Annotated in this window: 52 protein-coding genes, 1 other RNA gene and 1 pseudogene (1 of these 54 only partly in view); 30 read left to right on the top strand and 24 right to left on the bottom strand. The window is 71.1% G+C overall.

Translation table 11 applies throughout. From position 1 onward, the window contains the following. Positions 1-337: the 3' portion of an endonuclease domain-containing protein gene (locus VGR32_RS08265; protein ID WP_327449744.1), read on the top strand. The gene continues 23 nt to the left of window position 1, outside the view; the window shows 337 of its 360 coding nt (coding positions 24-360); its start codon lies off the left edge, out of view; it ends in the stop codon at positions 335-337. A gap of 67 nt (positions 338-404) precedes the next feature. Here the strand turns inward: VGR32_RS08265 and glyS are convergent, their stop codons facing one another. From glyS to VGR32_RS08235, 6 genes are all read right to left on the bottom strand, one after another. Next, on the bottom strand, positions 405-2,462 hold the full coding sequence (gene glyS, locus VGR32_RS08260; RefSeq protein WP_327449743.1) for a glycine--tRNA ligase subunit beta: 2,058 nt from the start codon (positions 2,460-2,462) through the stop codon (positions 405-407). Continuing rightward, a complete protein-coding gene (locus tag VGR32_RS08255; RefSeq protein WP_414642902.1) occupies positions 2,462-3,373 on the bottom strand; it encodes a glycine--tRNA ligase subunit alpha in 912 nt (303 codons plus the stop codon). The genes glyS and VGR32_RS08255 overlap by 1 nt, the downstream gene beginning before the upstream one ends. Positions 3,374-3,453: 80 nt before the next feature. Continuing rightward, entirely contained in the window at positions 3,454-4,434 is a 981-nt protein-coding gene (locus tag VGR32_RS08250; RefSeq protein WP_327449741.1) for a fasciclin domain-containing protein, read from the bottom strand. A gap of 192 nt (positions 4,435-4,626) precedes the next feature. After that, positions 4,627-5,526 carry a 4-(cytidine 5'-diphospho)-2-C-methyl-D-erythritol kinase gene (locus VGR32_RS08245; RefSeq protein ID WP_327449740.1) on the bottom strand — a complete coding sequence of 300 codons (900 nt, stop codon included), beginning with the start codon at positions 5,524-5,526 and terminating at the stop codon, positions 4,627-4,629. A gap of 4 nt (positions 5,527-5,530) precedes the next feature. After that, positions 5,531-7,303 carry a tetratricopeptide repeat protein gene (locus VGR32_RS08240; RefSeq protein ID WP_327449739.1) on the bottom strand — a complete coding sequence of 591 codons (1,773 nt, stop codon included), beginning with the start codon at positions 7,301-7,303 and terminating at the stop codon, positions 5,531-5,533. Positions 7,304-7,358: 55 nt separating this feature from the next. Next, on the bottom strand, positions 7,359-9,011 hold the full coding sequence (locus VGR32_RS08235; RefSeq protein ID WP_327449758.1) for an electron transfer flavoprotein-ubiquinone oxidoreductase: 1,653 nt from the start codon (positions 9,009-9,011) through the stop codon (positions 7,359-7,361). Positions 9,012-9,203: 192 nt separating this feature from the next. Between VGR32_RS08235 and VGR32_RS08230 the strand changes: the two genes are divergently transcribed. Together VGR32_RS08230 and VGR32_RS08225 are read left to right on the top strand one after the other, a co-directional pair. Continuing rightward, positions 9,204-10,001 (top strand): uracil-DNA glycosylase, encoded by a 798-nt coding sequence (locus VGR32_RS08230; protein ID WP_327449738.1) that lies wholly within the window; start codon positions 9,204-9,206, stop codon positions 9,999-10,001. 71 nt (positions 10,002-10,072) lie between these two features. Further along, on the top strand, positions 10,073-11,701 hold the full coding sequence (locus VGR32_RS08225) for a lytic transglycosylase domain-containing protein (protein WP_327449737.1): 1,629 nt from the start codon (positions 10,073-10,075) through the stop codon (positions 11,699-11,701). A gap of 208 nt (positions 11,702-11,909) precedes the next feature. Here the strand turns inward: VGR32_RS08225 and VGR32_RS08220 are convergent, their stop codons facing one another. Continuing rightward, positions 11,910-12,575, bottom strand: a complete 666-nt coding sequence (locus VGR32_RS08220) for a glutathione S-transferase (RefSeq protein ID WP_327449736.1) — start codon at positions 12,573-12,575, stop codon at positions 11,910-11,912. A gap of 138 nt (positions 12,576-12,713) precedes the next feature. Between VGR32_RS08220 and purB the strand changes: the two genes are divergently transcribed. Then, a complete protein-coding gene (gene purB / locus VGR32_RS08215) occupies positions 12,714-14,015 on the top strand; it encodes an adenylosuccinate lyase (RefSeq protein WP_327449735.1) in 1,302 nt (433 codons plus the stop codon). Positions 14,016-14,114: 99 nt separating this feature from the next. Continuing rightward, entirely contained in the window at positions 14,115-14,708 is a 594-nt protein-coding gene (locus VGR32_RS08210) for a fasciclin domain-containing protein (protein ID WP_327449734.1), read from the top strand. A 123-nt stretch (positions 14,709-14,831) separates the two neighbouring features. On the opposite strand, the gene VGR32_RS08205 is transcribed toward VGR32_RS08210, so the two are convergent. Next, the gene (locus VGR32_RS08205; protein ID WP_327449733.1) at positions 14,832-15,155 is read right to left on the bottom strand and encodes a DUF1476 domain-containing protein; all 324 of its coding nucleotides are present in this window, start codon (positions 15,153-15,155) and stop codon (positions 14,832-14,834) included. A gap of 249 nt (positions 15,156-15,404) precedes the next feature. Here VGR32_RS08205 and purC point away from each other — a divergent pair, with 249 nt between their 5' ends. From purC to purQ, 5 genes are all read left to right on the top strand, one after another. Continuing rightward, entirely contained in the window at positions 15,405-16,163 is a 759-nt protein-coding gene (gene purC / locus VGR32_RS08200) for a phosphoribosylaminoimidazolesuccinocarboxamide synthase (protein ID WP_327449732.1), read from the top strand. Beyond that, positions 16,163-16,393 carry a phosphoribosylformylglycinamidine synthase subunit PurS gene (gene purS / locus VGR32_RS08195; protein WP_327449731.1) on the top strand — a complete coding sequence of 77 codons (231 nt, stop codon included), beginning with the start codon at positions 16,163-16,165 and terminating at the stop codon, positions 16,391-16,393. Before purC ends, purS begins: the two co-directional genes overlap by 1 nt. 39 nt (positions 16,394-16,432) lie before the next feature. Continuing rightward, the gene (locus tag VGR32_RS08190) at positions 16,433-16,897 is read left to right on the top strand and encodes a YbhB/YbcL family Raf kinase inhibitor-like protein (RefSeq protein ID WP_327449730.1); all 465 of its coding nucleotides are present in this window, start codon (positions 16,433-16,435) and stop codon (positions 16,895-16,897) included. 91 nt (positions 16,898-16,988) lie between these two features. Continuing rightward, positions 16,989-17,738 carry a hypothetical protein gene (locus tag VGR32_RS08185; protein ID WP_327449729.1) on the top strand — a complete coding sequence of 250 codons (750 nt, stop codon included), beginning with the start codon at positions 16,989-16,991 and terminating at the stop codon, positions 17,736-17,738. Positions 17,739-17,779: 41 nt separating this feature from the next. After that, on the top strand, positions 17,780-18,442 hold the full coding sequence (purQ, locus tag VGR32_RS08180) for a phosphoribosylformylglycinamidine synthase subunit PurQ (RefSeq protein WP_327449728.1): 663 nt from the start codon (positions 17,780-17,782) through the stop codon (positions 18,440-18,442). 55 nt (positions 18,443-18,497) lie between these two features. Here the strand turns inward: purQ and VGR32_RS08175 are convergent, their stop codons facing one another. Continuing rightward, positions 18,498-18,824 (bottom strand): hypothetical protein, encoded by a 327-nt coding sequence (locus tag VGR32_RS08175; RefSeq protein ID WP_327449727.1) that lies wholly within the window; start codon positions 18,822-18,824, stop codon positions 18,498-18,500. Positions 18,825-18,976: 152 nt separating this feature from the next. Here VGR32_RS08175 and VGR32_RS08170 point away from each other — a divergent pair, with 152 nt between their 5' ends. Genes VGR32_RS08170 through VGR32_RS08145 form a run of 6 tightly spaced genes read left to right on the top strand, consistent with a single transcriptional unit; the run spans position 18,977 to position 25,868 of the window. Further along, complete coding sequence (locus tag VGR32_RS08170; RefSeq protein ID WP_327449726.1) at positions 18,977-19,777, top strand: hypothetical protein; 801 nt, start codon at positions 18,977-18,979, stop codon at positions 19,775-19,777. A gap of 33 nt (positions 19,778-19,810) precedes the next feature. Then, positions 19,811-22,030, top strand: coding sequence for a phosphoribosylformylglycinamidine synthase subunit PurL (purL, locus tag VGR32_RS08165; protein ID WP_327449725.1), 2,220 nt, complete (start codon positions 19,811-19,813; stop codon positions 22,028-22,030). Continuing rightward, the gene (locus tag VGR32_RS08160; RefSeq protein WP_327449724.1) at positions 22,027-22,398 is read left to right on the top strand and encodes a hypothetical protein; all 372 of its coding nucleotides are present in this window, start codon (positions 22,027-22,029) and stop codon (positions 22,396-22,398) included. Before purL ends, VGR32_RS08160 begins: the two co-directional genes overlap by 4 nt. A 4-nt stretch (positions 22,399-22,402) precedes the next feature. After that, entirely contained in the window at positions 22,403-22,825 is a 423-nt protein-coding gene (locus tag VGR32_RS08155) for a DUF305 domain-containing protein (RefSeq protein ID WP_327449723.1), read from the top strand. A 44-nt stretch (positions 22,826-22,869) separates the two neighbouring features. After that, positions 22,870-24,246, top strand: a complete 1,377-nt coding sequence (locus tag VGR32_RS08150) for a cytochrome P450 (RefSeq protein WP_327449722.1) — start codon at positions 22,870-22,872, stop codon at positions 24,244-24,246. Positions 24,247-24,299: 53 nt separating this feature from the next. Further along, a complete protein-coding gene (locus VGR32_RS08145) occupies positions 24,300-25,868 on the top strand; it encodes an alkaline phosphatase D family protein (protein WP_327449721.1) in 1,569 nt (522 codons plus the stop codon). Here the strand turns inward: VGR32_RS08145 and VGR32_RS08140 are convergent. The 3 genes from VGR32_RS08140 to ssrS form a co-directional block, all read right to left on the bottom strand. After that, positions 25,865-26,686 carry a TIGR00282 family metallophosphoesterase gene (locus tag VGR32_RS08140; RefSeq protein ID WP_327449720.1) on the bottom strand — a complete coding sequence of 274 codons (822 nt, stop codon included), beginning with the start codon at positions 26,684-26,686 and terminating at the stop codon, positions 25,865-25,867. The genes VGR32_RS08145 and VGR32_RS08140 overlap by 4 nt on opposite strands. Beyond that, positions 26,683-27,240: a 5-formyltetrahydrofolate cyclo-ligase gene (locus tag VGR32_RS08135; RefSeq protein ID WP_327449719.1), complete on the bottom strand. Its 558-nt coding sequence runs from the start codon at positions 27,238-27,240 to the stop codon at positions 26,683-26,685. Before VGR32_RS08135 ends, VGR32_RS08140 begins: the two co-directional genes overlap by 4 nt. 139 nt (positions 27,241-27,379) lie before the next feature. Further along, positions 27,380-27,541: non-coding RNA, 6S RNA (gene ssrS / locus VGR32_RS08130), on the bottom strand. Positions 27,542-27,617: 76 nt separating this feature from the next. Between ssrS and VGR32_RS08125 the strand changes: the two genes are divergently transcribed. Beyond that, complete coding sequence (locus VGR32_RS08125) at positions 27,618-27,998, top strand: PH domain-containing protein (protein WP_327449718.1); 381 nt, start codon at positions 27,618-27,620, stop codon at positions 27,996-27,998. Positions 27,999-28,000: 2 nt separating this feature from the next. On the opposite strand, the gene VGR32_RS08120 is transcribed toward VGR32_RS08125, so the two are convergent. Further along, positions 28,001-28,321, bottom strand: a complete 321-nt coding sequence (locus VGR32_RS08120; protein WP_327449717.1) for a cell division protein ZapA — start codon at positions 28,319-28,321, stop codon at positions 28,001-28,003. Beyond that, positions 28,321-28,575: a hypothetical protein gene (locus VGR32_RS08115; protein ID WP_327449716.1), complete on the bottom strand. Its 255-nt coding sequence runs from the start codon at positions 28,573-28,575 to the stop codon at positions 28,321-28,323. Before VGR32_RS08115 ends, VGR32_RS08120 begins: the two co-directional genes overlap by 1 nt. A gap of 139 nt (positions 28,576-28,714) precedes the next feature. On the opposite strand from VGR32_RS08115, the gene tkt reads away from it, so the two are divergent. Genes tkt through purT form a run of 3 tightly spaced genes read left to right on the top strand, consistent with a single transcriptional unit; the run spans position 28,715 to position 32,338 of the window. Continuing rightward, a complete protein-coding gene (gene tkt / locus VGR32_RS08110; RefSeq protein ID WP_327449757.1) occupies positions 28,715-30,664 on the top strand; it encodes a transketolase in 1,950 nt (649 codons plus the stop codon). A gap of 1 nt (position 30,665) precedes the next feature. Further along, on the top strand, positions 30,666-31,133 hold the full coding sequence (locus VGR32_RS08105; protein ID WP_327449715.1) for a GNAT family N-acetyltransferase: 468 nt from the start codon (positions 30,666-30,668) through the stop codon (positions 31,131-31,133). Between the two features lie 11 nt (positions 31,134-31,144). Further along, complete coding sequence (purT, locus tag VGR32_RS08100; protein WP_327449714.1) at positions 31,145-32,338, top strand: formate-dependent phosphoribosylglycinamide formyltransferase; 1,194 nt, start codon at positions 31,145-31,147, stop codon at positions 32,336-32,338. Here purT and VGR32_RS08095 read toward each other — a convergent pair. The 3 genes from VGR32_RS08095 to VGR32_RS08085 are packed head-to-tail and all read right to left on the bottom strand — an operon-like array spanning position 32,335 to position 35,589. Next, positions 32,335-33,561, bottom strand: coding sequence for a S41 family peptidase (locus VGR32_RS08095; protein WP_327449713.1), 1,227 nt, complete (start codon positions 33,559-33,561; stop codon positions 32,335-32,337). The genes purT and VGR32_RS08095 overlap by 4 nt on opposite strands. After that, positions 33,558-34,802 (bottom strand): S41 family peptidase, encoded by a 1,245-nt coding sequence (locus tag VGR32_RS08090; protein WP_327449712.1) that lies wholly within the window; start codon positions 34,800-34,802, stop codon positions 33,558-33,560. Before VGR32_RS08090 ends, VGR32_RS08095 begins: the two co-directional genes overlap by 4 nt. Before the next feature lie 55 nt (positions 34,803-34,857). After that, positions 34,858-35,589, bottom strand: a complete 732-nt coding sequence (locus tag VGR32_RS08085; RefSeq protein WP_327449711.1) for a hypothetical protein — start codon at positions 35,587-35,589, stop codon at positions 34,858-34,860. Positions 35,590-35,718: 129 nt separating this feature from the next. Between VGR32_RS08085 and VGR32_RS08080 the strand changes: the two genes are divergently transcribed. The 7 genes from VGR32_RS08080 to fba all read left to right on the top strand — a co-directional run bounded on the left by VGR32_RS08080 (position 35,719) and on the right by fba (position 43,048). Then, positions 35,719-36,426 carry a response regulator gene (locus VGR32_RS08080; RefSeq protein ID WP_327449710.1) on the top strand — a complete coding sequence of 236 codons (708 nt, stop codon included), beginning with the start codon at positions 35,719-35,721 and terminating at the stop codon, positions 36,424-36,426. Then, positions 36,423-37,955, top strand: coding sequence for an ATP-binding protein (locus VGR32_RS08075; RefSeq protein WP_327449709.1), 1,533 nt, complete (start codon positions 36,423-36,425; stop codon positions 37,953-37,955). Before VGR32_RS08080 ends, VGR32_RS08075 begins: the two co-directional genes overlap by 4 nt. Continuing rightward, positions 37,955-39,247 carry a S41 family peptidase gene (locus VGR32_RS08070; protein WP_327449708.1) on the top strand — a complete coding sequence of 431 codons (1,293 nt, stop codon included), beginning with the start codon at positions 37,955-37,957 and terminating at the stop codon, positions 39,245-39,247. Before VGR32_RS08075 ends, VGR32_RS08070 begins: the two co-directional genes overlap by 1 nt. 104 nt (positions 39,248-39,351) lie before the next feature. Beyond that, positions 39,352-40,359, top strand: a complete 1,008-nt coding sequence (gap, locus tag VGR32_RS08065; protein WP_327449707.1) for a type I glyceraldehyde-3-phosphate dehydrogenase — start codon at positions 39,352-39,354, stop codon at positions 40,357-40,359. Beyond that, positions 40,356-40,664: a hypothetical protein gene (locus VGR32_RS08060; protein WP_327449706.1), complete on the top strand. Its 309-nt coding sequence runs from the start codon at positions 40,356-40,358 to the stop codon at positions 40,662-40,664. Before gap ends, VGR32_RS08060 begins: the two co-directional genes overlap by 4 nt. Further along, the gene (locus VGR32_RS08055) at positions 40,661-41,857 is read left to right on the top strand and encodes a phosphoglycerate kinase (protein WP_327449705.1); all 1,197 of its coding nucleotides are present in this window, start codon (positions 40,661-40,663) and stop codon (positions 41,855-41,857) included. The genes VGR32_RS08060 and VGR32_RS08055 overlap by 4 nt, the downstream gene beginning before the upstream one ends. 105 nt (positions 41,858-41,962) lie before the next feature. Next, positions 41,963-43,048: a class II fructose-bisphosphate aldolase gene (gene fba / locus VGR32_RS08050; RefSeq protein ID WP_327449704.1), complete on the top strand. Its 1,086-nt coding sequence runs from the start codon at positions 41,963-41,965 to the stop codon at positions 43,046-43,048. Between the two features lie 15 nt (positions 43,049-43,063). On the opposite strand, the gene dapD is transcribed toward fba, so the two are convergent. From dapD to argB, 3 genes are read right to left on the bottom strand one after another with little or no spacing between them, the layout of a single operon-like run. After that, positions 43,064-43,915, bottom strand: coding sequence for a 2,3,4,5-tetrahydropyridine-2,6-dicarboxylate N-succinyltransferase (dapD, locus tag VGR32_RS08045; RefSeq protein WP_327449703.1), 852 nt, complete (start codon positions 43,913-43,915; stop codon positions 43,064-43,066). Continuing rightward, positions 43,912-44,571 (bottom strand): pyrimidine 5'-nucleotidase, encoded by a 660-nt coding sequence (locus VGR32_RS08040; protein ID WP_327449702.1) that lies wholly within the window; start codon positions 44,569-44,571, stop codon positions 43,912-43,914. The genes dapD and VGR32_RS08040 overlap by 4 nt, the downstream gene beginning before the upstream one ends. Beyond that, positions 44,568-45,494 (bottom strand): acetylglutamate kinase, encoded by a 927-nt coding sequence (gene argB / locus VGR32_RS08035; protein WP_327449701.1) that lies wholly within the window; start codon positions 45,492-45,494, stop codon positions 44,568-44,570. Before argB ends, VGR32_RS08040 begins: the two co-directional genes overlap by 4 nt. 123 nt (positions 45,495-45,617) lie before the next feature. Here argB and VGR32_RS08030 point away from each other — a divergent pair, with 123 nt between their 5' ends. Further along, a complete protein-coding gene (locus VGR32_RS08030; RefSeq protein WP_327449700.1) occupies positions 45,618-49,676 on the top strand; it encodes a M10 family metallopeptidase C-terminal domain-containing protein in 4,059 nt (1,352 codons plus the stop codon). Positions 49,677-49,683: 7 nt separating this feature from the next. On the opposite strand, the gene VGR32_RS08025 is transcribed toward VGR32_RS08030, so the two are convergent. The 4 genes from VGR32_RS08025 to VGR32_RS08010 are packed head-to-tail and all read right to left on the bottom strand — an operon-like array spanning position 49,684 to position 54,691. Then, on the bottom strand, positions 49,684-52,038 hold the full coding sequence (locus tag VGR32_RS08025; protein WP_327449699.1) for a glycosyltransferase: 2,355 nt from the start codon (positions 52,036-52,038) through the stop codon (positions 49,684-49,686). Then, entirely contained in the window at positions 52,035-52,712 is a 678-nt protein-coding gene (locus tag VGR32_RS08020) for an ABC transporter ATP-binding protein (protein ID WP_327449698.1), read from the bottom strand. Before VGR32_RS08020 ends, VGR32_RS08025 begins: the two co-directional genes overlap by 4 nt. Beyond that, positions 52,709-53,887, bottom strand: a complete 1,179-nt coding sequence (locus VGR32_RS08015) for a chain-length determining protein (protein ID WP_327449697.1) — start codon at positions 53,885-53,887, stop codon at positions 52,709-52,711. Before VGR32_RS08015 ends, VGR32_RS08020 begins: the two co-directional genes overlap by 4 nt. Positions 53,888-53,911: 24 nt before the next feature. Then, positions 53,912-54,691: an ABC transporter permease gene (locus tag VGR32_RS08010; protein ID WP_327449696.1), complete on the bottom strand. Its 780-nt coding sequence runs from the start codon at positions 54,689-54,691 to the stop codon at positions 53,912-53,914. 77 nt (positions 54,692-54,768) lie between these two features. Here VGR32_RS08010 and VGR32_RS08005 point away from each other — a divergent pair, with 77 nt between their 5' ends. Continuing rightward, positions 54,769-55,428 carry an acylneuraminate cytidylyltransferase family protein gene (locus VGR32_RS08005; RefSeq protein ID WP_327449695.1) on the top strand — a complete coding sequence of 220 codons (660 nt, stop codon included), beginning with the start codon at positions 54,769-54,771 and terminating at the stop codon, positions 55,426-55,428. A 97-nt stretch (positions 55,429-55,525) separates the two neighbouring features. Next, a pseudogene (locus VGR32_RS08000) lies at positions 55,526-55,758 on the top strand (hypothetical protein); the annotation flags it as partial.

Here is a 55,758-nt window from a genome sequence, read left to right as displayed (position 1 = left end):
CCGGGCCAAGGAAATGCGCCGGGAGCCCTCGGTGCAGGAGCGGCGGCTTTGGAAGCTGCTTCGCGGTCGACGGCTGGGCGGCCTGAAGTTTCGGCGTCAGGTCGTCATCGGCCGCTACATCGTGGACTTCGCGTGCATGAGGCATCGACTGATCGTCGAGGCCGACGGTCCGCATCATGCGGACCGCGCTGAGCGCGACCGGGCTCGTGACATGTGGCTGAACGCCCAGAACTTCCGCGTGCTTCGCTTTCCCAACTCGCAAGTCGAGAACCGGGCGCACGAGGTCATCGCGGCGATTCTGGCCGCGACCGGGCGGTCCTTGACCGGCCCCGTCTGAGTAACCCCTCATCCGTCTCGCTGCGCGAGCCACCTTCTCCCGCAAGGGGAGAAGGACGCCGTCGGGACTACCCCGAAATCCGGTCGAAGTCGGCGACGCGGCCCATGACGGCGCGGATCTGGCCGAGCAGCTTCAGGCGGTTGTCGCGTTCGGCGGGGACGTCGGAGTTGACCAGCACGGCCTCGAAGAAGGCGTCGACGGGCGCGCGGAGCGCCGACAGGGCGCGCATGGCGGCGGCGAAGTCCTCGGCCTCCAGCGCCTGATCCACGGCGGTCTGCGCGGCGGCGGCGGCGAAGGCCAGCGTGGTCTCCTCGGGCGGCTGGTTCGCCAGGCCGGTCTGGACCATGCCGGTCGGGACAACATTTCCCGTTTCTTTGGCCTTCTTCGTCTCGGCCTTGAGGATGTTCGAGGCGCGGCGATGCCCGGCCAGCAGGTTGGCGCCGTCGTCGGTGGCGAGGAAGGCGTCCAGCGCCTCGACCCGCCGCACGATGCGGACCAGGTCGTCGTCGCCCAACGCGAACACGGCGTCGACGAGGTCGTGGCGCTTGCCCTGATCGCGAAGGAGGACTTTCAGGCGGTCGGCGAAGAACTCAGCGACCTCACTGGCGATCGAGGCCTTGTCGACCATCCGCTGCACGTTGGCTTGGCGAGAAAGGCCGGCGAGCGACATGCGTGCCCCGCTCTCCAGCACCAGCCGGATCACGCCCAAGGCGGCGCGGCGCAGGGCGAAGGGGTCCTTCGACCCCGTCGGCTTTTCGTCGATGGCGAAGAAGCCGACGAGGGTGTCCAGCTTGTCGGACAGGGCCACGGCGACCGTCAGCGGCGCGGTCGGGACGGCGTCCGAGGGCCCCTGCGGCCGGTAGTGGTCGCGGATCGCGTCGGCGACGGCGTCGCCGTGTCCGGCGCGGGCGTAGTAGCCGCCCATGATCCCCTGCAGTTCCGGAAACTCGCCGACCATGCCGGAGGCCAGATCGGCCTTGGCGAGGCGGGCGGCGCGTTCGGCCTGATCCGGATCGGCGCCGACCAGCGGCGCGATCTCGCGGGCGAGCGCCGCGATGCGGTCGACGCGCTCGGCCATGGTGCCGAGCTTCGCGTGGAAGGTGACGCCCTCCAGCTTCTTCAGCCAGGCGTCGAAGCCGGTCTTGCGGTCCTCGTCCCAGAAGAAGCGGGCGTCGTTCAGGCGGGCGGACAGGACCCGGCTGTTGCCGGCGGCCAGAGCCTTGCCGCCGTCGGTGGCCTCGACGTTGGCGACGACGACGAAGTGCGGGGCCAGGCCGTCGCGCGCGGGGTCACGCACGGCGAAATACTTCTGGTGCACCTTCATCGACAGGCGCACCACCTCGGGCGGCAGGTCGAGGAAGGCGGGGTCCATGTCGCCCAGGATCGGCGTGGGCCATTCGGCCAGGCCGGCGACCTCGTCCAGCAGGCCGTCGTCGTCGACGAGGGTCAGGCCGCGGTCGGCGCAGGCGGCCTTGGCGCCCTCGAGGATGCGCAGCTTGCGGTCGGCGACGTCCAGCAGGACGTGCTCGCGCTCCAGCTTCTGGCGATAGTCGGCGAAGTCCCTGACCGCGAAGGGTGCGCCGGAGCCGAGGAAGCGATGCCCCTCGGTCACGTCGCCCGACGCGATGCCGTCCACGTCGAAGGGCACGACGGCGCCGTCGAACAGGCAGACGATCCGCTTGAGCGGGCGGACCCAGCGCAGGGCCCCCATGCCCCAGCGCATCGACTTGGGCCAGGGGAAGCCGCGCACGATCTCGTCGACCATGGCGGGGATCAGGTCGGCGGTGGCCCGGCCCTTCTGGCTGATGACCGCGAACAGGACGCCGTCGCGCTCGACCAGCTGGTCTCGGGTCAGGCCGGTCTTGCGCAGGAAACCCTCCAGCGCCTGCCCAGGGGCCGACGCCTTCGGCCCCTTCAGCTCTTCCTCGCGGTCCGGGGTGGCGGCGGGCAGGCCGTCGACGACCAGCGTCAGGCGGCGCGGGCCGGCGAAGGTGGTCAGGGCGTCGAACGACAGCCCGGCGGCCTTCAGACGCTCGCTCGCCATACGCTCCAGATCGCGCGCGGCCCCCGCCTGCATGCGGGCGGGGATCTCTTCGGAGAACAGTTCAAGAAGCAGCTGGGGCATCAGGCGCGCGCCCTTTCCTGCTCGACCCACTCCGTCGCGCAGGCTTTGCACAGGTCGCGGATGCGGCCGATGTAGCTCTGGCGTTCGGCGACGGCGATGGCGCCGCGGGCGTCCATCAGGTTGAACAGGTGCGACGCCTTCAGCACCTGGTCGTAGGCGGGCAGGACCAGCTTCTGGTCCTGCGGGCCGCGCATCTCCAGCAGACGGCCGACCTCGGCCACCATGTCCTCGAACCGGCGCTTCAGCCCGTCGACGTCGTAGCCGTGGAAATTGGCCTCGGACTGCTGGCGCTCGTTCTCGAGGAAGACCTCGCCGTAGGTCAGACCCTCGTCGTTGAAGCGCAGGTCGTAGACGTTGTCGACGCCCTGAACGTACATGGCCAGGCGCTCCAGCCCGTAGGTCAGCTCGCCGGAGACGACGTCGACCTCGATGCCGCCCACGCCCTGGAAGTAGGTGAACTGGGTCACCTCCATGCCGTCGCACCAGACCTCCCAACCCAGGCCCCAGGCGCCGACGGTGGGGTTCTCCCAGTCGTCCTCGACGAAGCGCACGTCGTGCAGTTTCGGGTCGATGCCGATGGCTTCCAGCGAGCCGAGATAGAGCGCCTGCAGGTTCTCCGGGTTCGGCTTCAGGATGACCTGGAACTGGTAGTAGTGCTGGAGCCGGTTGGGGTTTTCGCCATAGCGGCCGTCGCCGGGCCGGCGGCTGGGCTGGACGTAGGCGGCCTTCCACGGACGCGGGCCGAGCGCGCGCAGGACGGTGGCGGGATGCAGGGTGCCGGCGCCGACCTCGACGTCATAGGGCTGCAGCAGGGCGCAGCCCTGCGCGCCCCAGTAGCGCTGGAGCGTCAGGATCAGATCCTGGAACGAGAGGGGTCTGTCGGCGGCCACGGAACCTCGGGGAGCGGGCATGCGGAAACGGCGGACCCTGATAGGGCCCGCCGCCTCTCAACTCAACCGATGGCCCGAGGACGAGGGGCCTTCAGGCGGACTTAGGCCTGAGGGTCGGTCGGCTCCTCGTCTTCCTCGCCCTCGCCCGCTGGCGGAGCGGCGGTCTCATCGGTCGCCGGGGCGTCGGCGGCCGGCGCCGCCTCCTGACCTTCAGCCATCGGCTGATCCGGCGTGGTCGCCTCGTCGGCCTGATCGGCGGCCGGCGTCGGGGTGGTCCGGGTCACGCCGACGGGCCGTTCGGCGGGGGTCGCCGGCGTGGCGGGCTCGGCGGGGACGGCCGGTTCGGTGGGCCGTCCGTCCGCGGCGGGCGTGGCCGGAGTCGCCGGCGTGGCGGGCTGAGCCGGGGCGACCTCTTCCTCGTCGCCCATGGCGGCCTGACTGGCCGACGGCGTCAGCACCTTGTCGATGGCGAAGACGGCGCCGTTGGACGCGTCGATGTCGGCCTGGACCACGGTGGCGGAGTCGATGCGGATGGCGTCGCCCGTGCCGTCCAGCTGGACCTGGGCGCCGCCCGCGGTCGGAACGCCGCCGCGCGCACCGGTGATCTGGCTGGACTGAACGTCGGCGGCGATGACGTGGTAGAGCAGCAGCGACCGCAGCTCCTCACGATTGGCCGGATCCAGCAGACGGGCGCGCTCGGTCTCCGGCAGGGCGGCAAAGGCCTCGTCCGTCGGGGCGAAGATCGAGACGGCGGGCTGGGCCTCAAGCGTGGCGGTCAGGCCGGCGGTGTCCAGGGCCGACAGCAGGGTGGTGAAACGGCCGTCGGCGCGCAGCACGGCGACCACGGAGTTGGGCTGGGTCGCCGAGGCGGTGATGGTCGCGGTCGGCGCCTCGGTCGGCGCAGGGGCGGCGGTGGTGCCGTCGGTGGGCGTCGCGGGCGGCAGGGTCGGCGGCGTCTGTGCCGGATCCTGCGCCGGAGTGGTCGGCTGCGGCTGCGGCGACGGGGTTTCCTGCGCGAAGGCGGCCGGGGCGGTGAACAGGGCGACGGCGGCGGCGGCCGTCATGAGACGGGTCTTCAGCATGTCGTTCTCCTTCCAGAGTGAACAGCCAAGGTTCAGGGGAGGAACTCTTGGATCAGCCCCCAGTCCAGGAAGCTTGAACGCCGAATGCGTTCACTTCCGGTTCAGTTCCGGACCAGTATTCGTCGGCAAGACATGACCTTGAGCTTGCCGTGATCCGGACCCGATCGCGGCAAAATGGCCGTTGTTCCGACCTCAGTCGGCCGGATTCTGGCTCACGGCCGCATCCACGCTGTCAAGTCTGACGGGCACGACCCACCATTCTGAATTTAGCCCGCCGAGCGCGGCGGCCGCCCTCGCCGCCGCGGCGGCGTCGCGGCAGAGGCCGAACAAGGTCGCGCCCGATCCGCTCATGCGGGTCAGCAGAATTTCCGGGCTCGCCGCGATGCGTTGGCGCGCGTGGGCGATGGCCGGGCAGAGGCTCTCGGCGGCGGGCTGCAAGTCGTTGCGCTGCGACGCCAGCCAGTCGGTCACCGTCCCATATGACCAGTCGGCGGGCGGCGGGGGCGTGTCCGCTCGCCGCATCGGGCCGGCGTCGTAGGCGGCGAACACGGCGCCGGTCGGCACGGGCACGCGGGGGTTGACCAGAACGGCGTGCAGGGGCGGCAGGCGCGGCTCCGGCGTCAGAATCTCGCCGAGCCCCGACGTCCACGACACGGTCGGGAAGAGGCACATGGGGCCGTCCGCGCCCAGCGTGGCCGCCATTTCGAGCAGGGCGGCGTCCGGCAGGTCGGGGGCAAGGGCGGCGCGGGCCAGCCGCAGGGCCGCGCCCGCGTCGGACGTGCCGCCGCCGATGCCGGCCGCCGACGGCAGATGTTTCTCCAGCACGATCGACAGGCCGCGGGCGTCGAGACCGGTCGCGGCCGAGAAGGCGGCCAGCGCGCGCGACACGAGGTTTTCGGGGCCGGTCGGCACCCCCGCGGCCAGCGGTCCCTCGACGCGCAGGCCGGGCGGGCCGTCCGCGTCCAGCGTCAGGCGATCGCCGACGTCGGCGAAGGCGCTGAGACCGGACAGGGGGTGCTTGCCGTCGGCGCGCGGCGGGGCGACGTGAAGGAACAGGTTGACCTTGGCCGGGGCGAAGGCGCGCAGCCGCACAGGCTCAGCTTCCGGCGGGGGCGGCGTCGGGCAGGCCGACCTCCAGCTTCTGACGCAAGGCGGCTTCCAGCTCGGCGCCGGGGTCCAGGACCAGCGCGCGCGACCACTGGAACCGGGCCTCGCGTCGGCGGCCCACCTGCCAGTAGGCGTCGCCGAGATGATCGTTGACCACCGCGTCGCCCGGACGGGCGTCGACGGCAGCTTCCAGCGTCAGCACGGCGTCGTCGAAGAGGCCGCGGCGGTACTGGGACCAGCCCAGCGCGCCCTGAACGGCCACGTCCTCCGGGTCGGCCGCGGCCGCCCGGGCGATGAGGGCGGCGCCCTCCTCCACCCGGCCCTGATCGATCCAGACCGCGCCGAGCAGGCCCAGGGTGTCGGCGTCGTCGGGCGCGGCGGCGAGAGCGGCCTCGAGCGCGGTCGTGGCCTCGGCGTCGCGGCCGACCGCGCGCAGCGCGAAGGCGCGGGCGCGCAAGGCCTGGGGCGACGAAACGCCCGCCGAGAACGCCGGACCGGAGAGCACCTCCAGCGCCTCGGCGTGACGATCGAGGTGGCTGAGCCTTTCGGCCAGAGCCACGGCGGGCGCCGGATCGGACGGCGCGGCCGCGACCGCACGGGCCAGCGGGACGAGCGCGGCCTCGTGCTCCCCTTCACGGACCAGGCTCTCGCCGATGGTGAGCTGGGCGGACGCATAGAGGGACGGGTCGGCGATCGAGATGCCGGACAGGGCGTCGCGGCCCGGTCCTTCCAGACCCGCCTGGATGAGGGCGTCGCCGAGGTTCAGCAGGGTGACGTCGGACGGCGCGACGTCCTGGGCCAGACGCAGATAGACCGCGGCCGATTCATGCTGGCCCTCGGCGCTGGCCTGCAGGGCGGCGGACGTCAGGGCGCCGGATGCGCCGGCGCGCAGGTCGCCGATCGCCGGGGGGCGGCCGCGGGAGGCGGCGCGGGCGCGGGCGGCGGGGATCCGGCCGTCCGCCTGACCTCCGGCGATTTCCGCATCGTAGAGCGCGACGGCCTCGGCACGCCGGCCGCGGCGTTCGAGGAAGGCGCCGTAGTCGGGCGCGAACAGGCGTCGGCCGAGTGCGGTCCCCATCACCACCGCCCATTCCGCCGCGGCCTCGTCATGGCGGCGACGGATCTCGAGCAGACGCGCCCGGTCGGCGCGCAGGAACAGGGTGGTGGAATCCGGCCCGAGGGCGGCCAAAGGGGTCAGGGCACGGTCCCAGTCGCCGGCGGCGGCGGCCAGCCACGGCGTCAGCAGGCGCCCGGCGCGGGCGTGCGGACGTCCGACGGCGCGCGCGTCGACGAGGGCCAGCGCGCCCCGGGCGTCGCCGCGGTCCAGCGCCTGAACGACCGTGACCAGCCGGCCGGCCTCGGTGACGAGGGCGGGCACGCCCTCGCCCTGGGGCGTGATGCGGCCGGCGAAGGTGAGGTCGCCGCCGAGCAGGTTGGTGGCGAAGGCCTGATCCCGGACGGAGGGCTGCTCGGGCGTGAGCCACAGGGTCTGGCGGAGGTAGACGGCGCCGTCGCCGGCGTCGCCGCGGGCCGCGGCCAGACGGCCGGCGAGAAACAGACCGTAGGCCGACCGACCCTGGTCGTCCGTCGGCGCGGGCGCCCAGACCTCAGGAATGGCCTGGGGCCGCTCCGGCTCAACGTCGGCGAGGGGCGCCGGCGCGCGCACGTCGGGCGCCCCGGGGCCCGGCACGGGATCCTGAGCCAGCGCCGGAGCGGCGAAGGCGAGCGTCGAGGCGAAGGCGAGGAGCAGGCGCGCGGTCATGGCGCGAAGGAACCGGCTTTCCGCGACGCGCGCAAGGCCGCGCGGCCGCCCGCCCTCACATGTTCGGATAGTTGGGACCGCCGCCGCCTTCCGGCGTCGTCCACACGATGTTCTGCGACGGATCCTTGATGTCGCAGGTTTTGCAGTGGACGCAGTTCTGGGCGTTGATGACGAAGCGCGGATCGGTCTTCGCCGCCTCGTCGCCATAGACCACCTCGTAGACGCCGGCCGGGCAGTAGAGACGCGCCGGCTCGCCGTACTTCGGCAGGTTGACGCGGATCGGGATCGACGGATCCAGCAACTTCAGGTGCGCGGGCTGGTCCTCGGCGTGGTTGGTGTTCGACACGAACACGGACGACAGCTTGTCGAACGACAGCTTTCCGTCCGGCTTCGGATAGGCGATCGGCTTGTGGTCCTTCGCCAGCCCCGTGGCTGCGGCGTCGGTCTTGCCGTGCGTCATGGTCCAGGGAACGGTCAGGCCGGTCAGCGACCCCAGCCACATCTCCACGACCCCGAACGCGCCGCCCAGCGTGGTGCCGAACTTCGACAGGTAGGGCTTGGCGTTGCGGACGAGCTTCAGCTCTTTCGCCACCCAGCTGGCGTCATAGGCCGACTGGTAGGCGTCCAGCACGTCGCCCGACCGGCCGGCCATGACGGCGTCATAGGCGGCGTCGGCGGCCATCATGCCGGTCTTCATGGCGTTGTGGCTGCCCTTGATGCGCGGCACGTTCACGAAGCCGGCGGAACAGCCGATCAGCGCGCCGCCCGGGAAGGCCAGCTTCGGCACCGACTGGAAGCCGCCCTCGGTGATCGCGCGCGCGCCGTAGGAGACGCGCGTGCCGCCCTCCAGATGCTCGGCGATCGCGGGGTGATGCTTGAAGCGCTGGAACTCGTCGAACGGCGAGAGCCACGGATTCTTGTAGTTGAGGTGCACGACGTAGCCGACGGCCACGTAGCGGTCTCCGAAGTGATACAGGAACGACCCGCCGCCGGTGTTCTCGTCCAGCGGCCATCCGGTGGTGTGCTGGACGAGGCCGGGCCGGTGCTTTTCGGCGGGGACCTGCCACAGCTCCTTCAGGCCGATGCCGAACTTCTGCGGCTCGGACGCGTCGCACAGGTGGTGCTTCGCCATGATGGTCTTGGCCAGCGAGCCGCGCACGCCCTCGGCGATGAAGACGTACTTGCCATGCAGCTCCAGTCCCGGCTGGAACTCGCCCGTCGGCCTGCCCTCGCGGTCGACGCCGAAGACGCCGGCGACGACGCCCTTCACCCGGCCGGTCTCAGCCTCCCAGACCACGTGGCTGGCGGCCATGCCCGGATAAACTTCCACGCCGAGGGCCTCGGCCTGCTCGCCCAGCCACCGCGTGAGGTTGGCCAGAGAGGCGATGTAGCAGCCGTCGTTGTGCATGATCGGCGGCAGGAGCGGCATGGGGATCTCCGCCTGCCCGGCTGGTCCCAGCAGCAGGAACCGGTCCTTGGTCACCGCCGTCTCCAGCGGGGCGCCGCGGGCCTTCCAGTCCGGGAAAAGTTCGGTCAGCGCCTTCGGGTCGATCACGGCGCCGGACAGGATGTGGCCGCCGATCTCGGCCGACTTCTCCAGCACGGCGACGCTGATCTCCCTGCCGTCGGCGGCGGCCTTCTGCTTCAGGCGGATGGCGGCGGACAGGCCGGCCGGGCCGGCGCCGACCACGACGACGTCGTACTCCATGACCTCGCGCTCGACGCCGGTCAGGGCCTCCAGAGCCGGCAGCCGGTCGATCACCGCGTCCTGCCACGCGGTCCGGGCGCCGCCTTCGCGTTCCTGGTCGGTCATTTCCTGAGGTTTCCTCGTCGCCGTATCGGTCTTTGGTCTCTTATCGGGAGGTGACGCAGGGACGGTCAAGGACTAGTCCTGAGCGCAATGTTCGCCCCCGCCGCCGACTCGCGCGCCGTCGAAGCGCTGATGGCCTTCTGGGCCGACGCCGGGGTGGAGGTTTGTTTCGAGGACGCGCCGGTGGACCGGCTGCGCCCCGTGGCCCCGCCGCCGCCCGCCCTGGTCCGTCCCGCCGGCGCGCCGCCGGTGCGGCCCGCCGCCAGCGGCGGCGTCGTCGAAGCCGTCGCGGAGGCCCGGCGCGCGGCGGCCGCGGCGCTGGATCTGGACCAGCTGGAAGCGGCGATCGCGGCGTTTCAGGGGTGCCCCCTGTCAGGCATGGGTGCGCGGCAGGCGGTGTTCGCGCGCGGCGATGCGACCGGCGGCGTGCTGATCGTCGGCGAGGGTCCGGGCGCGGAGGAGGACCTGAAGGGCAAGCCGTTCGTGGGCAAGGCGGGTCAGTTGCTGGACCGGATGCTGGAGGCGGCCGGGTTGTCGGAGCGGGCGTTCATCACCAACACCGTCTATTGGCGGCCGCCGGGCAACCGGACGCCCACGGTGGAGGAACAGGCCGTCTGCGCGCCGTTTCTGGAGCGCGTGTTCGAACTGCTGCGGCCGAAGGTCGTGCTGACCCTCGGCGCGGCCGCGGCGCGGCAGGTGCTGAAGACGGACGACGCCATCACCCGCGCCCGCGGCGTCTGGGCCGAGTGGCGTCTGGCGGAAGGCGACGTGGCGGCGCCCGTCATGCCGACGCTGCATCCCGCCTTCCTGCTGCGGCAGCCCCAAGCCAAGCGCGAGGCGTGGGCCGATCTGCTGGACGTGGCCGCGCGGCTCGACGCGGCGCCGTGACTCAAAACCGCCCCATTGGGCCGGAAATTCGCGAGGAGCGCCGGGAGCGGCGCCGCTCGGGGAGGGCCGCCATGTTCCGACGACTCGCCGCCGGCCTGTTCTCGGCCGCCGCGCTTCTGCCCGCCCTGCCGGCCGCGGCGCAGATCAGCGCGCTGACCCCGTCGGACCGGCTGAGCTACACCACCGCCTATGACGCGCTTCGGCGCGGCGATCTGGACGTCGCGCGCGATTCCGCGAGGGCCGCGGGCGACCGCATCCTGCTGGGGTCGATCGAGTTCGAGCGGCTGTTCCACGCCGACTACGTGGCGACGTTCGAGGAACTGAGCGCCTGGCTCGAGGACTATGCCGACCTGCCGGAGGCGCCGCGCGCCTATGCCCTGGCGATGCGGCGCCGCCCCGACGGCGCGCCCGAGCCGCGACGGCCGAGGGGGGTGGAATCGGAGGGGACGTCAGATGCCGGCAAGGCGGCGCGGATCGCCTTCAACGCCGAAGACCTGACCGGCGCCTATCAGACCGGTGTGGCGATCGGCGACTGGTGGACCGCCGGCCTGTCGGCCTGGCGGCTGGGCCGGTACGAGGAATCCTATCTGGCCTTCGAGCGGGTGGCGGAGAATCCGGTGGAGGACGCGTGGGTCCGGGCCGGCGCGGCCTTCTGGGCCTCGCGCGCGGCCGAGCGGGCGGGCCGGCCGCACATGGTGCAGCCCCTGCTGCGCCTGTCCGCGCGATGGCCGGCGACCTTCTACGGCCAGATCGCCCTGCGGCGGCTCGGCGTGGAGCCGATGATCGAGAATCTGGGCGGCACGCCGCAGCCCTACGCCGTCGAGCGGGTGTCGGCGCCGGAGTTCGAGGGTCTGCCGGAGGGGGTGACCGTCGAGGCCCTGCAGCGGTTCGTGGAGCGCGACCCGCAGGCGCGGCGCACCGTCGCCCTGGTGGAGGTCGGCCGCAACGGCGACGCTCGCGTCGAGTATGCCCGCGGCTGGCGCGACGCGCGAACGCCGGACGACGCGCTGATGTGGCGAGGCCTGGGTCGGGTGCTGGCCCCGCAGCTGACGCCCCGCAACAGCGAGGCGGAGCGGATCGACGCGGCCCGCTATCCGATCCCGGACGTCCTGCCCGAGGGCGGCTTCACCATCGAGCGGTCGTTGGTCTACGCCATCGCGCGCAAGGAGACGGGCTTCAATCCGCGCGCGGTTTCCAGCGCCGGCGCCTACGGCATGATGCAGGTCATGCCGGCGACCGCGGCCGAGATGACCGGAGATCGGGGCTTCGTCACCGATCCCCAGCGCCTGTGGGAGGCGCCGGTCAATCTGCGGCTGGGCCAGAACTACATCCTGCGCATGCTGGGCTTGACGGCCTTCGAGGGCGATCTGCTGCGCATTGTGCCCAGCTACAACGCCGGTCCGGGTCCGATGCTGGGCGCGATCCGCAAGCTGGGTCCCGACGCGGACCCGCTGCTGCTGATCGAGACGATCGACGTGCCGCAGGCGCGCGACTACGTCGAGAAGGTGGTTGCGGCATACTGGGTGTATCAGCGAATCCAGGGACGGCCGCTGAACACGCTTGACGCGCTGGCATCCGGCGCGGACGGCGTGCCGCTGACGCTGGACTTCGTGCCCGAACCCGTCGTGCCGGTCGCGCCCGTGGGCGACGGACAGCCGGCGCAGACGCCGCCGCCCGCGCAGCCGACGCTGAGGTTCTAGATCAGGCTGGTCAGCAGGATCGCCGACAGGCAGCAGGCGACCAGGATCGCCACGAACACGCTCATCCCGGCGGAAGCCGCTGGGGAAGCGCTGCGGGGATCGATCGGCTGGCGCACGGGCCGGGCTCCTGTCTGCGGACGCGACGAACTCGCGCCCTCAATGCGGCATGGTGGGGGCCGTTCCCTTAAAACGGCGTTCGGCGAAGCGGTTAACGCGGGGCCGTGGCCAGACGGACCCATTCGTGGAAGTCGGGCTGATCCAGCAGCGCCTCGCAGTAGGCGCGCGCCGAGCCGTCGTCGCCATGGGCCCACAGGTCGATCTGGTAATGGCGGATGCGGGCGGCGACGGGGGTGAAGAAGGCGTCCGCGATCGACCATTCGCCGAACAGGTACGGTCCGCCGGCGCCGAAGCGGGCACGCATCGTGCGGAAGATCTCGACCAGACGGCGGACGTCGGCGGCCACGGCCTCGCCCGTCGGCGGCGACGCGCGGTCGGGGCCGACCATGGTGTGGATGACGCCGGCGTCGTCCGGGCCCATCGCACAGTCGCTGCGCAGGGCGGTGAATCCTGAATGCATCTCGCAGGTCACCGACCGGGCCAGCCAGCGGGCATGGGGGTCGGCCGGCCACAGCTTCGCCTCGGGGAAGCGTTCGGCCGCCCAGACGCAGATGGACAGGGAGTCCCAGATGGTCTCGCCGTCGACCTTGAGCAGCGGCACCTTGCCGGAGGGGGACACCTCGGCCAGCCGTTCCTTCCAGTCGCCGCCGTAGAGCGGGATCTCGGTGACGGTGAAGTCGGCGCCGCAGCGCTTCAGCACCAGCCAGGGCCGCAGCGACCAGGTCGAGAACTCCAGGTTGCCGAGAATGAGTTCCATGGTGGCCGCCTCCGCTGACTTGTGGAGACGGCATAGCTTCGTCGGCGGCGCCCGGCCAGCCGCCCACGCCCGAGATTGCCGACGCGATCCACAAGCGGCGCTTGACTCGCGGGGCCCCGGCTCCGACACCCCGCGCCCATGATCAGCCGCTATTCCCGCCCCGAAGCCGTCGCCATCTGGTCGCAGGAGACCAAGTATTCGATCTGGTTCGAGATCGAGGCGCATGCGGCGACGAAGATGGCCGAGCTGGGCGTGATCCCCGCCGAGGCGGCCGAGGCGATCTGGGCCAAGGGCAAGGACGTCGTCTGGGACGCCGACCGCATCGACGAGATCGAGCGCACCACCAAGCACGACGTCATCGCCTTTCTGACGCACGTGTCGGAGACGGTGGGCGAGGAGGCGCGCTTCCTGCATCAGGGCATGACCTCGTCCGACGTGCTGGACACCTGCTTCGCGGTGCAGCTGGCGCGGTCGACCGACCTGCTGCTGGCCGGCGTCGACCGGGTGCTGAAGGCGCTGGAGACGCGGGCGAAGGAGCACAAGGACACGGTCACGGTCGGGCGCAGCCACGGCATCCACGCCGAGCCGGTGACCTTCGGCCTGAAGCTGGCCGGCTATCACGCCGAGTTCCAGCGGGCGCGGCGCCGTCTGGTCGCGGCGCGGGAAGAGATCGCCACCTGCGCCATCTCGGGCGCGGTGGGCACCTTCGCCAACGTCGATCCGGCGGTGGAGGAGTACGTCGCGCAGAAGATGGGCCTGCAGGTCGAGCCGGTGTCGACGCAGGTGATTCCGCGCGACCGGCACGCCGCCTGGTTCGCGGCCTTGGGCGTCGTGGCCAGCTCCATCGAGCGGCTGGCGACGGAAATCCGGCACCTGCAGCGCACCGAGGTGCTGGAGGCCGAGGAGTTCTTCGACAAGGGTCAGAAGGGCAGCTCGGCCATGCCGCACAAGCGCAACCCGATCCTGACCGAAAACCTGACCGGTCTGGCGCGGCTGGTGCGCTCGTCCGTGGTGCCGGCGATGGAGAACGTCGCCCTGTGGCACGAGCGGGACATCAGCCATTCCTCGGTTGAGCGCGGCATCGGCCCGGACGCGAGCATCCATCTGGACTTCGCCCTGCACCGCCTGGCGGGCGTGATCGAGCGGCTGAACGTCTATCCGGAGACCATGCGGAAGAACCTGGACCGTCTGGGCGGACTGGTGTTCTCGCAGCGGGTGATGCTGGCGCTGACGCAGGCCGGGGTGAGCCGGGAGGACGCCTATGCCGCGGTTCAGGAGAACGCCATGAAAGTCTGGCGTGGTGAGGGAGTCTTCCTGGACTTCCTCAAGGCCGATCCGCGCGTGACCCTGCCGCACGGCGAACTGGAGGCGCTGTTCGACCTCGGCTATCACACCAAGCACGTGGACACGGTGTTCCGGCGGGTGTTCGGAGACGCCTGAAGCCGGCTGCGGTCACATGTCGCGCCGCGCATCCTTTCCGCGGCTCAGCAGTATCTCCGGGCACGCCGCGATCAACGCGGCCGCTCAGGAGATTTCAACATGACCATGCGTTTCGCTGGCCTCGCCGCCGTGTCCGCCGCCGCCCTGCTGGCGGCCGCCTGCTCGCCGTCCACCGAAGAGACCGCCCCGGCCGAACCGGCCGCCCCGATGGAGACGCCGGCCGCCACCGAGGCGCCCGCCGCCACCGGCAACGTGGTGCAGGTCGCACAGGGCAACGGCGACTTTTCGACGCTCGTGTCCGCCGTGACGGCCGCGGGCCTCGGCGAGACCCTGTCGGGCCCGGGTCCGTATACCGTTTTCGCACCGACGAACGCGGCGTTCGAAAAGGTGCCGGCCGCCACCCGCGACGCCCTGATGGCTCCGGCCGGCAAGGCCGACCTGACGAAGATCCTGACGTATCACGTGGTCCCGGGCCGGGTGGACGCCGCGGCGCTGACGCAGCAGATCCAGCAGGGCGGCGGCTCCGCGACGCTGACGACCGTCCAGGGCGGCACGCTGACCGCCCGCGCCGGCGCCGACGGCTCGGTCACCCTGACCGACGCCAAGGGGAACACGGCGCGCGTCGTGACCACCGACGTGGCGGCGACCAACGGCGTCATCCACGCCATCGACACCGTGGTCATGCCGAACTGACGACGCCGTCCGGGGCCGCCCCTTCGGGTGGTCCCGGCCAGGCGCGAACGCTCCCTCGCGCCAAAGGAAAAGGCCGCGGTCATGCCGACCGCGGCCTTTTTCCGTCTCGCCCCTTTGCAGGGGTCAGGCCCCGGCGCGGATCTCGTCGCGGGAGATGGAGGCCAGCTCGTCCATCTTGGAACGGATCTCGCCCTCGGAGACGCTGAGCCCGGCCCCGCGGAAGTCCTGATCCAGCTTGCGGAAGACGTCCTCGTCGCCCGGCTGTTCGAAGTCGGCCCGCACGACGGCGCGGGCGTAGTCCTCGGCGCTCTCGGTGGACAGGCCCATCTTCTCCGCGGCCCACAGACCCAGCAGCTTGTTGCGCCGGGCCATGGCCTTGAACTCCTGCTCCTGATCGAGGGCGAACTTGGTCTCGAAGCCCTTTTCCCGATCGTCGAAGGTGGTCATCGCTTACGCACAGCTCCCATGGCGCGACCATGCCGCGCGGTGAGGCGTCTATAGCCCCTCTCTGTTCCAACGCAACCGAAGTCGGCGGGTCCCCCGCAAAGCGTGGAATTGTGTCGCAGGGACGCTTCGTTTAAGGGGTCGCTCGACCTATCCTTCCCCCGACGTCCGAATCCGCCCGCGTCCCGTCAGCCCTTTCGCAGACGGCGCGCGATCCGCGTTTCCGGGCCGACCTGTCCGATCGGGACCGACATGAACGTGAAACGCAAGAAGCTCTACGAGGGCAAGGCCAAGATCCTGTACGAGGGTCCTGAGCCGGGCACCCTGATCCAGTACTTCAAGGACGACGCGACCGCCTTCAACGCCCAGAAGAAGGCGACGCTGGAAGGCAAGGGCGTCATCAACAACCAGATCAGCGAGTTCATCATGAGCAAGCTGAACGGGATGGGCGTCACCAACCACTTCATCAAGCGGCTGAACCTGCGCGAGCAGCTGATCCGCGAGTGCGAGATCATTCCGCTGGAGGTGGTGTGCCGCAACGTGGTGGCCGGGTCGATGAGCCAGCGCCTGGGCATCGAGGAGGGCACGCCCCTGCCCCGCTCCATCATCGAGTTCTACTACAAGAAGGACGAGCTCAACGACCCGATGGTCACCGAAGAGCACATCACGGCCTTCAATTGGGCGAACACCCAGGAGCTGGACGACATCCTGGCCATGACGGTGCGGGTGAACGACTATCTGTCGGGCCTGTTCGCGGGCGTCGGCATCACCCTGGTGGACTTCAAGATCGAGTTCGGCCGCATCTGGGAGAACGACTACGCCCGCATCATCCTGGCCGACGAGATCAGCCCGGACAGCTGCCGTCTGTGGGACACCGCGACCGGCAACAAGCTGGACAAGGACCGCTTCCGCCGCGACCTGGGCGACGTGATCGAGAGCTACACCGAGGTGGCGCGCCGGCTGGGGATCATGAAGGGCATGCCCACGGTGATTCAGGGAGGGCTGCATTGATGGCCAGGGTTCGTGTCCACGTCTTCCTGAAGCCGGGCGTGCTGGACGTGCAGGGCAAGGCCGTCGAAGGCGCCCTGAACGGCCTGGGCTGGACCGGCGTCTCCAACGCCCGCGTCGGCAAGCTGATCGAGTTCGACATGGCCGAGCCTGACGAGGCCGAGATCAGGCGCATGTGCGAGACCCTGCTGGCCAACACGGTGATCGAAAGCTACCGCATCGAGATCGGCTGAGGCACGTTCAACCCGGACACGCAGAACCGGGAGCGCGTCATGACCTTCACCCTGACCTCCAACGACCTCACCGACGGCGGCGGGTTGCCCGACGCGCAGGTGCAGGCGAAGGGAAACACCAGCCCGCATCTGGCCTGGTCCGGCGCGCCCGAGGGGACGAAGTCGTTCGCGATCACCTGCTTCGATCCCGACGCGCCGACGGGCAGCGGCTTCTGGCACTGGACGGTGGCGAACATCCCGGCCGAGGTCAGCGAGATTCCGACCGGCGGCCCCGTGCCGCAGGGCGCGGTCGAGGGACGCACCGACTATGGCGAGCCCGGCTTCGGCGGCGCCGCCCCGCCCCCCGGACACGGGCCGCACCGGTACGTCTTCACGGTGTTCGCCGTGGATGTGGGCGAACTGCCGGTCACACCGGAGGACTCCGGGGCCAAGTACGGCTTCAACCTGCATTTCCACACCCTGGCCAAGGCGTCGATCACCGCGACCTATGAGAACGACGGTTAAAGGTCGGCTACCCTCTCAGGCCTGGCGAACGGCGTTGTCCTGACCATCACGACCGGCTAGCGTCGTGGCCTCATTCGGGGGGATGACGCACATGAGCGACGCAGCGAAGCCGTTCGCGGCCAGGCACCCGGCGGACCGGGCCTTCTTTCTGGCATTCGCCGCCGTGGCGATCGTGGCCGTCGCCGGCGGCTTCCTTCCGAGACTGTCGACGATCTTTTCGGGAGAACGGGCCTGGCCGCCCTTTCCCGTGCACGTGCACGCCGTGCTGTTCTACGGCTGGATCGTCCTGCTGACGACGCAGGTCTTCCTCGTCCGCAGGGGAAACCTGGCGATGCACAGGCGGCTCGGCTGGGCCGGTCTGGCCCTGGCCGTGGCGATGGTCGGCGTCGGCGCGTGGATGGCCGTGACAATGGCCGGCTGGCATCTGGAGCGGGGCAGCGACCGCGGACTGGGTTTCCTGCCCGTCCCCCTGATGGATCTGGTGATCTTCAGCGTGCTCATCGGCTGGGCCGCCTTCAGCCGTCGGGACGCGTCGACGCACAAGCGCCTGATGCTGCTGGGAACCACCCAGCTGCTGGGCGCCGGCTTCGGACGGATGGACCTGTACGCCATGCCGCCCACGCCCTGGGCGCCGCAGGTGCAGATGTTCGTCAATCTCTACGGCGCGCTCTGGGTCATCATGGCGCTGGCGATCGCGTTCGACGTGGCAACCCGGGGGCGGCCGCATCGGGTCTGGCTGATCGCCGTGCCTTTCACCGTGGCGGCGCAATTCGTGGCGGCCAGCTTGCTGGTCTGGCCCGGGTGGAAGCCGTTCGCGGCCGGAATGCTGGGGATCGGCTGACCGACTGACATCGGGGGCGAACCCTGCTAAAGGCCCGCGCCATGAGCGCCGCCGTCATCGTCTTCCCCGGGTCCAACTGCGATCGCGACTGCAAGGTGGCCGTCGAGCGGTCCACCGGCGAGAAGGTGGAGATGGTCTGGCACGGCGAGACCGCGCTGCCTTCGGGCCTCGACCTGATCGTCCTGCCGGGCGGCTTCTCCTACGGCGACTATCTGCGCTGCGGGGCCATGGCGGCGCAGTCCCCCATCATGGAGGCCGTGAAGAAGGCGGCCGACGACGGGGTGGCCGTGGTCGGCATCTGCAACGGCTTCCAGATCCTGTGCGAGGCCGGGATGCTGCCGGGCGCCCTGCTGCGCAACGCCGGGCTGAAGTACGTCTGCAAGCCGATCACGCTGCAGGTGTCGAACGGCCAGACGCGCTTCACCAGCGGCTATCGGGGCCGCCGGGAGGTGGTGATGACGCAGGGCAACGGCGACGGCAACTATTTCGCCGACGCGGAGACCCTGGCCCGGCTGGAGGGCGAGGGACAGGTCGTGTTTCGCTACGTCGACAATCCGAACGGCTCGGTCGCCGACATCGCCGGCATCCAGAACGCGCGCGGCAACGTGCTGGGGATGATGCCGCACCCGGACCGGGCCTTCGAGGCCGAACTGGGATCGGCCGACGGGGCCGTGCTGTTCCAGAGCGTGCTGAACGCCGCCTGACGCGAAGACGGGCGACCCGAAGGCCGCCCGTTTCCTGAAGCCGGCGGTGCGGGCGTCAGACGCCGCCGCCGTTTTCCTCTTCCTCGTCGTCACCCTGAACGGCGACGTTCTCGTCGAGGATCTCGTCCTGATCGTCGTCCTCGTCTTCGTCCTCGACGGAGTCGAAGTCGTCGTCGCCCGCGTCCTGCTGGGCGTTCAGTTCGCGGGCGCCCATGCCGAGGCCCTGCTCACGGCCGCGATTGGCCTCGACCGTCTCGTCGAGGCCCGACGTCTGGTCGTCGTCGTACTGGCTGTTCAGGGTCGCGTCGTCGGCCTGGCCGGCGATCATGGCGTCGCCCGGCTGCGGGGTCCGGCTCTGCGGTTCTTGCTGCGGTTCGGCCATCGGGGAGGTTCCTGTGCTGGAGGCCGGCGGGGTCCGGCCCTCTGCGGCTGAACCGCGGCGGATCGTCCCCGTTCCAGCGTCGCCGCAAACAAATCTGAACCCGCGTGCGGCGCCGCGCGTATCTGGTCCGACCCCGAAAAGCGGAGCCGTTCATGTCCTCGATCGTCCGACCCACCGCCGCCCAGAAGACGCGTCGCCTGATCGTGCTGGCGACGACCTTGTTCGCCATCGCCGTGAACTACGGGATCAACGCCTTCGGCTGGGGCCAGAGTCCGGCGGAATTCTCGGCGGATTCGGACGAGACGCTGCGGGTGGCGAGCTACGCCTTTTCCATCTGGGGCGCGATCTTTCTGGGCCTGCTGATCTACGCGGTCCGGCAGGTGCTGCCGCAGACGGGCGAAAGCGATCTGATCCGGCGCATGGGCTGGCCTTCCGTGCTGGCGCTGCTGGGCGTCGGCTGGTGGACGGTGGCGGCGGCGTGGGACGCCGAGGCCGCGACCGTGGTCATCATCTTCGCGACCCTGGCCGTGCTGCTGGTCCCGCTGCTGAGGAATGCGGCGGGCATCCGGACGCTGGACCGGTTCGCGCGCGACCGTCTGACCGTGGTCTGGCCGCTGGCGGCGCTGGCCGGCTGGCTGACGGTGGCGGCGCCGGTGAACCTGCTGACGGTCCTCACCGGCAACGGCGACCTGCCGGCCTCGCCGTCGCCGACGGTCTGGGCGCTGATCGCCGTGGGCGCGGTCACGCTGGCGGCGCTGGCCGTGACGGAGCGCCTTCGCACGCTGGCGTACGGTCTGCCGATCGCCTGGGGTCTGGTCGGGGCCTTCGTGGCGGAGCAGGAGCGAAACCCGACGCTGGCGTTTTCGGCCCTGGGCGCGGCGGCGGTCGTGCTGGTCGGCGCGGTGATCCTTACGTTCGGGCTGAAGCGCGGCGTCGAGCGCGCGCACGGCTGACAGGAAAGCCGACGCGGGCTAGAAGGCCCGCCCATGAGCGCCTCCCCGCAGAAGACCATGGCCGAGCTGGCCGCCGAGTACGGCCTGGCTCCGAACGAATACCAGATCGTGCTGGACCGACTGGGGCGCGAGCCCAACCAGGTCGAGCTGGGCGTGTTCTCGGTCATGTGGTCGGAGCACTGCAGCTACAAGTCGTCGAAGATCCATCTGGGCAAGTTCCCGACCACCGGCGAGCGCGTGATCTGCGGGCCGGGCGAGAATGCGGGCGTGATCGACATCGACGACGGCGACGCCTGCATCTTCAAGATGGAGAGCCACAACCACCCCAGCTTCATCGAACCCTATGAGGGCGCGGCGACGGGGGTGGGCGGCATCATGCGCGACGTCTTCACCATGGGCGCGCGGCCGGTGGCCCTGCTGAACGCGCTGCGGTTCGGCGACCCCAGCCACGAGAAGACCCGGCGTCTGGTGTCGGGCGTGGTGTCGGGCATCGGCGGTTACGGCAACTGCGTCGGGGTGCCGACGGTGGCGGGCGAGACCAATTTCCACGCCGGCTACAACGGCAACATCCTGGTCAACGCCATGTGCGTGGGCCTGGCGAAGTCGGACGCCATCTTCTATTCGGCCGCGCCGGCGGCGGGGCATTCGGTCGTCTACTTCGGTTCCAAGACCGGCCGTGACGGCATCCACGGCGCGACGATGGCGAGCGCGGAGTTCGACGAGGATTCGGACGAGAAGCGCCCGACGGTCCAGGTGGGCGACCCCTTCGCCGAGAAGCTGCTGATCGAGGCGACGCTGGAGCTGATGGCGTCGGGAGCGGTCGCCGCCATTCAGGACATGGGCGCGGCGGGCCTGACCTCGTCCTCCGTCGAGATGGCGGGCAAGGGCGGGGTCGGCATCGAGTTGAACATGGACGCCGTCCCCCAGCGCGAAGAGGGCATGACGGCCTATGAGATGATGCTGTCCGAGAGCCAGGAGCGGATGCTGGCGGTGCTGAAACCGGGCCGCGAGGCCGACGGCGAGCGCATCTTCCGCAAGTGGGGGCTGGACGCCGCGGTCATCGGCGTGACCACCGACACCGGCCGGCTGGTGCTCAGGCACCACGGCGAGGTGGTCTGCGACGTGCCGTTGGCCCCGCTGTTCGACGACGCGCCCATGTACGACCGGCCCTGGGTCCAGCCGGAGCTGCAGCCGCGCCTGTCCCCGCAGGACGTGCCGGCGCCCGACAGCTGGCCGGACGCCGTGCTGAACGTGGTCTGCTGTCCCGACATGGCGTCCAAGCGCTGGATCTGGGAGCAGTACGACCGTCACGTCATGGCCGACACGCTGCAGGACTCGGCGACGGGCGCCGACGCGGGCGTCGTGCGCGTGCACGGCACCGACAAGGGGCTGGCCATGACCTCGGACGTGACCCCGCGCTACGTCCAGAACGACCCCTACGAGGGCGGCAAGCAGGCCGTGGCCGAGGCGTGGCGCAACCTGACCGCGGTCGGAAGCCGGCCCGTCGCCATCACCGACAACCTGAACTTCGGCAACCCGCAGCGGCCCGAGATCATGGGCCAGATCGTGCGCGCCATCGACGGCATGGCCGAGGCCTGCCGTGCGCTGGATTTCCCGGTCGTGAGCGGCAACGTCAGCCTGTACAACGAGACCAACGGGGCGGCCATTCCGCCCACGCCGACCGTCGGCGCGGTCGGCCTGCTGCCCAACTACGACGTGGTCGTGGGCTTCGGCGGAATGGTCGAGGGCGACGTGCTGGTGCTGATCGGCGAGACGCACGGCGAGCTGGGGGCGTCGATCTATCTGCGCGAGGTGCTGGGCCGCGAGGACGGCGCGCCGCCGCCCGTGGATCTGGCGCTGGAGCGCCGGACCGGCGACTTCGTGCGCGGCCTGATCGAGGCGGGCGAGCTGACCTGCGTCCATGACCTGTCGGACGGCGGCCTGATCGGCGCGGCGGCGGACATGGCTCTGGCCAGCGACTGCGGCGTGGAGCTGGACGCCACCAGCGCGGCGCATGCGCACGTGCTGCTCTTCGCCGAGGATCAGGCCCGGTATCTGACCGCCGTGGCGGACCCGGTCGAGCTGATCGCCCGAGCGCAGCAGGCGGGACTGCACGCCTCGGTCGTCGGCCGCGCCAAGGGGACCGACTTCGCCTCGGCCGGCGAGAAGGGCGAGCTGTTCCGCATCCCGCTGGCGCATCTGCGCGAGATGCACGAGAGCTGGCTGCCGACCTGGATCGAGGGCCGGGCATGATGCGCGCGCTCACCCTCATCGCCGCCCTGACGCTGACCGGCTGCGAGACGATGGAGCCGCCGGCCGTCCGGGACGGATGCGACGTGAAGGTCGACTTCGGCAGCTACGCCATGGGCGTGGACGGTGAGTTGAAGTCGCGGATCCTGGCCTTCGTCGAGGGCAGCGACGACGTCGTGGACGCCGCGGAGACGTCGTGGGGACGCGAGGGCGAGAGCACCCTGTGCGTGCTGGCCGCCGGAGCGTCCGCGACGGACCGGGTCTATGGCCGCATCGCCGGCCTGATCCCCGTGCGAAGTGAGCGGGCGCCGACCACCGTGACGCACCGCGACGGCCGCACGAAGTCGTCGTCCCTGCCGCCGAGGAGCTGATGCCATGACGCGCCTGCTGATCGCCCTGCCCTTCCTGCTGCTGGCCGCCTGCGAGGGCGGCGGCGACCCCGTCGAACAGGCCATGCGCGACGCCTCGGCCGAGCGGCATGCCGCGACGATGAAGGATGGCGAGGTCTCCACGGCCCACCCGGCCGGACACGGGACGGCCGCGGCCGGGGCGGGCGACGCGGCCTTCGCGGCGTCGGAAGCCTCGATGCATGAGAAGATGGCGGCCGCCTCCGGCGCCACCGTCGACGAGGCCTACGTCGCCAAGATGATCGCCCACCACGAGGGCGCGGTGGAGATGGCCGAGGTGGCGCTGGCGAACTCCAGGGACCCCGAAATCCGTCGCATGGCGCAGGCCGTGATCGACGCCCAGACGCGCGAGATCGCCGAGATGCGGGCATGGAGGCCGGCGGCGAACTGACGCGGCGCCTTACGCCCGACCGGCGACGGGGCTAGGTTCGCGCCATGGCCGACGGTTCCGCCGCCTTCCGCCCCTGGACGCCGCGGCGACGGACGAAGCCGCTGGGACTTCTGCCGTTCCTGTGGGTCAGCTGGCGCGATCCGCTGGGCATGTGGTCCGAGCGGCATTTCCGCGAGCCGCAGCTGCACGGCGATTCCGCTCTGGGCGAGATTCTGGTGGTCAGCCATCCGGAGGGCGTGCGCCACGTCCTGTCGGCCAATGCCGCCAACTATGAAAAGGGCGCGCTGCAGCGCCGGGTGCTGGGGCCGATGCTGGCCGACGGCCTGCTGCTGACCGAGGGCGAGGCCTGGCGGCGCGTGAGGCGCATCCTGGCGCCGCTGTTCACCCCCGCGCGGACGGCCACCATGACCGGGCGCATGGCCGACCGCTCGCGTCGACGCGTCGACGGATGGCGACTGGACCTCGGCCCCCGGGTGCTGAACCTCGACACGGAGATGTCGGGCCTGACCTTCGACATCCTGTCGGCCACCCTGTTCTCCGACCAGCTGGACGGGGACGCCGGCGGCTTCGAGAAGGCGCTGGACAGCTATCTTTCGTTGGCGGCGCGGATCGATCCGCTGGACGTTCTGGCCGCGCCGGACTGGATCCCGCGGCTGGGTCGCGTCACGGGAGCGGGCGCGGGGCGGTTCTTCGAGCGCCGGGTGTCGGCTCTGGTCGCGCGCAGGCGGGCGCAGATCGGGGCCGGCGAACCGGTCGCCGACGACCTGCTGACGGCGCTTCTGAACGCCCGCGACGAGGAGGGCGGCGAGGGGCTGTCGGATCACGAGGTGGCGTCCAACGTCCTGACCTTCATCCTGGCCGGGCACGAGACGACCGCGAGGACGCTGGGCTGGACGCTGCATCTGGTCAGCCGCACGCCCGACGTGGCCGCGCGCCTGAGCGCCGAAGCCGACGCCTTCGACGCCGGGGTGGACGACTGGGCCGAGCGCCTGCCGTGGACGCGGGCGGTGATCGAGGAGGCGATGCGGCTGTTTCCGCCGGCGCCGACCCTTGCACGCCGCGCCCTGGGCCCGGACGAGGTCGGCGGGCAGAAGATCAAGGCGGGCGCGACGGTGCTGATCTCGCCCTGGGTGCTGCACCGGCACGAGAGCCTTTGGGACGCGCCGGACGCGTTTCGCCCTGAGCGGTTCCTGCCCGAGAACCGGAAATCGATCGACCGGTGGAGCTGGATTCCCTTCAGCGCCGGCCCGCGCGTGTGCATCGGCGCGACCTTCGCCATGAACGAAGCCATGGTCGCGCTGGCGACGATCCTGAAGTCCGCGGACGTCGAACCGATCGAGTCCTCCGAGCCCCGCCCCGTGCACCAGATCACGCTGCGCAGCGCGCGGCCGATCCGCCTGCGGCTGCGGGCCCGGGCCTAGACAGAACCGTCACGATCGGCCGGTATCGGGGAGCGGAATCGGAGACCCGTCCCATGCGCCTGCCCGTCCCTTCGCGTCGTTCGTTGATCCTGGCTCTGGGCGGCGGCGTGGCCGCCACGGGGCCGGCGCGGGGCGCGCTGGCCGACCCGGTGTGGGCCGAGTATCCGTTCCAGCTGGGGATCGCGGCCGGAGATCCGACGTCGGACGGCTTCGTGATCTGGACGCGACTGGCGCCGCGCCCGCTGGAGATCGGCCACGGCATGCCCTCGGCGCCCGTGCCGGTGAAGTGGGAGGTGGCGTCCGACCGCGGCTTCGGCACGATCGTCCGCTCCGGCGAGGCGGTGGCCCGCCCCGAACTGGGCCACGCCGTCCACGTCGAAGTGGAAGGTCTGCAGCCGGGCCGCGAGTATTTCTATCGGTTCGCGTCGGGCCGGGAGCGCACCCCCTACGGCCGCGCCGTGACCGCACCGGCGGCGGGCGCAACGGTGGACCGGGCCCGCTTCGGCGTACTGGGCTGTCAGGCGTATGAGCAGGGCTTCTACACCGCGCACCGAAAGGCCGCGGCCGAGGAGCTGGATTTCATCTACTGCTACGGCGACTACATCTACGAGGGGCGGGGCAATCGCACCTACACCGGCTCGGGCGGGACCATCGAGAACCCCCGCATGCACGCGGGCGGCGAGGTCTACAGCCTGGACGACTACCGTCGTCGCTATGCCCAGTACAAGCTCGACTCCGACCTGCAGTCGTCGCACGCCTCGACGGCGTGGTACTGCACGTGGGACGATCACGAGATCGACAACAACTGGGTCGACGCCCTGGACCAGGACGGGACGGACCCGGCCGTCTTCATGCTGCGGCGGCAGGCCGCGGCGCAGGCCTTTTACGAGCACATGCCCCTGCGGCGCTCCAGCTTCCCGAAGGGCTCGGCGCTGCAGCTGTATCGCAAGGCGTCGTGGGGCGGGCTGATGGACCTGCACCTGCTGGACACGCGCCAGTACCGCTCGGACCAGCCCTGCGACGACGCGTGGGCCACCACCTGCGCCGGCGTGGACGCCGCCGAGGCCCAGGTCCTGGGCGAGGCGCAGGAGCAGTGGCTGTATCGGGGTCTGGACCAGTCGCGCGCGCAGTGGAATGTGCTGGCGCAGCAGATCATGGTGATGGATCTGGACCGCAAGGAAGGGCCGGAGCCGGGCTACAACCTCGACACCTGGGCCGGGTATCGCATTCCGCGCAACCGGCTGCTGAAGCGGATCCAGGACCGGCGCATGAAGAACGTCGTGGTCCTGACCGGCGACGAGCACCAGAACTACGCTGGGGAGCTGTTCCTGAACGGCGCCGAGCCGACGGGCGCGCCGATCGCCAGCGAGTTCGTGACGACGTCCATCAGTTCGTCCGGCGACGGACAGGACCAGCGCGCGGACGGCCGGCGCTATCTGGCCGACAACCCGTTCCTGAAGTTCAACAACGCCCAGCGGGGCTACGTCGTCTGCGACGTGACGCCGGACGCGTGGAAGACCGAGTTCAAGGTGCTGGACAAGGTGTCCGAAAAGGGCGGCACGCTGTCGACGCGGGCGACGATGGTCGTTCAGTCGGGCGACGCGCGGGTGACGGCGGGCTAGAGGGCCGGCACCGCCTGCCGCAGCCGCCCCCCGACGCGGATCGGCTCGACCCGCGTCGCCAGCCCCGTGCGATCGTCGGTCTCGACGTAGACGCCGCAGATGGTGGCCGGTCCGGAAGCCGGGCTGTAGCGGCCACCGGAGATGCGGGTGGTGAAGCGCCGCAGGGGCTCTTCCTTCTCGTTGCCGATGACGCTGTCGTAGTCGCAGCAGCCGCCGGCGTCGGTCTGGTAGGCCGTGCCGCCGGGCAGGATCTGGCAGTCGGCGGTGGGCACATGGGTGTGGGTGCCGACGACCAGGCTGGCGCGGCCGTCGCAGAAGTGGCCCATGGCCATCTTCTCGGACGTCGCCTCGCAGTGCATGTCGACGATGACGGCGTCGGCCGCCATGCCGAGCGGACAGGCGGCCAGTTCCTTCTCCACCGCGCTGAAGGGGTCGTCCATCGGGTCCATGTGGACGCGGCCCAGCACGTTCATGACGAGGACGGTCCGACCGGAGTGCGTCTCGAACAGGTTGGCTCCGGCGCCGGGCGCGTCCATCAGGCGCGGATAGTTCAACGGGCGGATCAGGCGCGGCTCGCGCACGATGTAGGTCAGGGCCTCGCGCTGATCCCAGCTGTGGTTGCCCAGCGTCAGGCAGTCGGCGCCTGCCATGAACAGCTCGTTGGCCGTGTGCTCGGTGATGCCGAAGCCGCCGGCCGCGTTCTCCGCATTCACCACGACGAAGTCGAGCTTCAGATCGCGTTTCAGCGCCGGCAGGTGATCGGTGATCCCGTCCCTGCCCGATTTGCCGACCACGTCGCCGAAGAAAGCCAGTCTCATTCGAAGGGCCTATAGCCCATCTCGGTCAGGACGCCATGCAGGCGCACGTCGTGCGCCTCGACCTCCAGCCCCGCGACCTCCTGCCCGGCATAGGCCAGGCCCACGCGGGTCGCGCCGGGCACCGCGGCGAAGGTGCGGTCGTAGTGGCCCCCGCCCTGTCCAAGCCGCCAGCCGCGCGCGTCGAAGGCCAGCAAGGGCGTGACGATCAGGTCGGGCTCGACGCTCTCGGCCAGAGGCAGCGGGGCGGGCACGCCGACCAGATCGGGCTCCAGCGGCTCGCCCGGCGCCCAGCGGCGAAAGATCATCGGGCCATCGCCCTCGATCACGACCGGCAGGCAAAGCTCGCGCCCCGCGGCGGCGAGGGCGGCCGCGAGCGGCGCGGCGTCCAGCTCGGTTCCGATGGCGCGGTAGACGGCGACGACGGTCGCGGGAGGCAGATCACCGACGTGGTCGACCGCGCGGAAGGCCGCCGTCGCGTCCAGACCGGCCAGCCGCTTGCGCTCGGCGCGCATGGCGGCGCGCAGTTCGCGCTTGTCGGTCGGATGCGGGTTCACGGGTGAGCCATACGCCCTGCCGGACGATGGTGGTAGAACTGGGCGCGTGGTTTTCGTCGCCCGTCGCATACGACGGGCTCCACCCTCAAGCAGCGAGCGCCCGCGGCGCGAGCGACAGGGCATCAAAAAGGAGAGGGTGGCGGGGGCCGCGAGGGCCGTGAAGGACGGTTCAATCCCCTCGACCTGGCGAACCAGGTGGGCGCCGTAGTGCCCAGGCCCACGAGCCCGGACAGGGACAGCTCCCTTAGAGACGATTAAGGTCGCTGGGATGTGTTGCCTTCGACGAGAGCCGCAGCCGACCCGCCGGGGTTCAAGGTAGGCGCGGGGCGTGGCAGTCTCAAGGCGTCACGTTCACTTCCGACAAAGGATCCATCGACATGAGCCTGCTCAACGCCCTCATGAGCAATGCCGACGCCGTGGACGCGGCCGCCACCCAAGCCGAGATGGCGCAGTTTCTGGTCGAGGGTGAGCGGGTTGAGCACGCCTATAAATTGATCCGCGACATGATCGTCTTCACCAACGAACGCCTGATCCTCGTGGACAAGCAGGGCATCACCGGAAAGAAGATCGAGCTGCATTCGATCCCCTACTCGAAGATCAGCCACTTCAGCGTCGAGACGGCGGGAACGCTGGACATGGACTCCGAGCTGAAGGTGGCCCTGTCCGGTGGCACGGTCTTCGCCAAGACATTCGGGCGCGGCGTCGACATCAACGACGTTCAGCGGGTGCTGGCGACCCACGTGCTGAAGGTCAGCTGACCTCAGATCGTCTGCGCCAGTTTCTCGAGACGGGCCGCGACTGCGTTCAACGCTTCCGCGACGCCGTCGTTGGCCGGGGCGGGAGCGTCGGCGGGCGGCGGGGCCGCCGTTCCGACCGCAAGCCGCGCCTCGTGCAGCTCGTCGGCCAGAAGAAGCGCGGCCATCAGGAACAGGCGGATGTCGCCGACGTGACCGACCTCGGACGCCACGTTGCGCACGTGGTCGTCGAACTGGCGGGCCAGCATGCGGACGCGCTCTTCCTGACCGTCGGCGCATCCGACGGCGTAGGGGCGGCCGTTGACCTCGACGGTGACGGTGGCCATCAGCCGGCCTCCGCTTCGTCTTCGCCGAGGGCCTGACGGATGGCCTGGGCGGCGATGGCGAGGGCCTCGGACGCCTCGCGGCCGGCGGCTTCCAGTTCGGCGGTGCGCGCGGGATCGACCCGCGGCGCGAACAGGTCGTCGTCGGACACGGGGCGGGCGCTGGCGGGGCGGGCTTTCAGGTCCAGGACCCTGCGCTCGAGCAGGGACAGGGCGCGATCGACCCGGTCCCGGGCGGCGGCGGCGGCGTCGGCCATGTGCCCTCCTTTCAGAATCCGTATAGAACCCGCCACGCCCGCGCGGTAAAGCGCCGCCGCCTCCCTTTTTTCCGCCCTCCGACGAAAGGTCCTCCCCGTGACCGGTCCCGAACCCGCACCCAAGGCGACCCCGAAGCAGATGGCCGACGCGATCCGCGTCCTGGCCATGGACGGGGTCGAGAAGGCGAAGTCGGGTCACCCGGGCATGCCCATGGGCATGGCCGACGTCGCCACGGTGCTGTTCAGCCGCTTTCTGAAGTTCGACGCGAGCCGCCCGGACTGGGCCGATCGCGACCGCTTCATCCTGTCGGCCGGCCACGGCTCGATGCTGATCTACGCCCTGCTGCACCTGACGGGCTACAAGGCCGCGACCAAGGAGGAGCTTTCGAACTTCCGCCAGTGGGGATCGAAGACGGCGGGGCACCCGGAGTTCGGCCACATGCCGGGCGTGGAGACCACGACCGGCCCGCTGGGTCAGGGTCTGGCCAACGCCGTCGGCTTCGCCTTGGCCGAGCGGCATCTGGCGGCGAGGTACGGCGCGGATCTGGTCGACCACCGCACCTGGGTGATCGCCGGCGACGGCTGCCTGATGGAGGGCATCAGCCAGGAGGCGATCACGCTGGCGGGTCGCTATCGCCTGAACAAGCTGACCGTGCTGTGGGACGACAACGAGATCACCATCGACGGCAAGGTCGGCCTGTCGGACGCCACCGACCAGAAGGGCCGGTTCAAGTCGGCCGGCTGGGCCGTGAAGGCCGTCGACGGTCACGACATGCACGCCATCCGCGCGGCGATGAAGTGGGCGGTTAAGCAGGACAGGCCGACCCTGATCGCCTGCCGCACGAAGATCGGCCGCGGCGCGGCGACGATGGAAGGCAGCCACAAGACGCACGGCGCGGCGCTGGGCGCGGCCGAGATCGCCGCCACCCGGCTGGGTCTGGCGTGGACGCATGACCCGTTCGAACTGCCAGACGACGTGGCGGCGGCCTGGAAGAAGGTCGGCCGTCGTGGGGCCAAGGCGCGCAAGGCGTGGGAGGCGAAGTTGGCCGCCCACCCGCAGGGCGCGGACTTCACCCGCGCCATGAGCGGCGACCTGCCCGCCGACGCCTTCGAGGCCCTGGACGCCGGCATCGCCGAACTGGTCGAGACGAAGCCGGCGCAGGCCACGCGCGCGTCGTCGGGTGCGGCGCTGGGCAAGCTGTTCGCCGCCGTGCCCGAGATGATCGGCGGCTCGGCGGACCTGACGGGGTCGAACAACACCTTCGTGGCCGGCACGCCGATCCTGGACGCGCCGACCTATGAGGGGCGCTACGTCAACTGGGGCATCCGCGAGCACGGCATGGCCGCGGCGATGAACGGCATGGCGCTGCACGGCGGGGTGATCCCGTACGGCGGCACCTTCATGGTGTTCTCGGACTACAGCCGCCCGTCGATCCGACTGGCCGCCCTGATGGGGATCCGGGTGATCCACGTGCTGACGCATGACAGCATCGGCGTGGGCGAGGACGGGCCGACGCATCAGCCGGTCGAGCACCTCGCCGCGCTGCGCGCCATCCCCAACCTGCTGGTCTTCCGCCCGGCCGACACGGTCGAGGCGTTCGAATGCTGGCGCGTGGCGCTGGAGACGAAGACCGCGCCGTCGGCCATGGCGCTGTCGCGTCAGAAGACCGACGCCGTGCGCGTGACGCCCGCGTCCGGAAACCTGTCGGCCCGGGGGGCGTATGAGCTGCGCGCCGCGAACGGCGAGGCGAAGGCGACGCTCTTCGCCACGGGCACCGAGGTGCCGGTGGCGCTGAAGGCGGCGGAAACGCTGGAAGCGGACGGCACGCCGACACGCGTGGTCTCGGTCCCCTGCTTCGGCCTGTTCGAGCAGCAGGACGCCGCCTATCAGGCGTCGGTGATCGGGCGCGGCACGGTGCGCGTGGCGGTCGAGGCCGGCATCAAGCAGGGCTGGGAACGCTTCATCGGCGAGGACGGCGGCTTCGTCGGCATGAGCCGCTTCGGCGCCAGCGCGCCGGCCGAGGTGCTGTACGAGAAGTTCGGCATCACGTCCGAGGCGGTCGTCGCGGCGGTGAAGGCGCGGCTGTGACGTGACTGGCCCGGCCGTCATGCTGCGGCCGGGACGGCCGGATGACGCGGCGGTCCTTCGGGATCTGACGTGGCGACTGACGATCGCGCACCCGGCCTACGGCGATCAGGCCCGCGCGAGGCCGCAGGCCGTCGAGGCTCCGACGCAGGCGCTGTCAGACGGCGGGGTGATCGTGGCCGAGGTCGAGGGGCGCGCCGTCGGCTACGTCACCGTCGTTCAGGGCGAAGAGGATGCGGCGGAGGTGGACGGTCTGTTCGTCGACGCCGACTTCCAGCGAGGGGGGATCGGCCGCAGACTGCTGGAGGCGGCCGCAGACACGGCGCGGCGACGCGGCGCGTCCGGCCTTCGGGTCGTCAGCGCGCCCGACGCCGTGGCGGTCTATGAGGCGTTCGGCTTCGGCGACCCGGAAGCGACGCAAACCCTTTTCGGCCCCGCCGTCATCCTGCGGATGGCGTTGCCGCCCCAATGACGGAGACGACGATGAAACTCGGCACCCCCCTGTCCGACACCGCCGTGCGCGTCATGCTGCTGGGGGCGGGCGAGCTGGGCAAGGAGGTGGCCATCGAGCTCCAGCGGCTGGGCGCTGAGGTGATCGCCGTCGACCGCTACCCCAACGCCCCGGCCATGCAGGTGGCGCATCGCAGCCACGTGATCCCGATGACGGATCCCCAGGTGCTCAACGGCGTCGTCCTGGCCGAGGCGCCGCACATCATCGTGCCGGAGATCGAGGCAATCGCCACGGAAGTCCTGGCCGACATCGAGGCGGCCGGCCTGGCGAGGGTGATCCCTACGGCGCGGGCGACGCAGCTGACCATGAACCGGGAGGGCATCCGCCGGCTGGCGGCCGAGGAGCTGGGGCTGGCGACCAGCCCCTACGCCTTCGCCGGGTCGGCGGAGGAGTTGAGGGAGGCGGCGCGCCGGATCGGCCTGCCGGTCTTCGTGAAGCCGGTCATGTCCTCGTCGGGCAAGGGGCAGTCGATGATCGACGCGCTGGAGGACGCCGGCAACGCCTGGACGTACGCCCAGTCCGGCGGGCGCGTGGACACGGCCCGCGTCATCGTAGAGGGCCGGATCGACTTCGACTTCGAGATCACCCTGCTCACCGTCCGGTCGATGCGCGACGGGCAGGTGGTCACCGACTTCTGCGACCCGATCGGGCACCGGCAGGTGAAGGGCGACTACGTCGAGAGCTGGCAGCCGCAGGCGATGTCGTCGGCGGCGCTGGCCGCCTCGCAGGAGATCGCGGGCAAGGTGACGGCGGCGCTGGGCGGGCTGGGCGTGTTCGGCGTCGAGCTGTTCGTGAAGGGTGACCAGGTCTGGTTCAGCGAGGTGTCGCCGCGTCCGCACGACACCGGCCTGGTGACGCTGGCCACGCAGGTGCAGTCGGAGTTCGCCCTGCATGCCCGCGCCATCCTGGGCCTGCCAATCGATGTGACCCGGCGCGACGTGGGCGCCAGCGCGGTCATCTATGGCGGCGTGGACGCGGTCGGGGTGGCCTATGAGGGCGTCGCAGACGCGCTGGCCGTTCCGTCCGCCGACCTGCGCCTGTTCGGCAAGCCCGAGGCGTTCGAGCGTCGGCGCATGGGCGTGGCCACGGCGCGCGGCGAGACGACTGAGCAGGCCCGCGAACGGGCGCGCGAGGCGGCGTCGAAGGTGCGGGTCGTCGCGCGCTAGTCCGCCGGCAGCGCCGCGACCGCGGCTTCCAGAACCACGTCGCGACCGGCCCGCCGGTCGGCGAGCGTCGGTTCGACCGCCACGTCGGGAACCACGCCCGCGCCCTCGAGATCCCGTCGCTCGCGCGGCGTCAGGATGATGTTGAGGCTGAGCGAGAGCACGCCGCCGTCCGGCAACTCGACGTAACGGGAGCCGATCACCGCCCCCGCGCTGGTCTGACCGACCACCGGGCCGCGGTCGTACTCCTGAAAATGCGCCGCCAGAAGCTCGGACGCGCTGCCGGACGCGGGACCGATCAGGATGGCGACCGGCCCGGTCCAGACCGTCGCGCGCGGACGCGTGACGTATTCGGTGTCGATGAAGCGTCCCTTCTGGCGGGCGTAGGCCACCTGTCCCTCGTGCAGCATGGCCACGATCTCGCCGAGAGAGGCCAGCAAGCCGCCGCCGTTGTCGCGCACGTCCAGCACGACGCCGCGCGGGGGATCGGCCCGCATCGCGGCGATCTGGTCGTCAAGCCAGGCCACGGAAGCGTCGTCGAACCGGTCGAAGCGCAGCACGACGATGCCGTCGTCGCGCCGCGTCGCCTCGTGCACCGGACGCGCGGGAAGTTCGGCGGCCGTGACGTCCAGCGCCTGAACGGCGCCGTTCTCGTCCTCGAAGACGAAGGCGTAGGTCTGGCCGAGCGAGGGGGTCACGGCGGTGAGCTCCGACCGGCCGTTCACGCTGACGATGCGCCAGCCCACCTGGACGCCGGCGGCGAGGGCCGGACCTTCGGCCCGCACGCGGGTGACGATCCAGTCGTCGCCGATCCGCGTCGCGGACAGGCCGAAGCCGGCGCCCGACTGACCCAGTCGCGTCGCCTGGAGCTCGGCGCGGCGCGCCGGCGAGGTCACGCTGGTGTGGCGATCGTCCAGCAGATCGAACAGCGGATGCATGCGGGCGTAGAAGTCGGTCTCGGTCGGCGCCGAAACCGTCGCCTCGCGGCGCGCCGCCGCCTCGCCCGCCCAGTTCACCCCGCGATGATCGCCGTCATAGTAGTGGCGCGCCACGTGATCGACGGCCGCGTCGTAGACCCTGGCGTTCAGGGCGCGCCGCTCTGCGGAGCCGTCGGCGACCGCCACAGGGGGCGGGACCACGCCGTCCACCGCGAAGGGCAGGTTCGGCGCGCAGCCGGCCAGCAGGAGGAGCGCGCCGAGGACCGGCGCGAGACGCCGCAGCATCATGGGGCCTCGCGCGCGCCGGCCGCGGCGGCCTCGGGCGGATCGGCCAGGGCGGCCAGCGCCGCCTCCAGCGCTGCGTCCGACGTGGGCGTGACGACGTCGGGGCGGACGCCGGCCTTTTCGAGCCTGACCCCGGACACGGTGACGAAGTCGGCGCGGCTGAGCGTCAGGCGTCCGCCGTCCGGCAGATCGGTGTCCCGGGAAATCAGGACGGCGCCGGACGTGGGGGCGCCCACGATGACGGCGCGGCCGGACTCCTGTAGGGCGGCGGGCGTCAGCTCCGCGGCGGAACGGCTGCCCGGACCGACGAGGACGGCCAGATCGTTGGGAACCGGCGCGGTCAGTCCACCGCACGGCGCGCGCGTCGTCAGCAGACGGCGGGGCGCCTCGCGGCCGGTCTGCCAGGCCCACGGCACGCCCTGCGGCAGGAAGCAGCCGAGCACGGCCTCGGCCTCCCACAGGCGACCGCCGGCGTTGGCGCGCAGGTCCAGCACCACGTCGACGTCGGGCGGCAGGTCGCGCAGCTCCTCGCCCATCCAGCGCCCCATGCCGGGATCGAAGGCGCGCGCGCTGAGGATCAGCACGCCGGGGCGCGACCGGTCCGCGACGAAGACCGGGATCGGCGGCATCACCCGCGGCATCAGGTCGAACGCGCGTCGTGCCTCCCCGTCCTGAAAGACGACGTGCACGGGAGTCCCTTCCACCACGTCGTGGTCCGGGGTCCAGCCTCCGGCGTCGGTGGCCAGGCGCCAGCCGATCTGCACCCCCGCGTCGGCCGCGGCCGAGCCTTCGCGGACGGACTGGACGCGATAGCCGCCGTCGTCCTCGCGCGAGACGGTGACGCCGATGACGGCGCGGTCGCGATGCTGGGCGTCGGCGCGCCGCACCGAGGCGGGCGAGGCGGCGGCGGCATGGGCGTCGTCCAGCAGGTCGAGCATGCCGTTGATCGCCGCATAGAGCTGGCCGTCGTCCTCGGCGGCCAGGGCCTGCGGCCGCCACGTCTCGCGCGCGGCGTCCCAGTCGACGCCCTTCAGCGCGGGGTCGTAGTAGTCGCGTCGCACCTCGGTCCAGACGCGGTCGAAGACGCGGGCGTTCATCCGCTCGCGGTCGGAGCTCGACGCGCGGTCCGCCGCCGCGACGGCCGTGACCGCCACGTCCTGCGCGGCGACCATCGGCGCGCAGAGAAGCGCCGCCCCGAGCAGGGCGGCGCCGAGCATGGAATTCGCGTGACGTCCGGTCTTCATGGCCCGGACGATAGAGTCGGCGCGGCCCCGCCCGCAAGCGGGACCGCAGACGGCTTCACCGGGCCGCCGGCGCCGGGGCGCGACGGGTGAAGACGCGGACGTCGGCGCCGCCGCGCTCGCCCTCCTCCAGCGCGCCGGACCCGTCGGCGTCCATCTTGCGGAAGCCTTCGCGCATCGGGGCGAGGAACTCGTCCTCGGTCACCCGACCGTCGCCGTTCGCGTCGAGATCCCCCGGACCGTCGAGGGCGCCGTCGGGTCCGCCCACGGTGTGGACGAAGACATGGGGGGCGCCGGGCGCGCCGGGCGCGTGCGGCGGATGGGGCGGATGCGGCGGCGGGGGCGGCGCGCCGGGGGCGCCCCGCATGATCCGCGTCTCCACGCGGACCTCGCGGCCGTCCTCGCTGGTCCAGGTGGCCGTCTCGCCGCCTTCCGGACCGCCCATGACGTAAACGTGCCGACGTTCGCCGTCGCCGGTGACGATCGGACCGCCGGTCCAGACCATCGGACCGCCGTGGCGGATCATGACGTCGTGCTCGCCGGGGCCGCCGGCCTGCAGTTCGTCCGTCGAAAGCCGGCCGTCGCCGTCCTTGTCGAGCTGCCCGAAATGGTCGGTCATGGGCGCGGCGAACTCGTCGCGCGTGACGAAGCCGTCCCCGTCCTTGTCCAGACCGGGGCCGCCGTGCATGCGGATCATCACCCGCTCCGGAGGGGCCGGGGGCGCGGGCGGCGGCGGCGGGTCCTGCACGGCCAGCGTGAGGGCGGCGGCGAGGGGCAGGGAGATCAGCATGGCGGGTCCTGAGAGCGTTCGCGATGAGGGCAGGTCACCATGCGCCGCTTGCGCGCGTGTTTCATCCCCGGCCGGATTTGTTTCACCGGTGAAATGACGTCGCCGCGAAGCCCCGCCATGATGACGCCGATGACCGACGTTTCCGCGCACGTCCTCGTGGTCGACGACGACCCCGGCATCCGCGAGGTGCTGATCGAATATCTGTCCCGCCACGGCTATGAGGCCGAGGGCGCGGCGTCGGCCGCCGAGATGGACCGCGCGCTGCAGGCGCGGCGGCCCGACCTGATCGTGCTGGACGTGATGATGCCCGGCGAGGACGGCCTGTCCGTCGTGCGGCGGCTCGCCGGAAACGGACCCCCGATCGTCATGCTGTCGGCGATGGGCGAGGACACCGACCGGATCGTGGGGCTGGAGCTGGGGGCCGACGATTATCTGCCCAAGCCGTGCAATCCGCGCGAGCTGCTGGCCCGCATCCGGGCCGTGCTGCGGCGCCCGCGGGAGGCGGAGCCGGGCGACGAGGGACCGGCTCTGGGCTTCGCCGGCTGGCGGCTGGACCTGATGCGACGGTCGCTGACCCGACCGGACGGGCAGGAGGTGGTGCTGTCGGCGGGGGAGTTCGCCCTGCTGCGCGCCTTCGCCGAGTCCGCCGGGCGCGTGCTGACGCGGGACCAGCTGCTGGAAAAGGCGCGGGGGCAGGACGCCGACGTGTTCGACCGGGCGGTGGACGTCTCGATCAGCCGGCTGCGCCGCAAGCTGGACGACGGTTCCGGACTGGAGCTCATCCAGACCCTTCGGGGCGAAGGATATCGGTTCGACGCGAAGGTGACGCGGCGATGAGGCGGCCCGGCACCCTGCCCGTCTTCGTCCAGGTGGCGGCGCTGGCGGCGACGGCGGTCGCGCTGTCGCACGCCGTGGCGTTCGCCGTCGTGCTGCTGTCGCCCGACCCGCCGCCGGCCGGCTTCAGCCTGGAGGCGGCGGCGACGGCTCTGGAAGGTCGGCCCGCGCGCACCAGCGACGGCAAGCGGCTGCAGCGACGGGTGGATGCGCGCCCGGTCACCGCCGGCGACGACCGGCCTGCGGATCCCCTGGAGGCCGGGCTTGCGGCCGCCCTGGCCAACCGGCTGGACGCGGCGCCCTCAGAGGTGCGGGTGCGCATCGACGGCGAACGGCACGCCTTCAACCGGCGGATGCCGGGCCCGGCGCCCGTCCGCGCCCGCGTCGAGGAGAGCACGGTCTACGTGATGACGCCCGGCGCGTCCGTCGCGCCGCCCGCGCCGCCGCCGGAACCGCCCCCTCCCCCGCTCCCGACGGGCGTGGATTTGCGCCTGAGGACGCCCGATGCGCCGCCCGCTCCGGCGCCCGGCCGCGTGGTCGTGAACGAGTCCGGCGTGCGGCAGTTCACCGTGACGACCGACCGCCTGACCTTCGCGCCATTCTCGGCGTCGTTGCGGCTGGAGGACGGACGCTGGGCGACGGTGGAGCCGCCGCGGGGCCTGCTGTCGCCCTGGCAGTCGCGGCTGTTGCTGGCGCTTGCGATCTCGCTGCTGCTGCTGGCCCCATTGGTCTGGTGGATGGCGCGCCGGCTGACGCGGCCGATCCGTGTGTTCGCGGCGGCGGCCGAGCGGCTGGGCGCGGACCCGGACGCGGAACCGCTGACGCCCTCGGGCCCCTCGGAGGTGCGCACCGCCATCCACGCCTTCAACGACATGCAGGCCAGTCTGCGCGATCACATGCGCCGCCGCACGCAGACCGTGGCGGCGATCGCGCATGACCTGCGCACGCCGCTGACGCGCCTGCGCTTCCGCGCCGAACAGGCGCCCGACGCCTTGCGCGACCGGATGGCCGCCGACGTGGAGGAGATGGACGCCCTGATCGCCCAGGCCATGGCCTATGTTCGCGGCGAGGCGCCGCCGGAACGGGTGGAGACGTTCGACCTGACGGCGCTGGCCGGCGACTGCGCGCGCGGCTTCTCCGAAACCGGCGAAGGCGTGACGTTCACGGCGGGACCGGAACTGCGGGTGCGGGCCGATCCGACGGCGGTGCGGCGCGCGGTGGCCAATCTGGTCGCCAACGCCCTGAAGTATGCGGGGTCCGCCCGGGTTTCGACGGCGGCGGTCGACGGCCGCGCCGCGGTGCGGGTCGAGGACGACGGACCGGGCCTGCCCGACGACCAGCTTCAGGCGGTGTTCGAGCCGTTCCACCGCGCAGAGCCCAGCCGCAATCGCCAGACCGGCGGCGCGGGACTGGGCCTGACCGTCGCCCGCCAGGCCGCCCGCGCCCACGGCGGCGAGGTGGTCCTGATCACCCGGCCCGAAGGCGGCCTGACCGCCGAACTGACGCTTCCGCTTTCCGAGGAGATGTCCTGATGCGCGCCCTGATCGTCGCCTGCGCCCTGATGTGGGGCGGCCCCGCGCTGGCCCAGGAGGCGCCGCCGCCGCGCCAGACGGTGGCCGCCGTCGCGAACGCGGTGCGAGAGGTCTACTTCGATCCCGCCAAGGGCGACCGCATCGCCGACGCACTGGAAGCCGAGGCCGCGTCGGGCGCTTTCGACGCCCTGACCGATCCGCGCGATCTGGCCACGGCGTTGACGGTGCGGCTGAAACCGGAGGACGCCCACTTCAACGTGACCTGGAACCCGCAGGCGTCCGAGACGGCGCCGCCTCTGCCCCGCACGGGCGGGCCGCAGGGCCCCGCTCCGTCCGGCCCGCGCACGCCGCCGCCGGGCATGGTGCGGGGCAACTTCGGCTTCACCGACGTGCGCATTCTTCCGGGCAACGTCGGCTATGTGGAGATGAAGTCGTTCGCCGACATCTTCTTCGGCGACCCTGACGATCCCGCGCGGAAGCGGGCGGATGCGGTGCTGGACTTCCTGTCGGGGACCGACGCGGTGATCATCGACCTGCGCGACAACGGCGGCGGTGCGCCGTCGATGGTCGGCTATCTGGTCAGCGCCTTCGTCGGGCCGGACCGGGACGTGTACAACGTCTTCCACAGCCGGGACGGCACGGAGCGCGAGGCGCCGGAGGCGTTTCATCCCGCGCCGCGGCTGGACGTGCCGGTCTACGTCCTGACCAGCGGGCGGACGGGCTCGGCGGGCGAAGCCTTCCCCTACACCCTGCAGGCGGCGGATCGGGCGACGATCGTAGGCGAGGCCTCGGGCGGCGCGGCCAACCCCGGCGGCATGGTGCCGGTCGGCGGCCGGTTCGCGGTGTTCGTCTCCGGCGGCTCTCCCCGAAACCCGCTGACGGGCGGCAACTGGGAAGGGACCGGCGTCGTGCCGGACGTCGCGACGCCCTGGGACCGGGCGCTGGAGACCGCGCACCTGCTGGCGCTGGACGCCATCGTGCAGAAGGACCCCGCGCGGACCGATGCCCGATGGGCGGCGCAGGCCCTGCGGACGGCGCCGGTCGCCGTCGACCTGGCTCCCTACGTCGGCGGCTACGGCGAGTGGACGGTGACGGCACAGGACGGGCGGCTGCTGGCGACGCGCGGACGTCGGCCGCCCCTGACGCTGGTTCCGCTGGGCGACGACGTGTTCAGCCGAGCCGGCGATCCGGGCACGCGGGTGACCTTTTTCCGCAACGCGGACGGCGGCGTGGGCGGCTTCGACGTCGCGGGTCCGGGCGGATCGGGTCCGCGCTTCCGGCGAACGCCCTGAGCGAAACACTCGATCACGCCTTGTTACGCGTCCGGGGTTGATCCCCGGGCGCGCCGGTTCCATTGAGGCGCCCAACGAACACTCAAGCCTCGGGAGCCCCCACCATGACCGTCCGCGTCGCCATCAACGGCTTCGGCCGCATCGGCCGTCTCGTCCTGCGCTCGATCGTCGAGCACGGCCGCCGCGACGTCGAGGTGGTGGCGATCAACGACCTGGGTCCGGTGGCCACCAACGCCCACCTGCTGAAGTACGACAGCGTCCACGGCCGCTTCCCCGGCACGGTCACCTCGGGCGAGGACTGGATCGACGTCGGCCTGGGCAAGATCAAGGTCACGGCCGAGCGCGATCCCGCGAACCTGCCGCACAGGGACCTGAACGTGGACATCGCGTTCGAGTGCACCGGCATCTTCACCGCGCGCGACAAGGCCGAGGCGCACCTGAAAGCCGGGGCAAAGCGCGTGCTGATCTCGGCGCCCGGCGAGAACGCCGACAAGACCATCGTCTTCAAGGTCAACCACGAGACCCTGACCGCCGACGACGTGATCGTGTCGAACGGCAGCTGCACCACCAACGCGCTGGCCCCGGTGGCCAAGGTGCTGCACGACCTGTTCGGGATCGAGCGCGGCTACATGACCACGATCCACGCCTACACCGGCGACCAGCCGACGCTGGACACGATGCACAAGGACCTCTACCGCGCCCGCGCCGCCGGCCTGTCCATGATCCCGACCTCGACGGGGGCCGCCAAGGCGCTGGGCCTGGTGCTGCCGGAGCTGAAGGGCAAGCTGGACGGATCGTCCATCCGCGTGCCGACGCCGAACGTGTCGGTCGTGGATCTGAAGGTCGTCGCCGGCCGCGAAGTCACCGCCGACGAGATCAACAAGGCGCTTCAGGCCGCCGCCGACGGCCCGATGAAGGGCGTTCTGGCCACGACCCTGGACCCGGTCGTGTCGATGGACCTGAACCACGTCTCCGCCTCGTCCACCGCGGCGCTGGCCCAGACCCAGGTCGTCGACGGCAAGCTGGCCCGCGTGCTGAGCTGGTACGACAACGAATGGGGCTTCGCGACGCGGATGAGCGACACCGCGCTGGAGATGGCGAAGTTCCTGTGACTTCGGACGACCGCTATCAGGAGCAAGGCGAAGGCGCGTTTGTGCCCGGTCGAGGCGCAGCACTCGTCAAGCTCCTTGAAGCGCGTGATGGCCTGCTCACTCTTTTGGTACTCGAAGATGGGCGCGTGCACCGCTCGTTCAATGTCGCTGCTGGTCGCGACATCGGCGCGGAGTGGGAACACGTAAGCACAAACATTTCCCCCTTCCTCGACGCAGAACCCAGCGAGTTTCTGCTTACCGGCGAGATCGTCGAGGTCGTCGATCCAATAGATTCCAGCACTCTCTACAGGCGCCACGACGCATGACCTTCCGCACCCTCGACGACGCCTCCGATCTCGCCGGCAAGACCGCGCTGGTGCGGGTGGACTTCAACGTGCCGATGGAAGGAGGCAAGGTCGCCGACGACACGCGGCTGCGCGCGGCCCTGCCGACGATCCAGCGGCTGCGGGACGCGGGAGCCAGGGTGGCGCTGCTGGCGCATTTCGACCGGCCCAAGGGCAAGGTCGTGCCGGAGATGAGCCTGAAGCCCGTCGTGCAGCCGCTGTCCGACCTGCTGGGCGCGCCGGTGCGGTTCGCCGACGACTGCGTGGGGGACACGGCGAAGTCGGCGGTCGCGGAGCTGGACGCGGGCGGGGTGATCCTGCTGGAGAACGTCCGCTTCCACGCGGGCGAGGAGACGAACGATCCGGCCTTCGCCGCCCAGCTGGCGGAGGTGGGCGACCTCTACGTCAACGACGCCTTCTCGGCCGCGCACCGCGCCCACGCCTCGACCGAAGGGCTGGCGCGCCTGCTGTCCGCCTATGCCGGGGAAAGCATGCGGCGGGAGCTTGAGGCGCTGGACGCGGCGCTGGGCAATCCGGTCAAGCCGGTGATCGGCATCGTCGGCGGGGCCAAGGTCTCGACCAAGCTGGACCTGCTGAAGAACCTGGTCGGCAAGTTGGACCGGCTGGCCATCGGCGGCGGGATGGCCAACACCTTCCTGTTCGCGCAGGGCGTGGACGTCGGCGGCAGCCTGGCCGAGCGCGACATGGCCGACACGGCCCGCGAAATCCTGGCCGAGGCCGAGGCCAAGGGCTGCGAGATCCTGCTGCCCATCGATCTGGTCGTGGCGACCGAGGTGAAGCCGGGCGCCGAGGCCCGCACGGTCAACGCAGGCGACGCCCTGTCGGACGAAGACAAGATTCTGGACGCCGGCCCCGGCTCCGTCGCCCGGCTGACCGCCGCGATCGACGCGTCGAAAACCCTGATCTGGAACGGCCCGCTGGGCGTGTTCGAGGTGCCGCCGTTCGACGCGGCGACCGTGGCCGTGGCGAAGCACGTGGCCGGGCGCGCCAAGGCCGGCGCCCTGACCGCCGTCGGCGGCGGCGGCGACACCGTCGCGGCGCTGAACCACGCGGGCGTCGCGGACGACATGACGTTCGTCTCAACCGCCGGCGGCGCCTTCCTCGAATGGATGGAAGGCAAGGCCCTGCCGGGCGTCGAGGCCCTGCGCGCCTGAGGCCACACCCGGCGGCTGCCCCGTTCCAAGGGTGTTACATTGCGTGACTTCGGCGCGCGAGGGCGTTAGAGGCTGGGCAAAACAAGACTTCAGGAGACGCCCGCGATGGCCCGCATCACCCTGCGCCAGTTGCTCGATCACGCCGCCGAGAACGACTACGGCCTGCCCGCCTACAACATCAACAACATGGAGCAGGGCCTGGCGATCATGGAGGCGGCCGAGGCCGTCAACGCGCCGGTGATCATCCAGGCCTCGCGCGGGGCGCGGTCCTACGCCAACGACGTGGTGCTGGCCCGCCTGATCGACGCCCTGACGGAGCTGTATCCGCACATCCCGGTTTGCATGCACCAGGACCACGGCAACGGCCCGGCGACCTGCGCCACGGCGATCCAGTACGGCTTCACCTCGGTGATGATGGACGGTTCGCTGGAAGAGGACGCCAAGACCCCCGCCAGCTATGAGTACAACGTCGACGTGACCCGCCGCGTGGTCCAGATGGCGCACAGCTGCGGCGTCTCGGTCGAGGGCGAGCTGGGCGTGCTGGGCTCGCTGGAAACCGGCATGGGCGAGGCCGAGGACGGCCACGGCTTCGAGGGCAAGCTGGATCACTCCGCCCTGCTGACCGACCCGGATCAGGCGGTCGACTTCGTGCGCGAGACCAAGGTCGACGCCCTGGCGATCGCCATGGGCACCAGCCACGGCGCCTACAAGTTTTCACGCAAGCCCGACGGCGCCGTGCTGGCCATGAACGTGATCGAGGAGATCCACCGCCGCCTGCCGGACACCCATCTGGTGATGCACGGCTCGTCCTCGGTGCCGCAGGACCTGCAGGACATCATCAACCAGTACGGCGGCCAGATGCCACAGACCTGGGGCGTGCCGGTCGAGGAGATCCAGCGCGGCATCAAGCACGGCGTGCGCAAGATCAACATCGACACCGACAACCGCATGGCCATCACCGGGGCCATCCGGAAGGTGCTGGCCGAGAAGCCGGGCGAGTTCGACCCGCGCGCCTATCTGAAGCCCGCCAAGGAGGCCATGCGCAAGGTCTGCATGCAGCGCTTCCAGGAGTTCGGCTGCGAGGGCATGGCCGACAGGATCAAGCCGCTGTCGACCGCCCAGATGGCCAGGCGCTACGCCGCCGGCGAACTGGACCCGCACTTCGGCAAGGCCTCGGCCGTCGCGGCCTGAGGCCGCACGCCGGCGTCAGTCGCGCAGCAGCTCGTTGACGCCGGTCTTGGCCCGCGTCTGGGCGTCGACGCGCTTGACGATGACCGCGCAATAGAGCGACGGCCCGCCGTTGGGATCGGGCAGAGAACCCGGCACGACGACCGAATACGCGGGCACCTCGCCGCGGAAGACCTCGCCGGTCGCGCGGTCGACGATTTTCGTCGATCCCGACAGATAGACGCCCATGGCGAGCACGGCGCCCTCACGCACGATGACGCCCTCGGCCACCTCCGCGCGGGCGCCGATGAAGCAGCCGTCCTCGATGATGGTCGGGTTGGCCTGCAGCGGCTCCAGAACCCCGCCGATCCCGGCGCCGCCGGACAGGTGCACGTTCTTGCCGATCTGGGCGCAGGACCCGACCGTGGCCCACGCGTCCACCATCGAGCCTTCGTCGACGAAGGCGCCGATGTTCACGAAGCTGGGCATCAGCACGACGTTCTTCGCGATGTGCGCGCCCCTGCGGACGATCGCGCCCGGCACGGCGCGGAAGCCGGCGTGCTGGAACTCCGTCGGCGTCATGTCGCCGAACTTGTTGGGCACCTTGTCCCAGTAGGGCCCGACGCCCGGCGCCCCGCTGTTCGGCCCGCGGTCGCCGGCGCGCATAAGGACGTTGTCGTTGAGGCGGAAGGACAGCAGCACCGCCTTCTTCAGCCACTGATGGGTCGTCCACGCGCCGTCGGCGCCGCGCGAGGCGACGCGGGCGCGGCCGGAATCCAGCATCTCCAGCGCCTGGTCGACGGCATCGCGCACCTCGCCGTGGGTGGCGGCCGAGACGTTGGCCCGGTCCTCCCACGCGGCTTCGATCACGGATTCCAGATGGTCGGTCATGCGGCGTCCCTGAGGGCGAGGGGTCGGAGGAAGTCCAGAAGGCGGTCGGCGCGGTGATCCACCCAGTCGCCGACCTCATGACCGTGCCCGTCGCCGATCAGGACGGTGGTCATGCCCAGCGCCTTGGCCGGCATCAGATTGCGGGGCGTGTCCTCGAAGAAGGCGGCCGCGTGCGGGTCGACCCCGAAGGCGTCGAGGAAGCGGCGGAAGGTGGCCGGCGCGGGCTTGGGCACCAGATCCATGTCCTCGATGCAGAAGACGCCGTCGAAACAGGCGGAGACGCCGATCCGGGCAAGCACGCGGTCCGCGTGCATCCGGGCCCCGTTCGTCAGGACGAACTTGCGGCCCGGCAGACGGGTCAGCAGGTCGCACAGCTCCGGGCTGGGCTCCAGCGTATCCAGAGGCACGTCGTGCACATCCTGCAAGAAGGCTTGGGGGTCGACCGCATAGTTGGCCATCAGCCCGGCCAGCGTCGTGCCGTGCTCGTTCAGGAACTGCAGCTGCAGCGCGCGCGCCTCGTCCTGCGGCAGGCCCACGGCGGCCATCATGAAGGCGTTGATCCGCTCCTGCACCAGCCGCATCACGCCCTGCTCGCGCGGATACAGGGTGTCGTCCATGTCGAAGACCCAGGCCGTGACCTGACGAAGATCGGTCATCCGGCCTTCACCAGGGTGCCGGCGCCCGTCTCGGTGAACAGTTCGACCAGCATGGCGTGAGGACGGCGGCCGTCCAGGATGACCACCGCCTCGACCCCTGCGCGAACCGCGGCCATGGCGGTCTGCAGCTTGGGGATCATGCCGCCGGTGGCCACGCCCTCCTCGATCAGGCGCGACGCCTCGCCGATCGTCATCTGGCGGATGATGTCGCCGTTCGCGTCCTTGACGCCCTCCACGTCGGTCAGCAGCAGCATGCGCTTGGCCGCCAGCCGGCCCGCGAGCGCCCCGGCCACGGTGTCGGCGTTGACGTTGTAGGTCTGGCCGTCCTCCGACACGCCGATCGGGGCCACGACGGGAACCCAGTCCGCGTCGGATTCCAGCAGGCGCGTGATCAGTTTCGGGTCCACCTCGGTCGGCTCGCCGACGTAGCCCAGATCGACTTCGTGCTCGATCATGCTGTCGGGATCACGCTTGGTGCGGCGGGTCTTCTCGACCGTCAGCAGGCCCGCGTCCTTGCCGGACAGGCCGATGCCGCGCACGTCGGCCTCCTTGCCCGCCACGGTGATCCAGTGGGCGATCTCCTTGTTGACCGCGCCCGACAGGACCATTTCGGCGACCTGCATGGTGTCGGCGTCGGTGACCCGCAGCCCGTCCACGAAGGCGGACTTCACCCCCGCCTTGTCCAGCATGGCGCTGATCTGCGGGCCGCCGCCGTGGACCACGACGGGGTTCACGCCCATCAGCTTCAGCAGGACGACGTCGGCGGCGAACTGCTTCGCCACGGCGGAATCGCCCATGGCGTGGCCGCCGTATTTGATGACCACGGTCTCGCGGTCATAGACCTGAATGTAGGGCAGCGCCTCCGCCAGGGTCCTGGCCGTGGCCCAACCCCGCTCTCCGGACTGGCGTTCGATCTCGTCCATGGCGCGCCCATAGCGGACCCGCGCGGCCTTAGGAAGGCGCGGAACCGCAACGGTCTCGCTTGTGGTTCCGCCGTTCTCGGATACGGTGTTCTCCAGACATAATTCCATGCCGGGTGGGTCACCATGTTCGACGCCTTCTCCTCGGGCCGTGAGGCCCCCGTTCGCACGTCGCCGTTCGTGGAGGGCGAAGGTCAGCCCGACTACGGGTTCGGCGCGATTTCCAGCTACGGCCTGTGCGCAGGCTGCGGCCGGTTCCACGGCGCGACCGACGCCACGGGCGACGGCTCACAGGGCGTCATCGTCAACGCGGACGACCGCGGCGGATCGGGCCCGAACGGCAAGCCATCCCTGAATCCGGCCGATGCCGGCGCCCAGATCACCCGCTCCAACACCACCTGGGCTGCGGCGATCGGCCAAGCCACGACGGTGACCTTCGCATTCCGCGGCTCGCAGCCGGGCACGAACGGCACGAGCCAAACGATGCCGAGCGACACGGCCGGCTACTCCAACTTCAACGCCGCGCAGATCACGGCGACGCTGCTGGCGCTCCAGTCGTGGTCCGACGTCGCCAACATCGTGTTCCAGCGGGTTCAGGACGTCGGCAGCGAGTATTCGGCGTCGAACAATGCCGCCATCCTGTTCGGAAACTACGCCACGGGCTCGGAAGGTGCGGCCGCCTTCGCCTACCTGCCCGCTTCTGCCGCCCAGAGCACCCTTGCGCGCGGGTCGCAGTACCAGCAGGGCGACGTCTGGGTGAACAGCAGCTTGTCCTACAACTCGACCCCCGTGCTGCTGAACTACGGCTACCAGGTCCTGACGCACGAGATAGGCCACGCCATCGGACTGTCGCACCCGGCGGCGTACAACGCCGGGCCGGGGGTTTCCATCACCTACGCCGAGCACGCGATCTATTTCGAAGACAGCCGCCAGTACTCGCTGATGAGCTACTTCAATGCCGAACTCACCGGCGGCGAGCACCGGGTCAACGGCACGGGCACGCGCTACTATTCCGCCGTCCCGCTTCTGGACGACATCGCGGCGGCCCAACGGCTGTACGGCGCCAACATGACCACCCGCACGGGCGACACCACCTACGGCTTCAATTCGAACGCCGACCGCGCCTGGTTCAGCGCCACCAGCTCGGCCAGCCTCGTGATCTTCGCCGTCTGGGACGCGGGCGGCACGGACACGTTCGACTTCTCCGGCTACTCGCAGAACCAGGTGATCGACCTGCGTCAGGGCGCGTTCTCCAGCGTCGGCGCCCTGATCGGCAACGTGGCGATCGGCATGGGCGCGGTCATCGAAAACGCGGTGGGCGGCTCGGGCGCCGATCAGATTCGCGGCAACTCGGCCAACAATCGCCTCACCGGCGGCGGCGGCAACGACGCGATCGACGGCGGTCTGGGTTCCGACACGGTCGTGTTCTCGGGCAATCGCAGCCAGTACACCATCACGTGGAACGGCCAGATCGGAACGGTCGTCGGGCCTGACGGGACCGACACCATCACCAACGTCGAGTTCCTGCAGTTCGCCGACCAGACGATCGCGGCCGCGCCGACCGGCGGCCTGACCGTTGCGGGCGACCCCACCGACGACGTCATGACCGGGACCGCGCTCGCGGACAATCTGGGCGGTCTGGCGGGCAACGACACCATCAACGGTCTGGACGGCAATGACTATCTGGACGGGGGGTCCGGCAACGACGCCCTGAACGGTGGCGAAGGCGACGACCTGCTGGTCGGCGGCCTAGGCGACGACGCGCTGAACGGGGGCAACGGTCAGGACGTGGCCGACTATGGCGGGGCCTCCGGCTCGGTCACCGTGTCGCTGGCGGCGGGCACTGCGAGCGGCGCGGCGGGGAGCGACACCCTCACCAGCATCGAGGAGGTGCGAGGCAGCACCTTCGCCGACGTGCTCACCGGCTCGGGCGGCGCGGACGTCATCCGCGGCGGCGGCGGCGTCGACGTGCTCAACGGCGGCGGCGGGAACGACCGACTCTACGCGGGGGCGCCCGGCATCGGCGGCGGCGGAGCTGACGTCACCAAGCCTTCGACCACGGTCAACAGCTCGACCGGAGCGGCGGTCGCGATCTCCTCGACGACGGCCTATGACCTGATGTCGAACCCCGCCATCGTGAACTCCACGACCGTGCCGCATGCCACGGTGGTGGCGACGGCGTCCGGAGGCACGACCGAGTTCTATGCCATCACGGTCAACAACGCCGGTCAGGTCACGATCGACATCGACGCGGCCAGCTTCGACAGCGTCCTCATCATCCGGGACTCTCTCGGCAACGAGATCGCCCGGAACGACGACTCCACCACGGACGCGGGCTCCAATTTCGAGGCCGGGCTGACCGTGAACCTGCCTCTGGGCGGGACCTATTACATCGAAGTCGCGCGCTGGGCCTCGAACCTGCCCGACGGCACCTTCACCTATCAGTCGCTGACCGCAGGCTCGACCTACACGCTGCACGTCTCCAACCCGCAGGCCACCGCGGTTCCCCTGACGCAGGTCGGCTCCACGCTGAACGGCGAGGCGGGCGACGACCAGCTGTTCGGCGGGACCGGCGTCGACGCGCTGAACGGCGGCGACGGCAACGACGTCATCACGGGCGGCGCCGGCAACGACGTCATCAGTGGCGGCATCGGCTACGACCTCGCCGGCTACGCCGGAGCGCGCAAGGCCTATGCGACGGTGAACTCCACGACGGTCGTCAGCCCGAACGAGGGCACCGACTCCCTGACGGGCATCGAGGCGGCCGCCTTCGTCGACGGTCTGGTGACGTTCAACGCCGACAGCCAGGCCGCGCAGCTGATGCGCCTGTACTCGGCCGCCTTCGACCGCGAGCCGGACGCCCTGGGCTTCCACATCCAGCTCGACGCCATCGAGAGCGGCGTGACCTTCTCGGAAATGGCGCGTCGCTTCCTCCAGTCGGACGAGTTCACCATCCGCTTCGGCGCGCTGAACGACACGCAGTACGTCCAGCGGCTGTACGCCAACGCCCTGAACCGCGCGCCGTCCAACAGCGAGATCAACGACTGGCTGGCCTTCCTCAACAACGGCGGCAGCCGCGAGGCTCTGATGCTGATCTTCGCCGAATCCGCGGAGCACCGGGCGATCAGCTGGTCGACGCTGTCGAACGGCCTTTGGGTCGGCGACAACAATGCGGAAGCCGTGGCCCGTCTGGCCGACACGGTGTTCAACCGCTTCGCCAGCGTGTCCGAGCTGGCGACCTGGGCGCCGGCGATCGGCACCACCAGCAGCCTGCTGGCGGTCGCCACCGCCTTCCTCGCCTCCAGCGAGGGCCAGGCGATGTACGGCGGCCTGACGAACAGCCAGTTCGTCGAGAAGCTGTACCAGACCGCGCTGAACCGCGCTTCCGACGCGGGCGGGCTGGCCGCCTATGTTTCCGGCCTTAACGCGGGAACCATCACCCGCGCCCAGATGATCGTCGAGTTCTCGGAATCCGCCGAACACCGCGCGATCGTGCTGCCGTCGCTGGTCGGGGGCATCACGACTTCGGGCCCGGCGGCGGCGCCGCAGGAATCTCCCGTCCAGGACGATGCCGGCCCGCAGGTCCTGCCGGCTACGGACGCAAAGGACGACGACGGTGACGCGCCCCAGACCGTGCCGGCCGACGCCGACGCCGGCGGCGGGAAGGACGCCGGACCGCAGGTGCTGCCGGGTCTGGAGGTCGAAGCTTCCGGCGGGAAGGACGACGGGGCTCAGGTCCTGCCGGCGCTGGAGGACGACGGCGCGTCGGCCAAGGAGGCGGGTCCGCAGGTTCTGCCCGGACCGACGCCGGACGCCGACGCGGCCAAGGAGACCGGCCCCCAGGTCCTGCCGACCCTGGACGACGACGCCTTCCTGCCGCTGCCGGCGGCCGAAGCCACGCGCGAGTGGACCGGTCTTTCGGCGCGTCTTGCCGGCGTCGAACTGGCCGCCGAACCGGTCGGCCTGGGCGTGGACGATTTCCTGCCGCTCACGCTGAAGCCGGAAGGGCCGCAGGTGCTGCCGACCGAAGCCGGGCTGGACCTCGACGGCCTCTTCGGCGCCTCGCCCGCCGAACTGGCCCTGCAGGACGCGCTGGCCGCCCTGACCCCGGACCCGTCGAAGCCGGTCGGCTTCGAGGCCGAGGACAGCTGGCATCAGCTGCCGGCCCACGACGCCTTCCAGTGACGACGGATCAGGCCTGAAGCCCTTCGGGCGGCTGGAGACCCCAGCCGCCCGAAGCAATTCCGGCCTGGAAGTCGGCGCGCGCCGACAGGTCGTCCGCGGCGCAGGCCATGAAGCCGATCACGCCGACGTCGACCCGCTCGCCGGGATGGGGCGGCCGCCCGTCCGGCGCGGCGGCGAAACTCAGGCGGATCGGCTTGTCGGGGCCGGGCGCGGCCGCCTCCAGCACCACCCAGCGGACCGCGCTGCCCAGCACGTGGCCCGCCCATGCACGATCGTCGGCCAGCCGAAGTTCGCAGGCCCGTCCCTCGCCCGGCGCATGCAGCCCGACGTGCAGGCGCAAGGGCGTGCCCTCGGCCAGGTCGATGCGGAAGACCAGTTCGGCGCCGCTGCGCGCGCGGCAGCCCCACGGCTCGGGCGGGGCCCAGCCTGCCCCCTCGCGGAAGATTTCGTCGGCGCGATCCCCACGCCCGATGCCCAGCGCCATCGACCGTCCGAGACGGTGGAGACGGCCGGCCAAGGCAAGCGGCCAGCCCTGTCCCGCCGCGTCGTCGCCCGTCGCCCAGCCGTCCACGGCCGCCAGCATGTCCCCGCCCAGCTCCGCCCACGGTCGCGGACGGAAACGATCGCGGATCCGGCGCTCCAGCAGCTCGCGCCAGTCGCCGTCGAAGGTCAGGCGCTCCATCGCCTCCGTCAGGCCGTTCAGATCGCCGGGCTGGAAATAGACCGCCAGATCGCCGCCGGCTTCCGGCACCGACGACCGGTTGGAGGCCAGCACGACCTTGCCGTGACACAGCGCTTCCGTGACTGGCAGGCCCCAGCCTTCGTAGAGACTGGGATACAGGGTGAAGAGGCAGCTGCGGTAGAGCCGGTCGAGGTCCGCGTCGGGCACGCCCGAGAGGATGACGACGTGACGCGCGAGCGCCGGATCGGACCGCAGGCGCGCGAACACGGCGTCGTTCAGCCACCCCCTGCCGCCGACGCAGACGAGCTTCGGCGTGCGCTGCGGTCCATGGCTCGCCAGCATGCGCTGCAGGGCGGCCAGCACCTCGACGTGGTTCTTCCGCGACTCGAGGGTCGAAACGAAAAGCATGAAGCCGCCCGGCGTCAGTCTATTGCGCTCCAGCACCGCGTCGTCGGACGCCGAAGTGGCGCCGGCCTTGCGGAAGTCGGCGTCCAGACGGACGACGCGGACCCGATCCGCGGTGACGTCGACCCCAAGACGGGCGGCGACGGACATGAGATCGTCCCGCGACGCCTCGGAGTTGGTCAGGAAGGCGTCGGCGTGGGCGAAGACGCCGAGGGCCCAGCTGACGAAATCGCGCACCAGCGGCTGGACGCAGTGCTCCGGCGCCATGACGGGAATCATGTCGTGGACGAAGGGCACGTAGCGCACGCCGAAGCGGCGCTTCGCCTCGCGGACCTTCAGGAAGTAGTTCTGCAGCCACCACGACGTGCCGAGGTTGATCAGCCAGGCGCCCGGCGGGAAAGCCAGCGTCGGCGCCAGCGTCAGCTCGGTGCGCACGGCGTCCAGCCGCACGCGCCAGCCCGCCTCGGCGAGATCGGCACCCTCCAGCGCGGCTCCGGCGACGTCCAGAAAGAGATCCGGGGGGATTTCCACCCACGCGTCCCGGGATTCCTCGAAGGCGCAGACCCGGCAACGCGGCTCGGTGGCCGGGTCCGTCAGGAGCGCCGACAGGACCTCGATCTGGACCCGCTGGATGCCCGTGGGCAGGCGCGAATGGGCGAAGTAGCCGATGAGGTCCGAGACGTCGAAGACCGCGACGGGACCTTCGGCCTCCGGGGGCGAGAGTGCGGGCAGCGCCGCGAGCCCGGCGCGAACCGCCTCGACGGCGTCGCTCGGCGCGTCGTCGCCGAGCGCGTCCAGCGCCTCGCCGAACACGCGGGCGAGGGCCGTCGCATCCGCCGACATCAGCCGCGTGCGCCGGGACGGAGGCCGAAGGGCGCGGGCCGTCTCGCGTCGCAGTTCGTCCGGAAGAACGGCGCCCCGCGCCACGGCGGCGCGCAGACCCTGCACGGCGTCGGTCATCGTCGTGTCCCGCGCCACGGCCCGGGCATAGGCCTCGGCCGCCGCGTCGACGCGGTCGCGGAGCGACATCAGATGGCCCAGCTGCATCCAGCTGTCGGCGACGGTCGGCCTCAGGTCCAGGGCACGGCGATACGACTCTTCCGCAGCGTCGAAGTCGCCGGACTCCTTCAGCGCGTGCCCGCGCTGGATCCACAGGTCGTCCCGCGCCGGGTCCAGCTCGAGCGCGGCGCCGTACAGCCGGGCGGCGCGCTTCCAGGCGCGGGCGTCGCGGGCCGCGTCGGCCGCCGCGATGCGGTCGCCCAGCCCGTCGCTCACGCCGCCCTCAGCCACGCGTAGACGTCCAGCGCCTCGCCGACGTCCTCGAACACCCGCCCCTTGCCGTCCTCGATGACCAGAGCGCGGTCGCAGTGGTCGCGGATCAGCCGGTCGTCGTGCGAAGCCATGATGAAAGCGCGGTCGGCGCGCCGGTCGAACAGCTCGACCCGGCATTTCTCCTGGAAGCGGGCGTCGCCCACCGCCACGACCTCGTCGATCAGGTAGCAGTCGAACTCCACGGCCAGCGACAGGCCGAACGCCAGCCGGGCCCGCATGCCGTCGGACCAGTGCTTGACCGGCCGCCGCATCGCCTCGACGCCTAGCTCGGCGAAGGCCTCCACCCGTTCCAGGGTCTGATCGAAGGGGCGGTCGTACAGCCGCGACAGGAAGCGGACGTTGTCCATGCCCGACAGGCTGCCCTGGAACCCCCCGCCGAAGCCGATCGGCCATGACGGTCGCATGTTCCACCGGACCGTGCCGCGCGTGGGGGTCCATGCGCCGCCGAGGATGCGGATCAGCGTGGACTTGCCCTGACCGTTGCGGCCGAGCACGGCCAGACGGCCGTTTCGCGCCAGATCGAAGTCCAGATCGGCGAACACCGGCCGCGTCGCCCTGGGCCACGACTTGGCAAGGCCGCGCACCGACAGACCGGAAGAAGTCGCGACCGCCTTCATGCCGCCTGCCTGTGCTCGCGCAGGCCCAGAACCAGCAGTCGGCCGACGCCCCAGATCAGCAGGGCGGACAGGAGGACGATCAGGATGGAGCGCCAGCGACGCGGCCGCGTCGCCTCGTCCGCCGCCAGCGGTCCCGCGATCCGTTCGAGATACAGCGATTGGCGTCGCGCCTCCTGCCGGGCCTCGACGAGGGCGGTGGTCGCCTCGGCCAGCTGGCGATCGGCGAACTGGCGCTCAAGGACCAGATCCTCATAGGCCGAGACCTGTGGCGCGAGGCTGTCGGCGGCGCCGGCGATCTTGGCGCGCTCGGCGGCGATCTGCCGCTCCAGCGCGCGGATGCGGCCGTCGAGGCTGGGAAGCTGCGGACTCTGCGGGGCCTCGGCGGCCAGCTGGGCGCGGTCGGCGCGCAGGGTGGCCAGCTGGGTGGTCAGGGCCACGATGACCTGGCCGCCCGCTTCGGCCTGCCCCTGCGGATCGATGAAGCGCTGGCGATTGCGGAAGCCCGTCAGGCGGGTGGACGCCAGCGCCAGACGGGCCTCGGCCTCGTCCACAGCGCGCGTCGCCTCGGCCACGGCGTCGGCCGCGGCGCGTTCGTTCAGCCGGTTGACCAGCCGCTCGCCGCCGCCCAGCAGGCTTTCGGCCAGCCGCCGGGCATCTTCCGGGCGATAGGCCTCGACGCGCAACACGCTGATGCCGGTCGTGGAGTCGTAGCCGACGGTCACGAACCGGCGGAAGGCCTTGTGCAGGCCCTCGACGGAGCGGCCCTCGCCCGGGCGCGGCCAGCGCGAGAAGGGGTCGGCGCCCGGCGCGCCCAGCACCGCCTCAAGCCGTGCCCGGTCGCGAAGTTCGACGACGGCGTCGCGCGACCGCATCCAGTCGTGGACGGCGAACGCGTCCGTCTGGGCCGGCGCCAGCCCCACGCCCTGAAGCGCCAGCCCGACGGCGCCCGGCGTCGGCTGCTGGCCCGCGCGCACGATGAAGCGTGCCTCAGAAACGTAGCGGGGCGAGGCGATCAGAAGAAAATAGACCGCCGCGATCAGCGTCGGCAGAACCACGACCGCAAGGAAGCCCCAGGGAAGCGGGCGGTCGGCGAACGGCAGGCGCGCGCGGCGACGCGCGGCCTCCATGCGCGGGAACAGGCCGGTCACCGGGGCGGGGCGTTCGGGGTCGCTCATGGGGTCCGCCATCAGGGCCGCGCCCTACTCCGTCTCGAGCCGGTCGCGGGCGCCGGCGGTGAGGGCCAGACCCAGAAGGATCAGGATCCCGCTCCAGACCGAGGCATAGACGGGATTCCAGTGGGTTTCCACGAATTCGCCGAAGACGCCCGCGCGCAGCATCTCCACCGCGTGCGGCAGGGGTATCCAGAGCACGGCCTCCTGCACCGCGGGCGGCAGCCAGGACACCATGAAGAAGGCGCCGGAGACCGGGATCATGGCGTAGGTCAGCAGCGGGACGATCCGCTCCATCACCGCGAACCGCTGTGCCAGCCCCGCGAAGATCAGCGCCAGGCCGAAGCCCATCAGACCCAGAAGACCCCAGCCGCCGTAGAGCAACGCCCAGTCCTGCGGCGCGCCGACCTGACCCAGTGCGGCGAGCAACACGTAGACGACGGCGAAGGCCGCGGTCGCGCCGACGAACTCCAGCATGTTGCGCGCCACATAGAGGTGCAGCACGGCCACGCCGCGGTGCATCAGCAGCCCGTGATTGGCGGACAGCGCATTCAGGCTCCAGCCGATCTGATGCCGCAGCAGCAGGAGCGCCATGTAGCCCGTCATGACCATCGGCCCCAGCCGCACCCCATGCTCGTACTCCGGGCGGATCAGCGCCCACAGGCCGAGGACGCCGAGGCAGAACAGCAGGGGCTCGCCCACCAGCCACAGGAAGCCGAGGCCGTCCCGCCCGAAGCGGGTGATGAGTTCACGCATCATCAGGGCGCCGACGACGCGGGAATGGGACTGCAGGGCGCGCACCGAACTCACGCCGGCACGATGCGGGGCCGCGTCGGCACGCGCAAGCGGCCGTTGACGGGCGACCGGTCGCCGGGCACGTCAGCGACATGAGCGGCGGAACGATCGCGATCATACCGGCCCGGGCGGGCTCCACGCGACTGCCGGGCAAGAACGTGCGGCCGATGGCCGGCCGGCCGATGGTCGCCTGGACGCTGGAGGCGGCGCTGGCGGCCACGACGCTGGACCGCATCGTGGTGTCCACCGACGACCCGGCCGTCGCGGCCGTGGCCGCCGGCATGGGTTTGCCGCCGCCGTTCATGCGCCCGGCCGGTCTCAGCGGCGCCGACGCCTCGGTCATGGACGCCGTCTCGCACGCGCTGGAGGGCGTGGGGGGAAGCTGGAGCCGGGTCGTCCTGCTGCAGCCGACGTCGCCGCTGCGCACGGCGGAGGACGTCGATCGGGTGGTGCAGGCGTGTCGCGACGCGGACGCCCCGGCCGCGATCGCAGTCTCGCCCCTGCCCAAACCCGCCGGCTTCTATGGGGTTCGCAGAGACCGAACGCTGGAAGACGCCGGCGCCGAAGCCGGGAATCTGCGGATCATCACCGGCGCCGTCTACGTCGGGCGCCCCGAGGTCGTGCTGCCCGCCGGGACCTTCCGCGTACCCGGCTGTCTTGCGGTCGATCTGCCCGCAGACCGGGCGTGGGACGTGGACACGGCCGAGGAGTTCGCGGCCTGCGAGGCGGCCCTGCTCGCGCGGCAGGCGTGAGCGTGGCCGCGGAACCACGGTCGCCCGCCTAAACCGAAGCGGCGCCGTTCTGGCTCGACCGTGGCCGTTCGCGCTGTTATGCAACCCGTGAGGCGGCATGTCCGCCGCACATATCGTGAACAGGGCTGAGGGATTTCCGATGCGTCTCAAGGGTATTTATCTGGCGTCCGGCGCCGCCGCCGCCATGGCGCTGTCGGCCGGCGCGGCTTCGGCGGATCCGCTGGGCTGGTACGGCGCGATCGACGCGGGCTGGCACAAGGCGGAGAACGTCTCGGCGTTCGCGTTCGACGGCACGGGTCCGGAGTTCGAGTTCGAAACGTCGGACGACTG

Origin of the sequence: Brevundimonas sp. (genome assembly GCF_035935935.1) — a bacterium.
Lineage (GTDB): Bacteria > Pseudomonadota > Alphaproteobacteria > Caulobacterales > Caulobacteraceae > Brevundimonas.
Note: the sequence above shows the minus strand (reverse complement) of the source record. Positions and strands in the feature narration are given on the sequence as shown.

Bases quoted from the DNA above. Each gene is read 5' to 3' on its own strand.
- glyS (WP_327449743.1), bottom strand. From the start codon at position 2,462: ATGCCCCAGCTGCTTCTTGAACTGTTCTCCGAAGAGATCCCCGCCCGC.
- VGR32_RS08255 (WP_414642902.1), bottom strand. From the start codon at position 3,373: ATGCCCGCTCCCCGAGGTTCCGTGGCCGCCGACAGACCCCTCTCGTTC.
- VGR32_RS08250 (WP_327449741.1), bottom strand. From the start codon at position 4,434: ATGCTGAAGACCCGTCTCATGACGGCCGCCGCCGCCGTCGCCCTGTTC.
- VGR32_RS08240 (WP_327449739.1), bottom strand. From the start codon at position 7,303: ATGACCGCGCGCCTGCTCCTCGCCTTCGCCTCGACGCTCGCCTTCGCC.
- VGR32_RS08235 (WP_327449758.1), bottom strand. From the start codon at position 9,011: ATGGAGTACGACGTCGTCGTGGTCGGCGCCGGCCCGGCCGGCCTGTCC.
- VGR32_RS08230 (WP_327449738.1), top strand. From the start codon at position 9,204: ATGTTCGCCCCCGCCGCCGACTCGCGCGCCGTCGAAGCGCTGATGGCC.
- VGR32_RS08225 (WP_327449737.1), top strand. From the start codon at position 10,073: ATGTTCCGACGACTCGCCGCCGGCCTGTTCTCGGCCGCCGCGCTTCTG.
- VGR32_RS08220 (WP_327449736.1), bottom strand. From the start codon at position 12,575: ATGGAACTCATTCTCGGCAACCTGGAGTTCTCGACCTGGTCGCTGCGG.
- purB (WP_327449735.1), top strand. From the start codon at position 12,714: ATGATCAGCCGCTATTCCCGCCCCGAAGCCGTCGCCATCTGGTCGCAG.
- VGR32_RS08210 (WP_327449734.1), top strand. From the start codon at position 14,115: ATGACCATGCGTTTCGCTGGCCTCGCCGCCGTGTCCGCCGCCGCCCTG.
- VGR32_RS08205 (WP_327449733.1), bottom strand. From the start codon at position 15,155: ATGACCACCTTCGACGATCGGGAAAAGGGCTTCGAGACCAAGTTCGCC.
- purC (WP_327449732.1), top strand. From the start codon at position 15,405: ATGAACGTGAAACGCAAGAAGCTCTACGAGGGCAAGGCCAAGATCCTG.
- purS (WP_327449731.1), top strand. From the start codon at position 16,163: ATGGCCAGGGTTCGTGTCCACGTCTTCCTGAAGCCGGGCGTGCTGGAC.
- VGR32_RS08190 (WP_327449730.1), top strand. From the start codon at position 16,433: ATGACCTTCACCCTGACCTCCAACGACCTCACCGACGGCGGCGGGTTG.
- VGR32_RS08185 (WP_327449729.1), top strand. From the start codon at position 16,989: ATGAGCGACGCAGCGAAGCCGTTCGCGGCCAGGCACCCGGCGGACCGG.
- purQ (WP_327449728.1), top strand. From the start codon at position 17,780: ATGAGCGCCGCCGTCATCGTCTTCCCCGGGTCCAACTGCGATCGCGAC.
- VGR32_RS08175 (WP_327449727.1), bottom strand. From the start codon at position 18,824: ATGGCCGAACCGCAGCAAGAACCGCAGAGCCGGACCCCGCAGCCGGGC.
- VGR32_RS08170 (WP_327449726.1), top strand. From the start codon at position 18,977: ATGTCCTCGATCGTCCGACCCACCGCCGCCCAGAAGACGCGTCGCCTG.
- purL (WP_327449725.1), top strand. From the start codon at position 19,811: ATGAGCGCCTCCCCGCAGAAGACCATGGCCGAGCTGGCCGCCGAGTAC.
- VGR32_RS08160 (WP_327449724.1), top strand. From the start codon at position 22,027: ATGATGCGCGCGCTCACCCTCATCGCCGCCCTGACGCTGACCGGCTGC.
- VGR32_RS08155 (WP_327449723.1), top strand. From the start codon at position 22,403: ATGACGCGCCTGCTGATCGCCCTGCCCTTCCTGCTGCTGGCCGCCTGC.
- VGR32_RS08150 (WP_327449722.1), top strand. From the start codon at position 22,870: ATGGCCGACGGTTCCGCCGCCTTCCGCCCCTGGACGCCGCGGCGACGG.
- VGR32_RS08145 (WP_327449721.1), top strand. From the start codon at position 24,300: ATGCGCCTGCCCGTCCCTTCGCGTCGTTCGTTGATCCTGGCTCTGGGC.
- VGR32_RS08140 (WP_327449720.1), bottom strand. From the start codon at position 26,686: ATGAGACTGGCTTTCTTCGGCGACGTGGTCGGCAAATCGGGCAGGGAC.
- VGR32_RS08125 (WP_327449718.1), top strand. From the start codon at position 27,618: ATGAGCCTGCTCAACGCCCTCATGAGCAATGCCGACGCCGTGGACGCG.
- VGR32_RS08120 (WP_327449717.1), bottom strand. From the start codon at position 28,321: ATGGCCACCGTCACCGTCGAGGTCAACGGCCGCCCCTACGCCGTCGGA.
- VGR32_RS08115 (WP_327449716.1), bottom strand. From the start codon at position 28,575: ATGGCCGACGCCGCCGCCGCCGCCCGGGACCGGGTCGATCGCGCCCTG.
- tkt (WP_327449757.1), top strand. From the start codon at position 28,715: ATGGCCGACGCGATCCGCGTCCTGGCCATGGACGGGGTCGAGAAGGCG.
- purT (WP_327449714.1), top strand. From the start codon at position 31,145: ATGAAACTCGGCACCCCCCTGTCCGACACCGCCGTGCGCGTCATGCTG.
- VGR32_RS08095 (WP_327449713.1), bottom strand. From the start codon at position 33,561: ATGATGCTGCGGCGTCTCGCGCCGGTCCTCGGCGCGCTCCTCCTGCTG.
- VGR32_RS08090 (WP_327449712.1), bottom strand. From the start codon at position 34,802: ATGAAGACCGGACGTCACGCGAATTCCATGCTCGGCGCCGCCCTGCTC.
- VGR32_RS08085 (WP_327449711.1), bottom strand. From the start codon at position 35,589: ATGCTGATCTCCCTGCCCCTCGCCGCCGCCCTCACGCTGGCCGTGCAG.
- VGR32_RS08080 (WP_327449710.1), top strand. From the start codon at position 35,719: ATGACCGACGTTTCCGCGCACGTCCTCGTGGTCGACGACGACCCCGGC.
- VGR32_RS08075 (WP_327449709.1), top strand. From the start codon at position 36,423: ATGAGGCGGCCCGGCACCCTGCCCGTCTTCGTCCAGGTGGCGGCGCTG.
- VGR32_RS08070 (WP_327449708.1), top strand. From the start codon at position 37,955: ATGCGCGCCCTGATCGTCGCCTGCGCCCTGATGTGGGGCGGCCCCGCG.
- gap (WP_327449707.1), top strand. From the start codon at position 39,352: ATGACCGTCCGCGTCGCCATCAACGGCTTCGGCCGCATCGGCCGTCTC.
- VGR32_RS08055 (WP_327449705.1), top strand. From the start codon at position 40,661: ATGACCTTCCGCACCCTCGACGACGCCTCCGATCTCGCCGGCAAGACC.
- fba (WP_327449704.1), top strand. From the start codon at position 41,963: ATGGCCCGCATCACCCTGCGCCAGTTGCTCGATCACGCCGCCGAGAAC.
- dapD (WP_327449703.1), bottom strand. From the start codon at position 43,915: ATGACCGACCATCTGGAATCCGTGATCGAAGCCGCGTGGGAGGACCGG.
- VGR32_RS08040 (WP_327449702.1), bottom strand. From the start codon at position 44,571: ATGACCGATCTTCGTCAGGTCACGGCCTGGGTCTTCGACATGGACGAC.
- argB (WP_327449701.1), bottom strand. From the start codon at position 45,494: ATGGACGAGATCGAACGCCAGTCCGGAGAGCGGGGTTGGGCCACGGCC.
- VGR32_RS08030 (WP_327449700.1), top strand. From the start codon at position 45,618: ATGTTCGACGCCTTCTCCTCGGGCCGTGAGGCCCCCGTTCGCACGTCG.
- VGR32_RS08020 (WP_327449698.1), bottom strand. From the start codon at position 52,712: ATGAAGGCGGTCGCGACTTCTTCCGGTCTGTCGGTGCGCGGCCTTGCC.
- VGR32_RS08015 (WP_327449697.1), bottom strand. From the start codon at position 53,887: ATGAGCGACCCCGAACGCCCCGCCCCGGTGACCGGCCTGTTCCCGCGC.
- VGR32_RS08005 (WP_327449695.1), top strand. From the start codon at position 54,769: ATGAGCGGCGGAACGATCGCGATCATACCGGCCCGGGCGGGCTCCACG.